Below are 51,720 nucleotides of genomic sequence, written 5' to 3'. Positions count from 1 at the left end.
CTTGGTGAATGTTTGTTTCAATCCCTAATAGGGATTAATGTTAGTTGCAACCAAATAAAGGAACAAAATAGCAACATGAAGAGGACTCGTTTCAATCCCTAATAGGGATTAATGTTAGTTGCAACCATTAAATCTTTGCGGCCTCCTGAAATTATCGAGGTCGGTTTCAATCCCTAATAGGGATTAATGTTAGTTGCAACTCAGCATACCTGGATTGCAGATCTGCAAGGAGAGTTTCAATCCCTAATAGGGATTAATGTTAGTTGCAACCCAACATTAGAAAAAGTTTTTAGGTAACGGTAAACTACCGTTTCAATCCCTAATAGGGATTAATGTTAGTTGCAACGCACGAGTTGATGCGGTTATCCCTGGGAGTGATGGGTTTCAATCCCTAATAGGGATTAATGTTAGTTGCAACACGATCCCGATGCAGCGATCGCAGAAGTCGAGTTGTTTCAATCCCTAATAGGGATTAATGTTAGTTGCAACTCGCCTGTCTCTTTGTCTCGAGTTCGTCGGCACGAGAGTTTCAATCCCTAATAGGGATTAATGTTAGTTGCAACGAAATTCTCCCAGTTGCTGTTTTGTCCGAGTATGCTGCTAGTTTCAATCCCTAATAGGGATTAATGTTAGTTGCAACTCCCGACAAATACGAGCAGGATCCAACAATAACTCTTGTTTCAATCCCTAATAGGGATTAATGTTAGTTGCAACAGTACGGGCATAAGATTTTTGTTCTTTGGGCTTCCGTTTCAATCCCTAATAGGGATTAATGTTAGTTGCAACGACCTGTTCCGTCGTTGGCTCTTCGAATACTGCCGACGTTGTTTCAATCCCTAATAGGGATTAATGTTAGTTGCAACGAAAAGAGCGATTTGAAGAAGTTGCCCAACAACAAAAGTTTCAATCCCTAATAGGGATTAATGTTAGTTGCAACGGCGAGTAAGGATATAGAAACATGTTGGACAGTAGGAGTTTCAATCCCTAATAGGGATTAATGTTAGTTGCAACGCAACTTGGCAGGCTTAATATCAGCGATCACACGCTGTTTCAATCCCTAATAGGGATTAATGTTAGTTGCAACGGACTTCCTAGTCTCGGATAGGAGATAAATTTGATAGTTTCAATCCCTAATAGGGATTAATGTTAGTTGCAACGCGGCAACCTGGTACTCAAGAGCGGCACTTGGTGCGTTTCAATCCCTAATAGGGATTAATGTTAGTTGCAACCGGAATCAAGATTCCGAATATCCTAAGGAACGCTTGTTTCAATCCCTAATAGGGATTAATGTTAGTTGCAACCAACCACCATTGTCGATCAACTTGTTATGACCCAAGTTTCAATCCCTAATAGGGATTAATGTTAGTTGCAACCAAGCAAGTAGGCACTTTTTTATTCTTATCACTCTTCGTTTCAATCCCTAATAGGGATTAATGTTAGTTGCAACTTTCTTTTTCGTAACTCACGTCCCATAAACCGTGGGTTTCAATCCCTAATAGGGATTAATGTTAGTTGCAACCGAAGAAGAGTCGTGGCTTCGGCTTTCCTCATCGTTGTTTCAATCCCTAATAGGGATTAATGTTAGTTGCAACTGACCCCATCAGCTTGGGCGTGTCATTGCAGTTGGTTTCAATCCCTAATAGGGATTAATGTTAGTTGCAACGCAAATGCCTAGTGGTTCTAATAGATCGGGCGCTGTCGTTTCAATCCCTAATAGGGATTAATGTTAGTTGCAACAACTGAGGTGGTACGCCTTGATCCCGCGATTAATTGGTTTCAATCCCTAATAGGGATTAATGTTAGTTGCAACGATAAAGTATCCGCCGTTAACGGATCTGTAAGCATCGTTTCAATCCCTAATAGGGATTAATGTTAGTTGCAACCAGCTAATCCAATGATTGCATCTTCTTCGCTTGGCGTGTTTCAATCCCTAATAGGGATTAATGTTAGTTGCAACTCTGACATCATCAATCAATGCCACATGATAAGTAGTTGTTTCAATCCCTAATAGGGATTAATGTTAGTTGCAACGCGGTAACAGTATAGAATCTACCGCTAGCCGTAACAGGATTGTTTCAATCCCTAATAGGGATTAATGTTAGTTGCAACAGATCGAGCGCTCGCGGCTAATTGGATAGATATTTTACTAGTTTCAATCCCTAATAGGGATTAATGTTAGTTGCAACTTCAATCGTCCAAGGGGTCGGCCTCTCACATATTAATGGTTTCAATCCCTAATAGGGATTAATGTTAGTTGCAACCCTAGAAATTAACGGCTGGACGCCTGAGGGAGTCTCGTTTCAATCCCTAATAGGGATTAATGTTAGTTGCAACAATTTATACCTCAGGGAATTTCTTCCATAGTAAAGGAGTTTCAATCCCTAATAGGGATTAATGTTAGTTGCAACTCGGCGCGCGATCGCTAAGCGCGGTACGAAGCAATGGTTTCAATCCCTAATAGGGATTAATGTTAGTTGCAACGCCCTGATCTGAAAGCCTTGCTGTATTTGGTTTTCAAGGTTCAATTGCGTGAATCTAGAATTATAGTACCATTCCAGGCATCGGGTCGTCAATCGCCTTTTTTTCACCATACCGCCAAACCCATATCCAGTAATACTTTCAGCCTTGCGTGAATCGATTTTTTAGAGAAGTGGCGTCAAACCCTTGCCGCAGTAGGATTTGAGCCACCAAATTTGACAGAGGGATTTTTACACCTACCGATTCACGCGGTACTAGGCAAAAAACACAGTCCGATCTGCCGGTGCGACGCCGCCGATGCGCTCGATCTTACCTTGACAGCAAGCGCAGAGGGGAAAAAACAGGATGCTGTCTTCCTCCGGTTTAATCGCCTTGTTCAAGCGCGATCGCAATTTAGCATACTGAGTCGGAGTTAGATCGGCGCACTCAAACACACTGTACTGTATCCACTGCCCATAGGACTTGAGAATTTTATGAATCTTTGTCCGCCGCCGATCTTCAGGAACATCATAAGAAATCAGAACGTGCATGACTACCTCAAAACCAAAGGTGGATACTTGTCAATTTCGCCCATCAAGTATTTCGCCAACAGTCGCGCTTGAATTTCAAAAGCTTCTTGATAGGTACACTTGCGCCCCAAAACCGGGTGCTTAAACTCAGACTGTTTTTTCTTTTCAAACAAAGTCAGAAACTGTTTCCTTCCCGTTTCTGAGAGTCGCACCACATTGCTCAGGGGTTCTACAGTAAAATCATTCGGAGTCAGTATCCGCCGATTAATCGCATTCAAAATTATGTTATCTACAACCAATGGGCGGAATTCTTCCATCAAATCAAACGCCAATCCAATCCGTCCGTAACGCTGAACGTGGAGGTATCCTAAATAAGGGTCAAACCCGACGATATTAATCGCACTTTCCACATTATCCCGCAGCAGCGTGTAACCAAAATTCATCAAAGAATTGACTGGATCGGTTGCGGGGCGGTGTCTGGGTTTAAAAATAAAACCTTCAGCGCGAATCAGTTGGTTAAATACGCCAAAATACGCTCCACTACCAGCACCTTCTAACCCGCGCAGCGAGTCGATACTTTGAGTTTGATCTAGTTTAGCGATCGCGCGATTAATTTGAGCGATCGCCCCCGTCAAATTTACTTCTGGATGTTCGCGCTGAGTTTGGGATAAACTGCTGCGATAGTTCTTCAATTTTCCCCGGATAAAACCTTGGACAACGTGAATTGCTTGGGGTGTTTCTCCTGCTGCTTTCCATTGGGCATTGCGAACGAAGATATTTTTACTCAGTGCCGGTTCCAGCTTGCCTAAATACTTACCTTGCTCGGTAAGAAAAGTCAAGGGAATTTTGCGTTGTAAAAGTTCGGCAAGCGCAGCTGGAGAAATAGTCGCCCTCCCCAAAACCACAACCCCATCTAAATGAATCAAAGGCACATCTTGCAACTTTTTATCTTTAGCTTTGACGTGCAGGCGTTCGTCAGTTTTACCGATAAACACATCGTCTTGATTAATGTAAAGACTTCCCACGATCTCCTCCTAAAGTGATTCAATTTTAATTGGCTTCAAGATAGCGATTCATCTTCTGAGAAACTTCTGGTAAGCATTGGCTTTTGAGGCTGCATCCCTGACAGCGTTTGGTGTAATTAGCTGGGGGCATAGTGCCAGTTTCGAGCAAAATTTGGATAGCTTGAATCGTTGCGATCGCTTCTTCCCGCAACTCCTCATTAATCTCCACCAATTGTCGCTGATGGGAAGAAGCATAATAAACATAACCCTGAGTAATTCTTCGCCCCGTCATCTCTTCCAAACAAAGCGCCTGCGCCACAACCTGCATTTCATCGTTATCCCATTCGCCCTTACGTCCCCGCTTATATTCCACCGGATATAACTGACCCGAATCCGACTCAATTAAATCCGACTTGCCAATCAATTTATACCGTTCCGACTTGAGCCAAATTGCCCGCACCTGCCAGGTATCTTCCCGCATCCCTTCACTTAAATTGTGGACGCGATCGTGCAAACTTGTCCCCTCAATCGTGTACTGATTATCGACAAATTCTCCCGCACAAAACATCCGCCAACAGCGATGGGGACAATAGGAATAATGATTGAGAGAAGCGATAGGAATGTAGTCTTCGTTCATAAAATTGCTAATTGCTAATTGCTAATTGCTAATTGGTTACTGCAACCGGCGCACCATACCCATACCCATTGGGGTTTTCCGTCCTACCCCGCTATAAAGGGCAAAATCAGCTAACGCATTGATCTGTTTAATTGCCATTGGATCTAAATCCCCCATCAAACGATAGCTAACTTCTCCCACACAACCAATAAACTTACTGCGCGAATCGGGAACAATTTCCGTATTAATATTGAAATAGCTGAGAAAAATAGACTCAATCGCCAGATTGGAAATCTCAATCCCGCTATACTTATTCCACCGATGCAGCAGACTATTAAATACACTATCCCGCGTCGGGAGTGCCGTATCAAATTGTCCCTGTCGAAACGCAGTCGGCGTGGCAAAAGAAAGAGAGATGATGCGATCGCTTTCCGAAGCCTGCTCGTATAATTGAGCATAGGTAGTAGCATTTGCCCAAAGCTGAGTTGATTGAGGCGTACCCAAAATACTGGTAATATGTAAATCCGCAGGTCCCAAATGCCAAGGATGTTCGGGATTTAAATTCAACCAAAGATGGGTTAATTTCCCGAATAAAGTATCATCGAGTAAAGTAATGCGCCACCAACAAGCAGTCCCCGCCGGAATTGGTATTTTATGTTCCCATTGCAGGGTATATTCTCGCTGTTCCTTGGGTCGTTTGTTTGTTTGCAAAAAACTGAGAGTAAACGCTTTATCTGCTTGGGAATCGTGGAGATAAGTACCCAGTTCGTAATCAACAGAACTGACAAGATTTAGAAATAAACCATGTAAATGTCTTCCTGTCAAATATTGGTGTGGAATGGGGGAAAGGGGAAGTAAGTTGAGGACGAGACTATGAGGCATGGTTAAAAATTTGATAGAAGATAGGGTGCGCGATCTTGCTCAATTGGTCACGCACCAAAGTTGTTGGTGGAATATTATCCCCTAAAGCGATACTGCATTGCCGGAATTTTGAGGGATTTTAATTCATAAAAATGTCCGCGAATTCTGACATTTTGAATCAAACTCACTGGCGGCATATTCACCACATCGTAGCTAATGACTTGATGGGTAAACATGACATCCAAAGGATTGAGGGGATAGGGAAAAGTGAATTCTTGTTCGGTAAGCGATCGCTTACTTTCATGAGTTTCCACAATTGTCACTTCTGCCTTACTCATCCACTTGCCCAAACGAATCCATTTTGGCAGATTTAGAGCTTTTTCAGAGATGAGAAAAAACTCAAATTTACTTTCGGGTGCAATTTCTTTTGCTCTGCCAAAACTCGGGATATTTTTCTGGGTTTTCTCCATCTCAACGTGATAGTTGTTGTTGGCGTATTTCCAGGTGTTGAGGGTGGAAGAATGAGAGATCGATCGCGCCGGAGTTACGTAAATCTTTTGCTCGTTAAGTGGCGTCAAATGCTCCTCATATTTTGGCACTTGTTCCGGACAAAAATAGCGATAGGAATGTTCTTCAGAAACGGTAGTCGAGTAGGTTTCGCTATCAACTAAACCGAGTGCATAACAAAGCGCGTAATTGTGAATCACTGGCTCAGTTTCGTACAATCTTCCTATCTCGCGAGTTGCGTAATAAAGGCTGTCTTGTAATTCCAATTGACAGCGGTAAATTATCGCCATTGCTATTACCTCGATTTAGCGGTTGTTTTCTTGGCTTTCTCTACATACTTAGTGAAATAAGTTTTAGCTTCTGTATCCGCTTGCTGCAACATTGCCTTAATTCCAGCTTCGTTCGCGGTCAGGTTCTTCACTTCATTTAGCAAGGGATAAAAAGCATCGCCAATCAAGTCAGTATGGACGATAAATTCTTCAGACATTAATCCCTCAATGGCAGTTTTAGCCGCAGCAATTACATCCTCTTCATCAAGCGGATCGGGAGAACGGAGAGTATTATTAGCCTTCATGACATCATAAATTGCTTGAGTCCAGCGCAGATTACTGGTAATCTCGCCATCGGCGAAGATAACCCCAATTAGCTCATTTCTCAGACGACCAGTGCGAGTAGTTTGCGCTCCATAGTGACGGGTTCTCAGAATGTTATTGAAAACATAAAGAAAACTTGCTTCAGTGGGGTCTTTAAGCGTCACAATGCTAGGAAAAAACACTTGGGGTCGGATGTGGTCTTGCTGGTTAATGCGGCTTGTAACTTCTCCCTGACGGCTCATGGTGCCATTTTCATAGGGTGCATTCAAGGTAAATGTTTCGTGAGATCCATCAAAAGCGGTGATAGAAAATGCCGTGTCCACGACAACTTTAGATTTTTCAGATCCAGAGTCACCAATAGCAAATCCGTAGATAATACAATCGGGATTATTCATCGCAAAATCTACGTTGTATTCGCATTCTTCCGCCGTCATTAAGCCATAGTTACGCAAAAGTTCTCGACCAACTAAACGTTCTGGCGTAGATTGTTTGCGCTTAAACATAGAAAGGCGACTAATCGTCGTTTTATCTGTAATTCCCGCTCTGACTCGCGCTTTATTTAATTCGCCATCGGTTTGAAAGAGGGGGTAAGATTCCGTGACGCGAATCGTCAAAAAATGAACGTATTTTCCCATCGGTTTGTAGGGAATATCAGCGTGAAAAAAATTAGCACCAACTGTTTTGAGAAAGGCCATGGTAAGTCTCCATTATTGTTTGCTTGTCTCGTTCCCAGGTTCGTTTGTCTCGGTCTCGTTCCCAGGCTCTGCCAGGGAATGCTATGTTTGAGGCTCTGCCTCTCTGTTTTAGGAGGATCTGCCTCCTGTTTGCGCCCCCAGGCGGAGCCTGGGGACGAGTCATTTAATCATCATCCTCGTCATTTTTGTCATCTTTTGCCTGATTTTCTTTGTCATCTTCCAGGCGATACAAAAACTCACAAGTGTCTCGGAGTAAGTTTAATTGACGACCAGCAAGACGAGCGCGATCGCTGGCAAAAGATTTCTCGAATACCTCCACAACAAAATACTTGGCAAAATCTAAAACCGCTTGTCTTTCTTCTTCCCGCTTGCCGATCGCCCAGCGTCCTTCAGCGGTAGAAGCGCGTACCCGATCCATCAGTTTAAAAACTTCAGCTGCTACCGCTGCTACTAAAGTTTCTCCTTGAAATACGCTCGACTCAGCTTTGAGGATAGTATCAGCCGCAATATCAATCGGTTTTAAGACGGCGTTGGATTTAGGATTATATCGTTTATTGGCTCGATAAAATCGCCGATATAATTGAGTCAATTTTTGAGGATGATTTAAACACGATTCTTCTCCCACAGTTAATTCCTCCAAATTAGGATCGTATTTTGCATAAGCGTCAAAACAGGGATAAAAGTGATAAGCATAAAGCTTAATTTTCTCGATGCGTGCTGTTTCAACTCCTTGGTTTCTTACCCAACGGTTGAGATAAGAAAATACGTACAGCGGACTGGTTTCAAAATCCTTGGCAAGTTCGGTAAGTTTTCCCCAATTCGCGTCATAACCGGATTTACCTTGTTTGGCGTTGACATCTAAATGAATCGCGTAGGCGGCGGTTAATACATTGAGGGGTGCAGGGTAGGATTTTTCGTTTTCTGTCCAGCCTTCTAAAATGTAGTCGAGGCGGAAGCGATCGCGTCTCACCAATCCTCGAAATGCTTGCGGCGCACTATCAAGAAAAACACTCTCTTCAAATTCTGCACCATCATTAAATGGTGGAATAGGCGACTCAGAAACAACTGTTTTAACATCCAGAATCATCGGAAAAGCAAACGCTAACCAACTCGGCATTACCCAAGATTCTGTATCGGTTCCATCTCTTCCAGGGGGAAGTGCCATAAAGTAAAATGTCAGGGGTTGGTCTTCAGGATAGGAAAGTTTAAAAGTGCGGTCTTTGCCAGATTCGATATTTTCATTAATTAAGAAAGCATCGACACTTTGGTAGCGTTCCCGTGCAAAATTAGCCTGTAAATCCTTGCTAATAAAATGATTTCGGATGCTGGTATCGAAGCGAGTTTGAGCAATCCCGCTATAAGCTTTCTGCAAAAACTTGTTAGTCTCAGGCGTAAAGTAATAAGTGGGATAAAAGTAGAGATAGCGATACTTGCCATCTTCAAATCGTTTACCGACTGCTTGAGTTTGGTTCATTAAAATTTGCCGCAACATCATTTCAATTCCCGCAATACTAGAAATATTGCGTTTGGCATTAGAACCCCCCAACATCTGTTTGTTAGTATAAACCTGGGGAGTAAATAATACCGCTGACTCCATCTGTTCGGTAACGGTGTAAGCTGAATGGGAAATTGAGCAGATTAATTGCCGTCCGCGTCCGGGTTTTTTAGCAGCATTATAGTTGGATAATTCATGCAAAAAGTTATCACTTTGAGTCGTCCGATTATGGGGTAACATGACAACTCGTTGCACCCAAAGTCTTAAATCATCCCAACCATCCGGTAATTGATACGGCGAAATAATCGGTTCTAGCAGATTTTTAAGATAAGTAATCAATGCTTGACAAATAGGACGCCAATCTTCAATTCCTGGATGATGTTCTAGGTACTTCGCTGCTAAATAATACCATTCGTAAGGTACTCCCCCTGTATTACCTTTTAAATTATTTTCTTTCAGGCTTTCGTTAATGCGCTGAATCGCTCGAATTTGAGGAATGCGATCCGCTAATCCCCAAAATTCGGCGATTTTATACACCAATTCTTCCGGGGTTAACTCGATGGCTGGAAACTCCGCACTATTTCGCTTCTTTTTCCGCTCGCTTTCTAGACTGGTGACTCGTTCTCCCCAAATTTTGCGGCTAACTAAGTCGCCAAATTCTGCTAGTTGGTCAATCCGGATATCATCTGCAAATTTTAAATCGAAATCAGCAGGTAGAACACCCTTTCGTTGAAACTCAATCAGATTCTCGCTGCGGCTTTTGGCGACAGAGTTTTTGTTGGCATTGAGAATGCGTAAAGTAGCATCTAAGGCTACCTCCATTAGCTCAAAGTCATCAAAAAATAAGTTATAATATTCGGCATACTTCATGCCTTTACCATCTCTGCCAAATCCTGTTTGTCTGAGGCGTAATTGTCCGGCGCAGAGAAATTTAATATTAGCAACCACTCGCTCTGGTAACTCTTCATAATTGATGGGTGGAGCGTTTTTGTCAGCTAAATAAATTACGCCAGTTGGTAGATAGAGCAACGGTTCGTAGTAAATGCAATCCTCTGTATTGAGACTGGTGTGAGCATCTACCAAGGCGTTATTAACAACATTGGTTAATACTCCTCGGTTTTCAGCAATTCGATGATAAGTGAAGGTTAATTTTCCGTCGCTGAGGTTATGAATTATCTCTTTGAGTCGGGGGTTTTCTGCATCCTGGGGATGTTTAACAATCGAGGCGAGGGAGTCAGCAAGACAGGTTAAATCGGAGAGACTGCGGAGCGTGCGATCGCGCAACGTTGGACTTAACCCAAATTCCGAAAAATTCCAGTTAGTATCCCACCGCCGTTGTGCATTATAAGCCATGCACAGCAAGTCATCCACATACTCGCGATAGCTAGTTGTATCGTCGGAATTAATAAAGCGATCGAGTCCCAATTGTTGAATTTTTTCATCAATTATTTGGCGATGTTGTTCTAGCGGTAATTTACGACAATTATCGGCAACATCGGGAAATTTTTCAAAATCGTGGAGAATAAACGCAGCGATAACTAACCGTCTTTCTCTTTCTCGCACAACTCGCTGAATAGTTGTATCCAGTTTTTCCAGACGCTTTTCAATTAAATTAGCTGGAAACAGTCCGTTAAGTAAGTGAGTATTTAAAGATTGATCCGCTGCGTTATCTCGCCGGACTTTAGCTTTACCTTCCGCTTCATTCTTTTGGTCAAGTTCATCAAAAAACTTCCCCCCTTTCGCCGTGACACCAATTGCTACGCAAAGTAAATTAGGCAAGACGTATTCGGCAAAATCACTCATTACCTGGTCGTCAGGATTTTGAGCTTGAATTGCTTCGCGTAAGAGTTTGAGTGTGAGTAATTCGCCTTCGGTTTCGATAGTGCGATCGCTAGCTTCAACACCAAAACCTAAATCCTCACCAGATAACCAGTCATCATCTGAATCGTCAAGTTCTTCAGAGTTCAAATTATCTATATCCTCAAAGACTGATAATTGTTTAGATTCTTGTTCAGATGCTTTCTTCTTTTTGACCATTTTTTACTCTCCTCTAGAATTGAGATATTCAGTGACTTGTTGGATATACAGGGGATATTTGTTTAATGCAATTTGAAGGCAACTAAACAGTTCTACATAGTTTACCTCTAAATATCTATGAACTAGAATGTTACGTAAACCTGCCGACTTTTCTAGATCGCGTGCAAGTTCAGGTGTAACGATACCGTATTGTCCAGCCTTGATAAAGGAGTCTTTATTAGAGACTGACTCAATATTTTTATCGCGATTCAGGATATGCTCATTGATATCAATCGCGGCTTGAGCAATTAATTCCATAATCCGCTCAGAAATTATTTTTTGATCGAAACTACTCAAATAATCTTCTAAGCTCATCGATCTAAAACGCCTTAATTCCCGCAGGTAATCTCCAATAAACTTCAGTCTGCTTAAAACAACTGTAGGCTCAATGCTCATGCTAAACCCCATTCTTTCAAAAATTCATCAATTTTATTGCGAAGGTCCCGTTCTATTTGCTTCAGTTCTGATTCACTCATTAAAGCGTTTTGTTTAAACTTGTCAAATTCTCCTGGTTCGCTCTCATAGATAAGTTTGCCATCACGAGCCACAAAATGAGCAATGAGTGACGAGCATCTATTTAACTCCACAACATCTATTTCGTCGCTGTTAATTTTAAAAACTTCCCCCAGTCCCTGAGGAACTTCAAACCAAGCCCAACCATTATCACCAATACAATCTTTACGCTTTTCTTCATCGTAGATTGCCGCAAAGTCCCAGTCACTTTTTGCATGGGTGTCACCTCTAGCGCGGGAACCAAATAGAACTAGCATTTTGAGATAAGGGATTTTCTCAGGTAGTTTTGGAGACAAGGCTTTTAAATCTGCCAAGGATAGTACTTTCATAGCGCTTTATATTTTTACGATCTGAATTATGTCAAGAAGGGGGCTTTTAAAATAACTGATTTTCAGCCCCCATAAAGTTTTATGCAGCTAGTTTCAAGACCTCAATAGGAATTGTGTATGAGGTCTGTGGAAACAAATCGAGTTCTAGCTGTTTGTACTCGACGCATGGTGAAACTGCCTCGATCTGTTCCTCCTCACCATCAGTGGCAGAAGCCTGCTCAGATGTATAAGCGCGCAGATCGAAGAGTTCCAACTGCACATAGTTGTCCATGTACTGGAACCTCCATTGATATTCTGTGTGAATGGAGGCTTGTTGCCTAACAAGAGTATGGGTTACGTCAGAAAGGGACACAAATGCCGTCCAACGGATCTCCGTCTCTTTACTCAAGCCCTGAAGCCGTCCTTGCTGTCGATAGTAACACATGTCTATACAGATAAGTATCGGAAGACGGAAAGATAGTTGATCTCTGGAGAACTTACCGCTAGGCCATCTATAATGAGTAGGCGCAGTGACAAAGCGTGCTTTAAAACCTATGGGCAGGCTCAAATCCCTATTAGGGATTGAAACTTCCGACACTTTTCTCAGGCGTTGACGCCTTCCTGCCCAAGCTTGCAAGCTGTAGAATACCCTTGAAAAAGGCTTGCAAGATTTCCAAATCCCTATTAGGGATTGAAACATCAAGCAATCCATAGTTCATCTCCTTGGCTTCTCAGCCAGTAGGCAAGCGTGTCTATTAACAATGCAGACTGACCGAAGGCTATAGAATAAGGTGCAGTTGCATCGTGAACGCTGTACTGGTCGCAAATTGGATAAACCTGAAAGTGCATCGGTAACCTTAGCCGCATTCGCACTTCTGCAACTTGACGCCGCAATACGTAACAAACCAAACCTTGCTTTTTCAGGCGTTTGTCAATTTCCCCTACCCAAGAATTATCCGGTTGCCAGATGCCAATTCCACTCAGCACTTGCACTTTCCAACTATCAGCAATTGGTTGCAAGTCGCCAGAATAAGTAAACTTCCAATTCAGGCGTTCTTCTCGGTAGGAACGCAATTTCATAAAGGCGAGACAGTATTCAAATCGACCTTTGGGGATAGGTTCTCCAATGCGGGAGGCGGTTTCTTTGAGCGATCGCATAAACGCCGCCTCTGTCATCACCTCAATTTCCAAATTGCTCAAAATCCCCGGTAAATCGTATGTTTTGAACCGTTCTGTCTCCTGAATTTCGCTTAGATCGTATAAACCACATTGCAAAGAACTAGAACCTCTAAAACTTGCTGCATCTTCCGCAATAGGATTTCCTGGCTTACCCGCAAGTTGCCGCCACTCTTTCGCCCATCCTTGAATATGACCCGCAACTGACTTTAAACTGGTATTAAACACCTGTTCGCAAGCTTGGCGAAACTTCTCTCTGCTTTCGGCATACTGTTGTTGAATCGTGCGATCGCCTAACTGATAAAACAGCCAAAATGATTGGACTGCACCCCAGCGACGATAATATCCCTCAAAATTGTTGATCCGGCGATAATTCTCAGTAATTGTATTGTGAAAAGTGGGGCGATCGCATATGCCATTGATTTGTAAAGCTGGCGAATCTCCCTGAAACAAGCGCTCAACTAAAAAGTTAGGTACAAGCGCATAAGCGGTAAAGGTTTCAAACCGAATTTCTTCGCCATCTCGTTCGTAACTGCCATGTCTGCCTAATCTTCCCAACCGCTGAATAAAGTTACCCGCATCGGAAGATTCAAACATGAGGAAATTGATTTTAAAGTCAACTCCAACATCAATCGTACTCGTACCTAAAACTAAATCAGCCGCCAAGGATAGCTCTTTTGCTGTTTTTCCCGATAACCCTGTATTTTCCCCAACTGTTAAATTATAAGGCTGCAAAAGTTCCTGAAAAAACGGCACGAGTCGCTTAACTGCTGCAATCGAGTTGAGGATAATTGCTCCTTTACTTCCCGGAAACTTCTGAAACTGTTCTAAAATTAAATTGCTGTTGTCTCGCAGCCAGGTTTCGGAAGCTTTAAATGAGGGTGACAAAGGAATAAAATTCAGGGAAATTGTGCGGGAGACTTGCCGCCATCCTGCGTTTTCTAACTGTTTTCCCTCCTCTGGCGTATCGGGAAATTTATATTTGTTTTCGGCGAGGGGATCGATCTGCTTGCAGCGAAATCCCGCTGTTTCCAATCGCTGAATTAACTCAAGATTGGGTGTGGCTGAAAGAAACAGAAATTTCTTGCGGCGATTTGTGCTTTTAATTAACAACATTGTGTTAATAACGCTGGCAATTTGGGGAGCCGCGAAAACGTGAAATTCATCAAAAATAAATAAGTCAAAATCTTTATCAATTCTCCCCCACAACTTATCTGGACTATCGCTGCGAGTTAGATACGCACCCCGATGCAGGTAGTGAAAAATATCGGGGTTTGTCAGGAAAGCTTCTGCTTGATTGGTACGAGTTGCGATCGCAGCTTGTTTCTTCAATCCCTCGTTTTCCGCATATATTTCTAACTCTGCTCCGGAAATTCGCACAATACGAGGATTATTCGCAGGTTTGAATTTTTCAATGTATCCTTTTATCTGCGTTTCTTGGTCGCGAGCCAGTTCGTTAGTCGGATAAAGAAAAATAGCATAACCCTCGCCTTGCAACACTTCCAGGCAAGCCGCCAAGCTTTTTCCGTCACCTGTCATGGCTGTATTAAATACAACATCAATTGTCGGGTCGCGCAAGGCTTCCAGTGTCGCCACTTGATGCCAGTAAAGCAACCAATTTTCTGGTAATTTCACGCCACTAGGAGTGGGGACGGTTTGGGAGTAAACGGGTTTAAGCGTAATTCTGTAATCGGACATATCCACAAAAACTGTCCGTAATTTGTTGTTGTTTCCTATGTTGACACGCAAAATAGAGATTGCCAAGAGATACCTGGATAAAATTGTCCGTATAAATATGAGTCGCAAAGGTCAGTCAATTACCCTGTCGGTGTCGGAAAGAGACAAAGCGCAACTAGAAGCGATCGCCCAAGAATTCGGCATGATGTGGGGCGATCGCCCGAACATCTCGAAGTTGGTAGAAGCGATCGCGCGCCGCCAACTCCTGATCGCCCCCAAGAACGATTGGTCGCCAGACCGCATCAGAGCGTTAAAACGGGCGATGGATGGCTTAATTGACTTGGGAGAAACCGAACAAGCCGAAATTTTGGCAAATTTGCTTCTAGAACGCGGCGAACTATCCTTGCCGTTACGCACAGAGATCGAAAGCTGTCTGGAAACGATACGATCGCATTGGCGCACAGAAATAGACCGCTACATCCTTCGCCAGCAACCCTTTCAGCTTACCTATCAAGATGCAGCAGGTCGCCTGTGGAATTTTACCGTCCGTCATGCCACAGTCCAATTACACGAAAAACGACAATATTTAGATTGTTGGTGCGAGGAGACAGAAGGAAACCAAGACATCGAAGAACTCAAGCACAACTGGAGTTTGCGCCTAGACCGCATTCCAGAAGAGGCTGCTATCAGTCCCGTCGCCGCGAAGTGGCGCTCAAATTTGGATGAGATAGAAGTTGAAATGCACCTATCTGGCGGCTTAGCTTTTGCTTATCGAGCCAAACCTGAAGATATTGTTAACAATTGGTTACCAGATCGGCAACGAATTCGGCAAGTAGTCAGGCGAGTATCTATCAGTTTCTGGTTTATTCGAGAAGTCATGCAGAATGCACCAGATATCCTGGTCGTGTCCCCCGATAGCTTGCGCGATCGCATCAAACAAAAACTCCTGACTCTCTGCCGTCACTACGACTGAGAGATTAGGGATTAATACTCACCGCAATCCAAAAAGGGGCTTTATATTTTAAAGCCCCGATAACTTTATGAAGGTTTATAATTCACCCTCATAAACTTTAGTTAAGAGAAACAAACCCAAACATATATTTGTTAAACCAATATGTGGAATTATCCCAGCTTATCCAAAGTTGATTAAAACTGGAAATAGTGCGGCGATCGCAGGATTCCTATCGCTGAATTATTGCTTATGATGACCAAACTAGAGAAATATTATAGAGTTCTTGAGCTTGAACCGGGCGCTTCCATAGAAGAAGTTAACCAAAGCTACAGAGACATGGTTTTTGTATGGCATCCGGATCGGTTTGTCAACCATCCTCGATTGCACCAAAAAGCCCACGCCAAAATACAAGAAATCAACGAAGCGCGCGATCGCTTGCAATTTGCGGTACAGAAAGCCCCAACCACAAAGGCTGCAACCAAATCCTCCTCTAGGGTATCCCCAGCTTCTCACTCTGGGTCAACCGTACAGCACTGCTATAAACAGAAAGTAAATCCAGTTTGGGAAAGCAACTATAAAACAGTAATGGATGAGCGCGTACACGTTAGCTATCCCAACAAAATTGATGCTTGTGGCTGGTTAGATTAGGGGAAAATTGCGTTAAGTTTAGTTTAGGGAATCGAGATCGCTCGCTATTCCTGCGGACGGTTGACGCGAATCAATTTACCAGTTAAACTTTCAAGAGCAGCGCTCGCGTCATTAATGCGGGTAGCCAGCCTTTGCAGATTGCGATCGATGGTCAGCTTGTTGCAGGTGCAGTCGCATAAAATCGCGACGATTTTGCGTCAAAACTGCTGTTTCATTACTAACAGCAAAAGCCAGCACTTCTGGATCGGAACCTCCAACATTTCCAGCTTGCTGAACAGTCATAACATCATGGCCTAAAGTCCGTAATAATTCCACAACTGGTAATGGAAATTGTTCATCGGCATAAAGCTTAGCCATAGATTATAGTTCAGATTCCATTGCTTCATCTTGCTCGCGGATTGCTGTTTCAATTTCCTCTGGATGCGCCTCAGCATAAGCCCAGACATTCACCAAATCGGCGGCACTAAGTTGCGGATAGGATTCAAAAAGTTCGGCATCGCTTGCACCTTGACGGCGCAAACTTACAAAAAGCCAAACAGGAAGGCGAGATCCGGCAATACAAGCATCACCACCCATCACACCGGGAGTTTTTGTAATTCCAGGCGAACCATTGCTTAAAGTTTTAGTCAGAATTTGTATTGCTTCAGCTTTTTCTACCGGATTTAAAGCGAGGAGTTGTTTTTCTAAATCTGTAGTGAGCATAGGTGTGCGTCCCTTGCGCGTGCCGGATGGCATATCGCATTTCAATTCAAATCATTTTATCTTGCTATTTACGCAAGTTGCTAGTTATAAACTTCGGCTGTGGTAATTGGTAATGGGTAATTGGTAATTGGATTCATTGGCAGCCTACTCTTGACAATTACCTATTACCCATTCAGAAACAAAGGTGATGCGTCGATTTCTCGCTGTCAACCCGATGATTTTTTAGAGAAACCGGGTTTCTTTGTCAAAGGATGTAACTAGCAACTTGAGATATTTTAGTCCCTTAGCGTAGGCGAAGCTTTGTCGTATATTAGCTTGCCGCAGACATCGCTATTCCTACGGACGGTTGACGCGAATCAACTTACCCGCTAAAGTTTCTTCACCAGCAGCTTATTAATGCGGGTAGCCAGCCTTTCAAAGTCGGGATCTTCCGTGCAGACAATGATGCCAGCATGGTCAGGTTGTAAAATGTGCAACCGCATGAAATCACGGCGATTGCGGGTCAAAACTGCTCTTTCATTACTCACAGCAAAAGCTAACACCTCCTCATCGGGAATTCGCAAATTTGCGTTACCTGCTTGTCTAGCTGTTAAAACATCATGACCAAAACTGCGTAGAAGTTCTACAACTGGCAGAGGAAAATTTTCGTCTGTATAAAGATTTGCCACTTTTCAGACTTCCTCATTTTCTCGAATTGCTTGTTCGATTTCATCTGGATGTGCGGCAGCATAAGCCCAGGCATTCACCAAATCAGCAGCAGTAAGATGGGGGAATGCCTCTAAAATACGAGCATCGCTCATACCCAGGCTACGATCTATTACCAGCGACCAAACAGGAATGCGAGTCCCGGCAATACAAGCATCACCACCACATACGCCCGGAGTCTTTTCAATCGCTTGCCAAGTATTGCTTAAACTTTGGACTAATAACTGTATTGCCTGGGCTTTTTCTGCCGGACTTAAAGCGAGAAGTTGTTTTTCTAAATCTGTACTTAGCATAGGTAGGCTGTTTACGCGATCGCATATTCTAAATAAAATTTTATCCTGGCTAAGCTTGCCTTGATGCACCAGGCGAGAGTATATGCGATCGCCACCTAAATGCCATAATAAAACAATAGAAAAACCAGACAATCGCTAGAGGTGAGATCGTGCGGCAAGTGCTTCTGTACACCGATGAAGATGGCTACTGGATAGCCGAATGCCCCAGCTTACCAGGTTGCAACAGCCAGGGAAAAACCAAACAAGAAGCTATTACCAACATCAAAGAAGCAATCGAATTATACATCGAAGTGCTGCAAGAAAAAGGCCAACCCATACCAGAAGACCGCTTTGACATGATATTGCTAGCTGTATGAGTAAATTACCCCGTATTTCTGGTAGAGAATGCGTCAAAGCCTTGGCAAAGGTTGGCTTTTATTTCCTGCGTCAGAAAGGAAGCCATATTTCTCTGTGTCGAGATGAACCCTTTGCCCAAGTCGTCGTACCAGATCATCAAGAACTTGCTAAAGGAACACTGCGAGCGATTATTCGAGATGCTGGACTTAGTGTTGACGAGTTTATCGAATTATTGTGAATTAACCAAAACAAAATAGCTTGCCCAGCAAAACAACCAGGCAAGCCATCTCTTTATTTCTTTCTCTCTTCTCTGCGCTCTCTGTGCCTCTGTGGTTCGTTAAAGCTGCTTCACCTCAGAAACCAACTTCGCCACCACATCCTTCGCACTACCAAACAGCATCATGGTTTTATCTTTGTAGAACAACTCATTATCTACACCAGCAAAACCCGTACTCATACCGCGCTTAATCACAATCGTATGCTTCGCCCGATCCACATCTAAAATCGGCATCCCATAAATCGGACTACTCGCATCGTGACGCGCCGCCGGATTGACCACATCATTCGCCCCAATCACCAGCGCCACATCCGTCTGTTCAAACAGCGGATTCACATCATCCATATCGTACAGTTGCGGATAAGGCACATTAGCTTCAGCCAGCAACACATTCATATGTCCCGGCATCCGTCCAGCAACCGGGTGAATCGCATACTTAACCTCAACACCCAACCGATCTAACTGATCCGCCAATTCTCGCACCGCGTGCTGTGCTTGCGCTACCGCCATCCCATAACCGGGAACGATCACCACCGATCTGGCATACCCTAACATCATCGCGCTTTCTTCAGGATCGATGCTGCGAACGACTTTTTCAATCTTAGATCCGCTACCAGCACTGGTTCCTCCACCCGTACCGAAGGCAGCAAACAGGACGTTTAATAGCGAACGGTTCATCGCCTTGCACATAATTTGAGTCAAGATGATACCCGATGCACCGACTAACGCCCCGGCGATGATCAGCATGTTATTCATCACGATAAAACCCGCGACTGCTGCTGCTATTCCCGAATAGGAGTTCAGCAGCGAAATTACCACAGGCATATCGCCCCCACCGATGGGGATGACAAACATCACGCCCAAAATTAACGAAAGTGCCACGAGGACGAGAAATACTTTCGGATCTTCTGGATAAACCAGCAAATAGCCACTTCCTGCCAAAAAGCCCAGGAATAAGAAAGCATTTACAGGTTGCTGTAACGGGAAAGTAATCGGCGCACCCGTCATCAATTCTTGCAACTTGGCAAACGCCACCAAACTACCCGTTAAGGTAATGCCGCCGATTAAAACACCCAGCAGCACGACAATATTAGAATCAACCGCCAAGCTTTCCGGAATATAAAGATAGCGCCAGAATTCTCCCATCGCCACCAGCATCGAGGCAGCGCCCCCGAAACCGTTGAGCAAACCTACCATTTGCGGCATGGCGGTCATTTCGACTTTCTGCGCCATCACCGTGCCGATGATGGAACCTAAAATAATTCCGACTGCGATCGTTTCGTAATTAACAACTTGTTGGTCCAGGAGGGTGGCAACAATAGCGATTAACATCCCGATGGCACCTAGCAAATTGCCTCGACGTGCCGTAGCAGGGGAACTCATCTGCTTCAAACCCAGGATGAATAGGGATGCAGCCACTAGATAACTGATTTGAATCGTTGACGGCAGAAAGTCGCTCATTAAACCTTAGCCTCCTTTTTCTTAAACATTTGCAGCATCCGATCTGTGACTAAGAAACCACCAACAACGTTAATCATTGCGAAGATAACTGCAATTAAACCGAAGATTTCGGTTAAATTCCATTCTTTGGGGCCAGCGATTAACAAAGCACCCACGATCGCAATCCCAGAAATTGCATTCGATCCAGACATCAAGGGCGTGTGTAGGGTGGGGGGGACTTTATTAATCACCTCAAATCCCACAAAAGACGCCAAAACAAACACAACTATTGCTGCTATTAATCCTTCTGCCATGTTTTTGATTTGGTAATTGCTAATTGCTAATTGCTAATTGCTAATTGCTAATTGTAAGAGGATTTAGCCTCGTTCCCCAGGCGGTCGCCTGGGAACGCCATTAGCCATTAGCCATTAGCCAATGAAAAATGACATTTACCCAGCATTTACCGTTAACTGAGCTAGGGCATCTTTAACCCGTTGGTTGCGAATTTCTCCCCCGTGGGTGATGCAGGTGTCGCCAATTATGTCATCCTCGAAGTTGAGCTGTAACCCACCATCTTTAATTAGGTATTGCAGTAACGTCAGGATGTTCTTGGCATACAACTGAGAAGCGTGGACGGGTACAGTTGCGGGTAAATTAATTGGACCGAGAATTGTTACCCCGTGGCGGACCACATCTTTACCCGGTTCGGTGCAGGCGCAGTTCCCGCCTTGATCTGCTGCGATATCGACGATTACAGATCCCGGCTTCATTTGGCTGACCATTTCCTCGGTTACCATGACGGGGGCTTTCTTACCGGGAACTTGGGCGGTAGTAATTACTACATCCGATGCCTTGATATGTTCGGCGAGGACTTGTTGGGCTTTTTGTTTGGCGGCGTCGGAAATTTCTTTAGCGTAGCCGCCTGCTGCTTGCGTTTCTTCGTCTAGTTTGACTTCGATAAACTTAGCGCCCAAACTTTGCACTTCTTCTTTAGCTACGGGGCGGATATCGTAGGCTTCTACAATAGCGCCCAAACGACGAGCAGTTGCGATCGCTTGCAATCCTGCAACTCCCGCCCCGATAATCAATACCTTCGCCGGGGCGATCGTTCCCGCCGCTGTCGTCAACATGGGGAAATATTTCGGTAACGCCGCCGCCGCCAGCAATACTGCTTTATATCCCGCTACCGACCTTTGGGAGGAAAGCGCATCCATGCTTTGCGCCCGCGTCGTGCGCGGGATCAGTTCCATGCCGAACGCGGTAACGCGACGGTGCGCCAAACGTTCTACTAACGCCGGATCTGCCAGGGGGTTGAGAAAGCTAATTAATCCGCCTTCTTCCCGCAACCAGTCGATTTCATGTTCTTTCGGCGGACTCACCTTTAACAGTACATCGGCTCCACTCCATAGCGTAGCCGCATCGGAAATAATTTTAGCTCCAGCACTTTCGTAAGCAGCATCGCTGAAAAATGCCCCAACGCCAGCACCCGCCTCGACCCACACTTCTAGACCCAGTTTTACCAATTTGGCAACCGTGTCCGGGATCAAGGCGACGCGGCGTTCGCCCATTTCAATTTCACGAGCAACCGCTAATTTCATCCAATCCTCCTTAAAACAAGACTCATCCCATACAGGCGGCAGTAAGACTAGCCGCTTTATCTGGGTTGCTTTTTCTTGCGGGCGCATTTTCCCCCTACAAGCTTTTAGGCAACCCGGCAATTGACTGCTTAAAAAGCTTTGCCTTTGCCGTTTTTCAGTAGCTAGATGCTACCTCTGGCAAGTCTCTACAACATTGGTGCAGGCAGCCTGGAGCTATTCTCATGATTCGGTTTGTTGATGTCGATGCAATAGTTCAAGGGTTTTCTCAAGTATAGAGTTACTTTTTTGATATCCTATGTCGATCCCCACCTTTGTATCTGTATCTTTAACTTCTCTTATTAATTCAGCGTTTTTCTTTTAACCTAGATGAAATTACCTATTGACTCTTTTTTAGCCCTTCACTTGTTCAAGTTTTTTTAAGCTTTTCTCGATTTTTCTATACATTTCTACATATTTTTTAACATCCCCGCTAAAATTAGGTAATAACTCACAAAAACTATAAAAACCAGGCTTCTAGCAGAAACCCGGTTTGAACTAATCGCAGCAATCCCCACCCTCTTACAGAGTGGGGAAGGACAGCGGTCAAAAAAGAGGTTTCTCTGGCCTATTTTTTGACAATTTCTTATCTTTTTAGTTAAGCGATATCGTTTACCACTTAGAGCGATCGCTCGGACTTAATGCAATTAATTCAATGCCGATTTTTGTGACAGCTATCTACTATCTTCTTTGCTTCAACCACCACAAGAAAGCAGCCAAGATCGTCGCCGCGATCAGAATCAGAGCAACAAGCCGAAAACTCATCTGCACGCCAAAAACCAACGCTTCAATCGGTACATTGGTGACATTGATCTTAGGTTGAGCTTGTGTGCGAGTCATAATCAGGAGCGAAAACAGAACGCCTGTGAGCGACAAACCCATTGTCTGACCCAAAGTCCGCGACAAAGACAACAACCCCGAAGCGATGCCTAACCGCTCAGACGGCACTAACCCCATCACGGCGCTTTGATTGGGTGATTGGAACATTCCCACTCCCAGTACAAAGGGTGCCATCCGCAGAATATAACCAGGGACGGTCAATTGGGCGTCAAAGGTGCTTAAGCTTAGGCATCCAAATACCGCCAATACCAACCCAATTAAGCTGATGATGCGTTCTCCAAATCGGTCAGACAAAGTGCCAGCAACAGGTGCCATCAACCCAGCTAAAATCGGTCCTTCCGCTAGCAACAACCCCGTCTCAAACGCAGGATACTGTTTAACCAACTCCAGGAAGAACGGTAGGATAAAAACCACACTCGCTGTAACGACATAGGTCATCAAACTCAGCAATAAGCCCAGGCTCAACTCTAGGGAGCGAAAAATTCCCAGGTCGAGCATCGGCTGTGGGTGGCGCGATTCTACTAATAAAAAACACCCTAAGCCGATAGCAGCGATCGCGAAGGCGTAAGGCTCTATCAATGAGCCAAAGCCTTCCGTCTGTACTAAAGTCATTCCCAATGCAAAGCAGGTCAAAGTGACGATCATTATCAGCGCCCCAAGCGCATCAAAGTCTTGTTTGACCTGACTGCTCCCACAAGCGGGATGCGGCATAAATCCCGGCGCGTTCTCTTTCTGACTTCCCATTCCAGAATTGTTGGGTTAGTTCCGGTTTCGCCGGTACGCGCTCGATCCAGCTAGTCACGAACACATTGTTAGAAGGTCGGTTAGTATTACACAGCAACGATACCGACCAGCGATATTTGCGTCCGCTTACCAATTCAGGTGCATCTTGGGGTAGTTGCACCTCCATGATGCCGCCTTTTTGCACCGGCATCCGCTGCACGAACAGCGGTTTTGTTACCCCCGGTTCTACCAGCGCAAATTCCACCGGCACCGATGTTTTATCCGACACATGCCAGAAAAAGGTGGGACGACCGGATATAGTCTGTCCGTTGTGGTCGTTGGGCACTAACAAAGTCACTGTCACGGGTTCAGATAAAGTACAGCCTCGCGAACCAGTTCCTTGGGTCGTTTTCGGCATTCCCCGGTTGGGCGGTTCGTAATCAAAATCCTCTGTTTGAGCAGTTTCTGCCCTTGCAGGAGATATAAAACCAACCTCGATTAAAGGATGCCTGAAATTTGGACTTAATCGGCTATCGATCGCCCCCATCAATGGCATCAACAGAATCGATATCGCTCCTGCTACCCCCCTAGCTTGGTGAGAAGTAATTCTCATCTCTCACATCTCCTTAAATTGTACAAATCGCCTATGTCACAGAAGATGTTGCACCCTTTAATACCTGGTTCCCGGCTGAATTTTAGCCTGTATTTATTTTTTAATATTTTCGCCTATCTACCACCTAATATATACGTAAATTTTTGCTGCTTAAATTTATTTAAGATTTTAAAAAAAATTATAACAACGGCCAAATCAATAGCGTAGATTATAGAAGAATTTGACCCGATTTTTCCGATTTTTCCGACTTTTCCGACCTTGCCGACCTTGCCGAATTTTCCGACCTTTACTACCTCATTTTATATCAACAGAACTGACGCTCACCCATCCGGGTTTCTAGGAAAAATCGTCGAGCAAGGAATCAGAGATATAGGTTCCGAAGTGCTTCAACAGTTGACAGTTGACAGTTGACAGTTGACAGTTGACAGTTACCCGCAAACACCAAAGTTTCACCTGAAAAATCGTAGATAAAACTCTAGATCGCAGAAGAAACAAAGGTGATAAGATCGGATTGCGAACTCAGGAAATTAATTTTTCCTTTCCCCCTAAAAGGGGGAGGCTAACAACCTATTTTTTTTTGGTAAGTCCCGCTCCAACTAAGTTTGTTGTGCGAGCAAAACTTGATAGATGGTTGTTAGCCGTTGGCGTCCTCTAATCTGGACGCTACCGATTTTATTGGTGGCAAAAAGTCCGTCAATATATTTATACGTTCGTTTATTGATCAATATCCGGCAAATAGCGCCATCAATTGATTTGTCGAAACTTTCTAACCGCGCCGCCAGGTTAACGCAATCTCCTATTGTCGTGTATTCCAGCCTGTGGACGCCGCCCAGACTGCCAGCTACCACAGTTCCGGTGGCGATACCGACGCGCATGGCAACGGTGGGGCGTCCCTGAGAAAGCCATCGTTGATTGAGGGATTCCAAAGCAGATGCCATTTCCAGGGCGCAACGAACTGCGGCTTTGGCATCGGTGGCGATCGCTTCCTCCGTCGTGCGGGGAATTGGTACGCCGAAAACCGCCATAATCGCATCGCCGATAAATTTATCTACCACGCCGCCATTGGCTAAAACAATTTCCGACATCGCCTCCATATATTCGTTTAGCCAGTCCATCAGTTCTTCAGGCTCCAGCTTGTTGGCAATGAGACTAAAATTTTTTAAGTCTGTAAACAGCACCGTTGCTGTCAGCTTTTGTCCTTTGAGGCGTCCTTGTTTGAGCAGAGTATCGCGATCGCGCCAGATGGCGTTGGCTATTTGGGGACTCACGTAACGCCCAAACAAAGTCATCGCCGTTTGTCGTTCTTGGCGCTCTTTTTGGGCTATGTAAGCTGCGATCGCCACAGCAGATGCCGCTAGACTGGCTATCGGTGCAACTACTGGTATCCACCAGCCGCCCAAAAACGCTGCATACGCACCGCCTACTAAAGTTCCACCAGCGGACGCCAAACTGCCAACAGTCCACCTCCAGTTGGGTAACTTCCAAGCTAAAGTTGCACCGATATAAGACCAAAGAAAAATCCACCCATACTCGAGGGGAGCGGGCCAAGTTTTAATTTTGGGACGCCCTTCGATAGCTGCACTGAGAATTTGGCTGAGAATATTCGCCTGAATTTCTATTCCCGCCATCTTTGTCCCCTCGTGGCTAAAACCGCCGCTGTAGGGGGTGTAAAAGAAGTCATTCAAGCTCGCAGCAGTCGAGCCGATCAAAACAATGCGTCCGCGAAAATCATCTTTTTTTATCCGGTTATGTAGCAGGTCAGTTAGCGAAATTTTGCTGAAACTGCCTTCCGGTTTCCGATAATTCAACAGCAATTGGTAGCCACCCGCATCTGCTGCGATATAATCGCCATCATTCGGTTCAAACGGTTCAAAAACAGCCTTTCCCAACTTCAGATCGCCGTTCTTTTCTGGCTTTGGGGTAATGCCTTCAGCTTTTAAATAAATCATCGCCAGTCTCAGCGCCAAACCGGATATACTTTTCCTACCCGGCGGGTTCAGAAATAGCACGCCGCGACGAATTTTGCCATCTCCATCTAAAATCACATCATTCGCCCCTACCTGCCCTCTTTGACTCAATACTGGCGGTGGAGCAATCCTATAGCCACGCATATCCCGCACAACTTTTTCAATGCCAATCAAATTCGGTGTAGATTCAAATACTTTTACTAGCTGTTCATAACCCGGTTCTACAGGTAAATTTCGGTACAAATCTCAGCCAATTGCTCTCGGCTGTTGGGATTTTATTTTTAGCAGCAATTCTGCTAGAGTTTGATCCGGAATAGGCCACTTACCAACTTGTTTGAGATCGGTTTCATCAATTGTGACTATTACAATCCGGGGGTCAGGCGCTTCTGCTGGACGCCAGATAAAAAATTGATCGAGAGCATCCCAAGATAAATACTGGAAAAAACCCGTCAAGCGCAGGACAGTCACCAATCCTGCTACAGTGGGAGCCGCGACCAACACAGGACGCCAATTCCTAATTTCCTGTCTCAGCTTGGGCAATATCATCTTTATTCGCGATCGCCTTGCCTGGAATATAAATGAAGGCTCAATACGGATCTTAAACACTTATACACCTCTTCGCCTTCAGTATCCGTGGATTTACGTATATCACTTGTGGACAAACGATGGGTAGAAACTCTGGTTAAACACTTAGTCATCAGTGAAAACTCGCGGGGGCGGGTTGAGATAAACTGTGCGCCGCGCCTACCGATCAATATCGATCGCGAGCGCTGTATTTCTATGGTACAAAGCACAACTGGCATCTAGCTAGGGACAGATTGCGATCGCTCTTTAGGTAGAAACCCGGTTTCTTGGCGTCACTGCTGCTAACGGCAGATAAAGTCTTCCGCTTGCATGAGACTTCGCATCTGCCTCCCACTCACCGAAAAACGAGCGGGAAGCCCCTGTTTTCAAACATGGGGATGAACGCGATTGGCGATTTTAATCGCAGTCAAGATCTGCAAATTTTCAATGCGTGATTTTTGATATAATAGTGTCACGGCTTTTGCCAGATAGTCAATGCCAAAACAAGTCTCAAGTAAAAAAACAAAAACCCTCTCGTTTGTAACCGAAATACCACTGGTAGTATCGGCTATAGACGAGGGGGTTTTGGTGTCTAAGTTTGAGGCAGGTAGGCAGCTTTACAACGCCTGCCTTGGTGAGGCGATGAGGCGATTAAGATTGGTCAAGCAATCAAAACTCTATCAATCAGCGAGAAAAATTAAATCCAACAAAAAGGAAAGGCTCCAAAGTTTTGCTGCTGCCAACGCCGCTTACGGGTACGACCAATACAGCTTGCACGCTTTCGCTACCATCATCAGACGCTCATGGATAGGCTTTCACATAGACTCAAACACAGCACAGAAACTGGCAACCCGTGCATTTAATGCATCCCAAAAAGTCGCTTTTGGTATCGCCAAAAAAGTTAGGTTCAAAGGCAAAAATCAGCTAGACTCCTTAGAAGGAAAGGTTAATACAACCGGGATTAGATGGCATACTGAACAGTTGGTGTGGGGTAAGCTTAAACTTCAACCCTATCTCAAAAACAACGATCCGGTAATCCTTCATGGGTTAGCCAGTCGAATTAAATATGTCAGACTGGTGCGCCGACGCTTTAACAACAAGACTCGTTATTATGCTCAATTAGTTTGTGAAGGTAAGCCATTTACCAAGCCCAAAAACCAGATAGGATTCGGTGTGGTTGGCTTAGACATAGGGCCATCAACAATAGCGATTGTGGGAGAAAGTGCTGCAAAACTTGACTCGTTTGCTCCTGAGCTAAATTCTGTCTCCAAACAGATACGGCAATTGCAGCGAAAGATGGAAAGGTCGAAAAGAGCAAATAATCCAAATAACTACAATCCTGATTTTGTTGATGCCAAAGGTAAAAGGAAAAAAGGAACCGTTAAAAAAGGTTGCCAGAAATGGAACGAGTCTAAAACTTATCATTCAACCAGGAGAGCCAAGGCGAATCTGGAAAGAAAGTTGGCAGCGCACCGTAAATCGTTACATGGGAGATTGGCTCATGAAATCCTAAGAGTAGGAAACACAATCAAACTAGAAAAGCTTTCTTATAAAGCTTTCCAAAAACTATTTGGAAAGTCTGTCGGGAAACGTGCGCCAGGAGAATTTGTATCTCGCTTAAAACGCTTGGCTGAAAGTGCTGGCGTGACAGCGATCGAATTTTCCACATTTAAAACCAAACTGTCTCAAACTTGCCATCAGTGTAGACGAGTAAAAAAGAAAAGTCTTTCAACTAGAATCCACAAATGTGAGTGTGGTGTACTCTGTCAGAGAGACTTGTATTCTGCTTTTTTGGCAAGATTTGTAGAGAATGACCTGATCCAAGTAGACTTGGCAAATGTTGCAAAGTCGGGTGCCCAAGCGTTCCTGATGGCGGCTTGGAGACAGGCGACAGAAGAAAATAACTTGCGATTAGGGGGACAAGTTCCTTCTTCCTTTGGGAAACCTCCAGAGTCAGAGCGAGTCGCCACAAAAGTTCTAATTCCTGATACTGAGATCTTGGATGCTGTACCTAGCAATAGGGAGAGCCAAGACGAGGTTGAAAGCGAATTGGAACCCCCGTCCCTTTAGGGCTGGGGTGGCTTCAGCAGCATTGTCTCTCCATCTGCCGTAATTGCAATACCCTGCGCCTCTTCAATAGCGACTGGTGACTGGGGAGAGGGCGCTTTAACTGCTGGACTCGCCCCAAAACCCCTCCTCTGCTCAAGAGTTCCAATGCCCTGCACTTGTGCTACAGCATACCTAGTAGGGAGGGGATCGTCAGGCGTGCTGGGTAAGTCGCCGTTGCCAGTAACGGTAAAGCTATTTCCGGCACGGTTACGGGCGATACAACTGGTAGCTAAGACAGCATCGGTGTTGGCAAAATTATTATCTTGTGGTGCGATCGCATTCTCGACTTGGTTAGTTGTGGTTCTGATTTCCACCTTGCCGCTTAAGGCGGGAGTCCCCCCGGTGGCGGTAATGTCGCTCAAGGGAGTTTGGCGAGAGCGAAATTCAATCTTGAAAATGCCTCTGGCGCTGATAGTCACTCGCCCCCCTTCACCTTGTAGCGCATTGGCGGTGATATCGCTATTTTCTAGCGCCGCTAAAGTCCCTGTATCAATTTCAATCTTGCCCCCATCGGTGTTACCCGCGTCGGTGGTGATGCTGCTACCTCTGCGTAATTGTAAGGTTTGCGATCGCACGCGAATATTCCCCCCGGCACCGGAGACAGTCGCCCCATTCAAACTGCCGTTGTCAAGAAGGATCGAGTCGGCAACAACTGCCAAGGTTCCCGCATCCCCGGAACCAAAACTCCGCACATCCAAGGTTGCCCCATCCCGCACCACCAACGATCTCCCATTGACGGTTAAATTTCCCCCTACTCCGGCATCGATCTGCGGCAGGACGTCAGCGCGTCCCGATGAGGTGATTAAAGTGGTGGGATTGTTCCTTGGCGATCGCCCGCTCAATTCTACCGAGTCCGCATTTACAGTTAAGTCGCCTCCCCTACCAGAAGACAAAGTAGCACTGGAAATAATCGCCCCGTCTGTTACTACTAGGCGAGGGGTGGAAAGGGTTAAGTTTCCCGCATTAAATCTCGTGAATGTGGTCGTACCAGGACCGCTGGCGATTAAATTATCCGGTGAAACACCAGAGATCTCCATCGACTCGCTAGCTTCGATCGAGATATCCCCCCCAGCGCCGCCTGTAGGGATGAAAAATGTCTCTCTCAAAAGTCCGCCGCTATTGGTAACGACTAAAGCGCCATCCCGATTAATAAACCGTCTGGTGCGAATCTCGATTTTGCCTCCCTCTCCCGTACCGAAAAGCGTGTTATTCAAGATACCAGTAGGTAGGATAGCTCCTGGTAGGGTGCGGCTGACTTCTACAGACTCGGAAGCATTGATGGTCACATTTCCCCCGCGTCCGTTTCCGTAGGTGGCACTGGATAAAACGCTGCCATCCAAAATAGAAACTTGACTCGCGTCGATGTTGAGATTACCTGCTGCACCGCTTGTTCCCAAGGCAGAATAGCTGATGACAGCAGAACCAAAAGCTTCTACAGCACCAGCGGCGCGGATATTAATATTTCCCCCCATCGCCCCACCAAAGGTAGGGTTAAAGATAAATGCCCCATTCTGGAGCGTCAGCGAGCCAGTTTGGAGATCAATATTACCCCCTGTTGCTGTTTTTGCTAGCCCTGCCGTTCCTGCAAACAAACCAGTTACGCGATCGCTTGCACTTAATTGTCCGATAAAAGAGCGGACAAAAACGATCTCTTCGAGTTGGTCAAATCCAGTACCGATTAACGTCACTGAATTAGGCGAAACCACCCGTAAATTGCCCCCCGCCCCCGTGCCAAACGCCGTTGTAGATAAAAAAGCCGTCCCCTGTAACAGAAATTGCCCTGCTTCCACGGTTAAATTCCCACCCGCCCCGCTACCAATCGTATCGCTTGATAAACGGGTAAAATTGGCAGGATTATTACCGCTAACTTCTACCAATTCGGCACCGCGAACCGTTAAATTTCCTCCGGGTTGCGACCCTTGAGTAATAGTTAATACTTGAGAACCATCGCGTATTGATACGCGCCGTCCTTGGATTTGGATATCGCCGCCGCCAACGCCACTGGCATCTACAATTGTCTGTTGGGAAAGTTGGATATCTTGAAAACCATCAATGCCTTCATATGCCAAACTGAAATTATTGCGCTCAGGAATCAGGCGAACCAAGCTATTAGAACCCACACCGCCTAGCTCAATTCTGCCAGTAGGTGCAGTTAAGTTACCCCCTTCCAGCAGCACATTCCCGCCAATTAACCCCAAGGTTTGACCTTCCCGAACTTGAAGGCCAACAATTTGACCGTTCCCATTGGTATATCTGGATCTATTAATAATATTTCCCGGTGTTTGTCCGTATTGCAAGCCAACGGGAACGTTAACCGTCAAAAGCGGGGGAGTATTGGGATTATTAGCGCTGAACAAACTACCATCGGCAAATCGAATGCTACTAGCAGTACTGCCGATAAACGAACCGCCGATATTGACTTGAGCATTCGGGCCAAAAATAATTCCATTGGGATTGATTAGGAATAAATTCGCCGTGCCGTTGGCTTTGATAATGCCATCAATATTATAAATTGAACTGCCAGTAACGCGAGTAAAAATATTTGGCACATCCAGCCCATTATTAAACAAAGCCGTCCCACCAGTAGGAAGAGAAAATTCGCGAAAGCTGTGAAATAAATTCCCACCATTATTATTACCGCCGTTGATAATACTAGTATTTCCATCAGGCGTAACAATTGAATTAACGGGTAAAGTCGCATCTGGAATAATTTGCGCTTTGACTCTAATTACGCTCAAACCAAGCAAAACAAAACTGCCTGCAATCGAGAATAGGTAGCCAACTTGTTTAATACGTAATTCGGTTCGATTACCTTCTTTAATTTTACAGACCGCGCAGGCGGTCTTTGTTTGTGTAGCCCCACCCTTCAGGGTGAGGGATGGAGGTGATGCAAGCGGATTTGGTATCATAAATAAATCCAGCCGAATTAAACGTTATCCCGGTAGATATTTTGTTGCCACCCCGCGCTTTAATTCAGAATCCCGGTTTCTCTAAGAAACCGGGATTCTAATTATAACCAATTGCCGCTCAAGATAAAAGGCGACCAAACAGCCGGGTGATTATAATCCTCCGACGCGATTAACTTCAGTTGTGCCTTCTGAAGCCCTGCGGCTTTCGTCATATTAGGTTGCCGCAATTGAGTATAAAATTCTTCCATGAATTTCAGCGTCGCTTCATCATTTATAAACCACAGACTAGCCAGGGCACTTTTAACCCCCGCCCCCACAGCGACCCCAGCAATTCCCAACGCGGATCGATTATCTCCCGCCGCCGTTTGACAAGCACTTAAAGTCAGCAATTCTACAGATTTATTTTCGCGTCGCGCATAATTATGCGAAACGCTTCGCAATAAATTATCAAGTTGTTCCAGACTGATTTTAGTATCATAAGCTAACAAGAAAGTACTCGCAGCATCCACACCAAACTTGCCGTGGGTAGCTAGGTGAATAATCGGAAAATTATTAGATCCTAGTTCCTTTTCCAAGCGAGTTATGGTAAAATCTCTATCCAAAAGTTTCATGCCTCCCAGAAGGCTGTTTACTTCGGCAACTTCCGCAGCTACATTTGTCAGCGGTGGAAACGGCGGACGTTCAACTGTTAAACCAACAGCAAGGGCTTTTAAGTTGCGGATATCTGCCGATTTGCTAGCGGTTAAACTCAAACTGGGTGTGGTAGCGATCGCATACTTCTGCACCAAAAATTCCTGACCATCGTGCAATGCAGACATCGGCACTTTTCCCAATACCCCATCCTGAATAAATACAAGGGTTTTTATCCCCAATTTAGCCAGGTCTGTTTCCATTGGGCGCATCAATAAATTGTAGATTTTTTGTGCTTGTGGCAGATATTCTTCCGTACCCCTATTTTCTAGCAATAACCGCAATTGGTCGATTTCCTGCTGGAGTTTATCTTGTGCTATTTCTCCTGGGTAACCTTTCAAATTCCCATCGGGAGATTGCAGAATCATTACGCCGCGATCGCTCACTATCGCCGAATAAATCACCCCCGTCTCATTTCCGGCTAAATTGCCATTATTTTTAGCATCTTCTTTCGCAATTTCCACGCAATCATCGCCGAAAAAATTTGGCAATTCAGCTAATTTAAGCAACTCTAGGATATTGATAGTTTTACTCAGATTTGTTTGGGAATTGGTAATTGGTAATATGTAATTGGAAGTTTCTTTCTCATTACCAGTTTCCAGTAACAATCCCATCAATTCCCGATAAACAGGTTCTACCGCATCTCGGAAGTTAAATTGCAAATCTTTATTGGCAACTAAAATGTCTCCCCGTATACTTTGGAGAGTTGCGTACGCACTCTCATAAGACGCGATCGCGCGCCTGCGATCGCCTGTAACTTTAAATATACGCCCCGCCTGCCACTGCCAGCGATATAAACTATCCGCCGCATTCGCTTGCTGTGCCGTAAACTGCGCTTGCTGCGTCAATTCCATCGCCTCGGTGTATTGCCGAGAGCCTTCATACAAGTGTCCTAAGCTACCAATCGCAAACGATAAGCTGCGGGAATCACTGATATTTCTGGCAGAAGCGATCGCACCCCCCAATAACCTCGCCGCCTCCTGTTCCTTCTGTCTCGCCGAGGCTAAATTAATCAATGCATAAACTTTATCCCGCGAATCCGGCAATTGTGCTAAAATAGATAGAATGCGAGCGCGATTATTAGCAATTAAATCCCAATTTGGCGTCGCCATTCCACCCAGCAAACGATTAAGATTCAACAAAGCTTTGACTTGGGCGATACGAATATTTTGAAGAGGAGGCGGTGACGCTCTGACACGGTGACGCGGGGACACCCCATGGTAGGCGTCAGGGGATTCCAGCAATCTAGAATTTTCTTCTTCTCCACGAATAAATGAGGGGGCTTGTGACCAGCTCCAGAGATCTTGGGAATGGTTGCGCTCCGCGTCTCCCCTTCTGGGCGTCTTCTTGTCTTCTTGGTCAGTTTTCTCAGCTAGTGTTGCCACCTGCACGCTTTGTTCAAAAGAAGCGATCGCTGTTGCTATATCCTTTTGAGCTAAATCGTTTAACCTAGACGCTTCTTTTTCATCCCCTTCTATTGTTGCTACATTCGCCTGATAGCGATATCGATCTGCCCTACTTCCATAAACATTTCCCAAATTATTCAAAGCCGTTACAATCAAAGCCTCACCACCACTCAATTCACGAGCAATATTCAAGCTAGCTGCCACAGAAGCGAGTGCCTGTTCGTAATTTCCCGTAGCCCAATAAGCATTACCCAATGCACCTAAAGCCACCGCCTCGGTCATCTGTAAATTAGTTTTACGGGCAATTTCTAAAGCAGATTGCAACAATTGAATCCCCCGTTGTTGCTGTCCCAAATCGCTATAAGTTTGCCCTTGTTCCACCAGCAATTGAGCCAAAGTTTGCTGCTTTGCCTCATTCTTTTGCCCCCGATAAATTTGAATCGCTTGCTCCCACTGCTGCACAGCTTCATTCAAATTGCCAATTTGCCGATAAGCTAAAGCCAAATTAGTGCGAACAATAGCCCTATCCAAAGTATTGGAAATTTGACCAAGCGCTTGTTCCCACACATTAATTGCTGCGGTAATCTTCCCCGCCTCATAAAGCCGTAACCCCTGCTGCACCATAACAGATGCCTCAGTCTCGTTCCCCTCGTTCCCCTCGTTCCCCTCGTCGTTCCCCTCGTTCCCAGGTTCAACCTGGGAACGTATTTCCCAAGGCTCTGCCTTAGTTTTAATATTGGTTAAAGACTTAGCAATAACTACACTATTATCTGGTGTTACAACCTGAACTAACAGCCTTGTCTCTAACAACAACCAAAAAGTTAAACCCAGCAAAAATAAAAGACTAAAGCGGCGCCAACCCCCAGACAATGGAAACATCATCCTTACCCCTCGCCTGCGCCAGACTCTTTGACCCCGTTCAAGTTGGTTTTCATAGTTTCATGTAGGATAGTCAAACATAGACAAAGCGTTTAACTGCCTTGCTTTTCAACTTTTTTCATCATCACCTTCGGAAAGTTCTTTGATGATTTTTTCAGTTTTTCGTTTGGCTTGACCTTGTCCGTAAAGCCTTGCAGCAAACGAGGTGATTATGGCAATTAAGTCTTGCATCAACTCATCTGGGACCTTGTCAGCTAGATTAACAACTTCTAGCTTGACTCCACACCGAGACAACAAAACATCTAAATAATGAGTTCCAAAGGTTGCTAATCGGTCTTTGTGTTCAACGATTAAGATGTTGTAATCTTTTGACATCAGAAGGCTTTCTAGTTTCTTTCGATTGTCATTAAGTCCGCTTCCCACCTCCTTGACAACTTTGGTGATTTGATAACCTTTGGCTATGGCATATTGACTTAATAGCTCTGCCTGCTGATCTAAATTATCTTTGTTTTCAGAGGACGAAACTCTGGCGTAAATTGCAGCGCGATTAGTGCCTGCTGGGGTTGTTTCAGTAGATCGATTGTAATCAACAATCACCATTCCTGTTTCTGACTGGTAAGCGCGATGCGGCAGCTTTCCTGCCTTCCACCACCGCCACGCCGTCTGGTAGCTAATGCCTAAGTGCTTTGCATAATCAGCTAGTTTCATAATAAAAACTATATACTATCCTTGACTATCTCTGACTATAAAATTATCCAAGTTTTATCATAATAAAATATCCTGATAAACTCTGTATAGTTAATTTCTGTAACAACAGTTTCTCTAAAAAACTATTTCAGTAGCTAACCTATGTCTTCTCTACGACGCCTGTTTTCTGCCCTGGCAATTAGTGCTTGCGTACTAAGCGGGGTGCCTTCTATCAGCTTAGCCAATGGCTTGCCTGGATTTACCCTCTGGGGTCCAGTTAGCCGCGAAAACCAGTTACCCTTTCGGCTAGACTTTGGCGGCAGAACGAATGGATGGGATCGTTACCGACTGCGAATTCCCTCCAAACAAATGAAATTGGCAGTTGCCCAGTTCTCAATTTCTTATCCAAACTACTTCGAGGGCGTGTTTGATCCGAAAGAAATAGAGGTGCGAGTCCGAGGTAAGTCGGTACCCTTAGAGGAAGTCAACTGGGACAGAGAAAATCGGGTGATTCAAATTTTCCCGCGAGAACCCGTACCGGCAGGAAACACAGTCGAGTTGGTGCTATCCAACGTCAAAAACCCCACATTTGGGGGGATGTTTCTCTTCAACTGCCAAATTCAAACCCCTGGGGATGTACCGCTGCTGCGTTATATCGGCACTTGGATTCTCAGCATTGATTAGCTGCGGTTGGGGAGTGGTAACATAAAAGATTGTGACTTTTTGTGCAGACGGTACTTTGGAGCAGAGGAGCAGAGGATCAGGTGAGCAGAGGAGCACAGGAGCAGCAAAGCAGCAAAGCAGAGGAGAATGTACTTTCAAATTCCCCACCTGCCGAAGAAGCCCACCTGCTTTGCTGCCCACCTGCCGAAGAAGCCCACCTGCGCCATATGCAAGTAAACTAGCCAATTTGGAGAACTGACAATGACCCAGCGCACCTTGGGCGGAACAAACCGCAAGAGAAAAAGAACATCTGGTTTTCGCGCCCGGATGAGAACCAAAAACGGACAGAAAGTGCTTTCAGCACGCCGTCGCAAAGGCCGTTATCGTCTGGCGGTTTAGCTAAATCAAAAATTCATCCCACATCCGCGCCCGTTGCGGCGGTGTGGGATGAATTTTTGGGCTTCGGACGAATTGACCCACAACCAATTCAATCCGCTTTCCTTGACAGGGCAGAGGGTCGATGAGGAATCGCCAACCTTTGGGATTGGTTAATATATAAATGGTCGAGTACCCACCCACACGGCTTTCAACAACACGAAGTAGCGGTAAGACGCTTATGCGTTGGTAACCAGCGCTCGTTTAGGGGGAAGACGCTTGCCCGGCTGGTTGACCATTGTCGTAAATCCACGGGTTACGTGTCGTAAAGTAATTTAACTGCCTGCGGGAGGCGGGCGGCTGCCTGGGTTCTAGCATTGACTAGATAAAGGTCTTTTGACCAGAGATGCTGTGTAAGTCAAGGGAGCGTTTTCGGTAACGCACATTGTTGAACAATGTCCCCAACAGAGCAACGGCAGATGAGACAGGAAGCCTACACTGTATGCGAAGCAAAGCGTGTAGGTACTTCACAATTGCTGACAAGGATGAGTCAAGGGCAGGGAGGGTTGCGATTGCCTGTGGCTTTGCCAAAAGTAAATCGACTTAAACATCGGCTAGATTTTAGTGCCGTATTTCGCCAGGGGATTCGTCGCCAGTCTCCGCACTTGACTTTAAGAGCATTGCAGCAAAAGCCAAAAACTGCCGAATCAGCCAAAATTCCCCCTAGAATTGGCATTTCGGTGAGCCAAAAAGTCAGCAAACTCGCCACCCAAAGGAATCGAATCAAGCGACAGTTGCGGGCGGCTTTTCGCCAGCTACTGCCCCGGCTGAAGTCGGATTGGTTGCTAGTGGTGGTGGTAAAACCAAAAGCCACAGAGTGCGATTATCAGCATTTTCTGCAAGAATTAGAGCAGTTGTTGGCTGACGCCGAGGTAATAAATGGGCATTAAAGAGGAAGTTTTTTATGAAGGTGGCCCCCATATCGGGGATCTAATTCTTAATATCCTGATCGGGTTGACGGTGGTTGGGTTGCCGTTAACGGTGGGAGCAATTACCAGAGCATTGTGGCTGCGCTACCGGATTACCAATCGCCGCATCACGGTGATTGGCGGATGGATGGGACGCGATCGCACTGACATTATCCACTCAGAAATCGTCGATATCAAGAAAGTAGCTCGCGGTATCGGCTTATGGGGAGATATGGTAGTCACCCTCAGAGGCGGTAGTCGCTTGGAACTAAGAGCCATTCCCAAGTACCGCGAAATATGCGACTACGTTTCCCAAAAAGCAGGTCTCAATATTCCCAAAGCCGGTAGCTTGACAGGTAACTAAAATCGCCAACCTAACAATTCCTCAAGCTACTTCCTTTGAGGTTCACAGCAATCCTAGTACCTCCGTTAGAGCTTAACCCAAATCAGAAAAACAAAGCCTATTTTTCCATGTTTTTTGAGATGGGGCGGCAATCCACACCGGGCGCTTACCAGAACAACCCACCGTTTGGGTGCAGCATAGTATAGATATTAAACAGAGTACGTGAGGCAAGCACGGAATTTACGCCTGTGGACAAGCCGGAGGCGACTCCCTTGGTCGAAACAGGAAGCAAACGTCAATTAAGAGTCAGGCTAGTTAATGCCTGGTCGATTTGAGTAAGTTTTGTGTTGCATAATACAGCGCTTGACAGGTAGAGTTCATACGCATGGATTTTGGTGTCAGTTTTCTCTCCAACAACGTAATGCTGCCGATCCTGGATTTTTTCTACAGGATCGTACCCAGCTATGGGCTAGCAATCGTGGCGCTGACCCTGGTGGTTCGCTTTGCGGTTTATCCTCTAAGCGCGAACTCAATTCGCAGTATGCGCCGCACGCGAATCACCCAACCGATCATGCAAAAGCGGGTGAAAGAAATTCAAGAGCGCTACAAAGAAGACCCTGCTAAACAGCAGGAGGAAATGAGTAAGCTCTATAAAGAATTTGGTAACCCCCTCGCCGGATGTTTGCCCGTATTGCTGCAAATGCCGGTACTATTTGCATTATTTGCCACCTTGCGCGGCTCGCCTTTTTCAGATATAAATTACACCGTCAATCTGCAAATTTTTCCCAAGGAACAAATTGAGCAGATTCAACCCCAACCTTTTGCCACTTCTCCCCAAAATATTTATGTCGCCGATGGGGTACACGCTCCCATTATTGGGCTGGTACCAAGTGGCAACGGCTTAGTCGTGGGCGAGAAAACCAAGTTGGAATTTCAAACCCCCGAAGGCAAACCGCTGAACGCCCTTGTAACCGAACAACCAGACACTAAACTCGTTCCCCGCTGGCAGGTAACCAAAGGGCAAGAACGGGTGCGAATAGATGAAAATGGCAACATCGAAGCCCTAGTACCCGGAGATGCTACCATCCAAGCCACAATTCCCGGACTAGCAGCTGAGAAAGGCTTTCTCTTCATCGAAGCCCTGGGGCGCGTCGGTGCGGTTGACAAAGACGGAACCATCCACTGGGATACCGTGGTCATGGTGCTGTTGTTTGGCGTTAGTTTGTACGTTAACCAACTGCTTTCCGGTCAAGGAAGTACCAGCAATAACCCGCAGCAAGATACGGTCAACAAACTTACTCCGATTATCTTTTCGGGGATGTTTTTGTTCTTCCCGCTTCCCGCTGGGGTGTTGATGTACATGTTAATCGCCAACATCTTCCAGACGGTTCAAACATTTGTTTTGTCGCGGGAACCCCTGCCCGAAAACTTACAAAAACTGGTAGAGGTGCAGGAAAAAGAAACAAAGGGAAGGGAATCGCTTCCCTTTGAACCGGGTCGTTCTAAGAAAAAAGCCTCAGGGTAGGGTTTCATGACCGATAGTCGAATGCAGCGCGGTCAGAAGTGGCTAGAAGAACTGCTACGTCTGACCAAAACCCCCGCACAGGTGCAAGTCGAAAAGCACGCCACTCTATCTCTAGTCGAACAAGAAGATGAATCAGAACCTGATAGCTACTGGTTGACCATTGATGAAACCAATCTAACGCCCGCACAAATTCAGGCGTTAATTGGAGTTGACGGCTCGGTTTTAGATGCGATTCAGTATCTAGCCAATACCACCGTCAACTTGGGTCAAACCCCAGAAGAGCAAGCGGCATATACCGTCGAGCTAGCTGGCTACCGCGTCCGGCGGCAAGCCGAACTTCTAGAAATGGCGCAATATGCCGCCGAACAGGTGCGCTTGACGGGTAGAGAGTTTGAACTAAAATCCCTTTCGGCAGCAGAACGGCGTCAAGTCCATACCTTTTTAAAGGACTTCACCGACCTGGAAACCTACAGTCGGGGAAAAGAACCAGACCGCCGTTTAGTCGTGCGACTCATCTGAGTCAACCGAAGAATTTTAGATTTTGGATTTTAGATTAATCCAAAATCTAAAATCAAAGAAGGATGGCTCGCAATTACTTATGGAAGCAATTTATATTCCGCATCTGCTTAAAGCACCCAAGCAGACCCAGGTGGTTCAAGTTGAAGAGTTTCTGCCAAATTTAGAAACCTTGACGCCCGTTCGAGGGCAGGTGCGAGTTACCCATCAAGGGACTTATCTGGAAGTTTCTGCCAAAGCGGAAGCGATCGCTACCTTAACCTGCCACCGATGTTTGCAACAATACAATCACCGCCTGGTAGCTAATACCTCCGAACTGATCTGGCTAGACGCAGCCGCTAACCAACCCTATACTGGGCCGAGCGAGCAAGAAATTGACGTGGATGACCTAGTAGAAACCCTAGCGCCAGACGGTGTTTTCCACCCAGGAGAGTGGCTGTACGAGCAAATGTGTCTCGCATTACCACCCAGGCAGCTATGCGACGCCAAGTGTAAAGGCATACAACTGGAACGCCCAAGCAACTCGGAACCAACCGCAGACCAACGCTGGGCAGCGCTGGAAGTTCTCAAGGGAAAATTCCCAAAAGAATCCCAGATTTGAGATTTTAGATTTGAGATTGGAGATAATTAGTTAGCCTTTTTAGTGTTAGCTGTTAATCTAAAAATCCTCGCATCCGAAATCCTCCCATCCAAAATCGCTATGAGTTTCAGTGACGAGTTTCAACTGCTGCTGCGGGCGCGCTACCCTTTAATCTACATTCCCACCTACGAAGAAGAGCGAGTAGAAGCAGCGATCGCCGCCTGCGCTAAACAACAGGGCAACCGTGGGGTTTATACTTGGGATTTTGTCGATGGCTACCAAGGCAACCCTACCGATGCCGGGTTTGGACGTCGAAATCCCCTGCAAGCTTTAGAATTACTGGAAAAACTCCCGGCAACTGCGCCAGGGATTTTTATTTTGCGCGACTACCACCGCTTCCTAGAAGATGTCTCGGTGGCGCGCAAACTCCGAAATCTGGCTCGCTTGCTCAAGTCCCAGCCGAAAAATATCGTTATATTGTCCCCCAGAATCGCGATTCCAGAAGATCTGGGTGAAGTTCTCACCGTACTGGAATTCGCCCTGCCTTCGGCGTCGGAGATTAAAAGCGAAGTAGAACGCTTGTCAGCGGCGACGGGAAAATCTCTGGAAACGCGGGTTTTAGACGAACTGGTTCGTTCCTGTCAGGGACTGTCGATGGAACGGATACGGCGCGTTTTGGCAAGGGCGATCGCCACAAGAGGCGAATTGCGTCCGGAAGATGTCGAACTCGTTTTAGAAGAAAAACGCCAGACAATCCGCCAAACGCAAATATTAGATTTTTACCCGGCAACGGAAAAAATTTCCGATATTGGCGGGTTGGATAATTTAAAAGAATGGTTGTTGCGGCGGGGCGGTGCTTTTTCCGAACGGGCGAGGCAATACGGGTTGCCCCATCCGCGCGGGTTATTGTTAGTGGGGATTCAGGGAACCGGGAAATCTCTGACGGCGAAAGCGATCGCCCACCACTGGCATCTACCCCTGCTGCGATTGGACGTTGGACGCCTGTTTGGCGGCTTGGTAGGCGAATCTGAATCCCGCACCCGTCAAATGATCCAACTGGCGGAAGCATTGGCTCCCTGCGTCCTCTGGATCGATGAAATTGATAAGGGGTTTTCTGGGTTTGATGGCAAAGGCGATGCCGGTACTACCAGTCGCGTCTTTGGCACTTTTATTACCTGGTTAGCCGAAAAAACTTCACCCGTGTTTGTTGTCGCCACGGCTAATAATATCCAGGCATTACCCCCGGAAATGCTCCGCAAAGGTCGGTTTGATGAAATCTTCTTTGTCGGTTTGCCCACTCAGGAAGAGCGACAAGAGATTTTTAGCGTGCATTTATCGCGCTTGCGCGCCCACAATCTCAAAAGTTACGACATCGAAAGACTTGCTTACGAAACCCCCGATTTTTCTGGGGCAGAAATAGAGCAAAGTTTAATTGAAGCAATGCATATTGGCTTTAGTCAAAATCGAGACTTTGCTACCGATGATATTTTAGAAGCCGCCAGTCAGATTATCCCTTTGGCGCGAACCGCCCAAGAACAAATTCAGTTTCTGCAAAACTGGGCGGCTGCTGGTAAAGCTCGTTTAGCCTCTAAGCACAGCATTTTGGGCAGTCGAATTCCAGGCCAATTTCGCTAGCTGACGCCATAAATTGAGCCAGCAGTCCGCTAAATCTTAAATCTTCCCCCTTGTCCTCCTTCCCCCTCTCTTAGAAAATAAGGGGGTTAGAAGCGAAGCATGGGGTTTTGAACTGTGGCGGGTAAAATTTTAGAAAGTTATATATATATCGTAAAATCTAAGTACTCCTTCCAAGACGGGAGGGGTAAAACAGTAACCCGCTTTCATCGCAATGAGTACATCAGCAGTCATGGCAGCTTGTCAATGCGACAGGTGCGGCAGGGCAATCAAAGTGTTAGTAGATAAGAGATAAGCAACATGAAGACGGCAAAAATATATGGGAAGAGGTCGGCTGATAGACGTAAGGAAAGACATCTGAAAGTCGTCGGGGGCTGCGAGTCATGAAATTGGTTGAAAGACATGTCATAAACCGAAATCATGCATATTGGCGGGAGGCAGACGAATTGGCTTTTAAGTCGAAGAATCTGTACAACGCAGCTAATTATTTTTGCCGTCAACACTTCTTTGAAACGGGGAACCGTTATACGCTACCAACTCTCTACCACTTAGTCAAAGACACAGAATATTATCGAGCTTTACCCACTAAAGTCTCGAAGCAGATCATCAAAAAGCTGGTGGAAAGTTGGAAATCTTATTTTGAGGCTCACAAAAACTGGGAGAAAAACCCAGACAAATATAAAAGTGAGCCTCGCATTCCTAGATACAAGGACAAGGTTAAAGGGCGAAACATAGTCATTTATCATCACGAGTCCATCTACAAAGCTGACCTAAAACAGGGACGTTGCCACTTATCAATGAGTAACATCAGCGTCCGGACTTGGGCAGTTAATATTGCAGAAGCTCGGATTGTTCCAAACTCTAACTGCTATGTCCTAGAAATTGTTTACGAGTCACCGGAAATTGAGTTAATTGAATCTGAGTGGGTAGCAGGCATCGATTTGGGCGTCGATAATCTTGTGGCTTTAACGTCAAACCAACTAGGCTTCAAACCTTTGTTGGTTAATGGAAGACCATTGAAGAGTCGAAACCAATATTACAACAAGCTCAAAGCAAAACTGCAAAGTCACCTTAAAAGCGAAACTCTCAGCAGCAAGCGGATTCAGGCTCTCACATATCACCGTAACCGCTACGTTGAAAACTACCTGCACAACACAAGCAGACTAATTGTAAACCTGCTCAAGAGACAAGGTATTGGCACCTTAGTTATTGGCAAGAATGATGGTTGGAAGCAAGAGGTAAACATGGGCAAACGAAATAATCAAAAGTTTGTCAGCATTCCTCATGCCAAGTTAATCGACCAGATAACTTACAAGTGCGAACTGGTGGGCATACTGGTGGTGATTCAAGAAGAGAGCTATACCTCAAAAACATCAGCCCTAGATCTAGAACCTCCATCTAAGCAATCAGCATATGCAGGATCGCGAGTTAAAAGAGGTCTGTTTAAGTCTAGAGCTTTCCGTGTAATTAATGCGGAGATCAACGGCAGCATCCAAATTATCCGCAAGTATCTCCCAGAGGCGTTCACCGTCGAGGGAGTAGTGAGCTGCGCCGTGCAGCCGATACTGGTTAACCCAGTTTAAAAGACTGAGCCACAAGTTTCTCTAAGTTCAGTCTACACGGTAAAAAGCTTGTCTGACACAGGAGTAGGTATGAGTTGGTCTGGGATTTTTAAGTTTTTACTTGGTTTCTTTATTGCGATCGCGCTGTTAGTTGGCAGCGGCGTGGGAGTCGCCTTTTACTTCGTCACCAAGCTCACCGCACCCCCTCCCAAACCTATCTTTGCCAATGATAAGCCCATTGCTAAACCCAAGCCTTCCCCAGTAGCCAACAAGGCCGCAACCGTCGCGGGTGCTTCTCCCGCCACCAACGCGGCTGAGACTGTCTCGGCGGCACAGCCAGACGCCACCCCCACCACGGAAACACCCACCCCAAAACCGCTCGAACCAGGAGCTTACAGAGCCAGAGTTACCTGGCGTAATGGTTTGATTCTTCGAGATAGTCCCGGCACCGAGTCTCGGCGCATCGGCGGTATTGGCTATAACCAACAGATTGTTGTCGTGACAGAAAGCGAGGACAAACGATGGATTAAGATTCGCGTAGAGGAAAATAACGAAGAAGGTTGGGTCAAAGCCGGGAATGTAGAACGAGTTGAATCAGAACAAACTCAGCCTGCTACTGATTGATCTGTTAAGAAAATTAGCTTTGTTTAAAGCTTGATTGCAAAATCCGGACTCAAGTGTAAGGCAGCCCGATCCGAGTGGTAGGTTTGAAAACTAATATTTATGACCCGCATAACCTAACCACGAGTTGACAAACCATGTACGACAAAAACTCTAATCAAGACCTTTTGGGTGGTGTCGTTGCTGCTGCCTTGGGCGCAGGCGTTGTGTGTGCATTTGCCGTCGCGCAGGGTCAGAATCCCTTGATGGCGCTGGAAATTACCGGATTGGCGGTGATAGTGGCGTTGGTATGCCATCGCTTGGGTCTAGTCTAACGGCCTCCATAGCTTCCGGATCGAATCTGGGAACTAACGCTGTAATAACTTGTCCATCACAACTAGCCAACCTGGAATAATCCCCAAATAGTGACAAAAACTGCTAAAAGCAGTATAATAACTATTCCGGACTGGCTAGTTAATTTTAGTAACGCAAATATGGAAACTCTAGCCTATATATATCTTGCTTGTGCTTGCGAATCATCTGACACCATAGATCCTGCCGATGATTTCAGTGAGATAAAAGTTGTCCGGGGGCTGAAGGGGAAAAAGCCTAAAAGCCGGACTTGGATTCGTTTGGTATCGTTGCTAGCCGCCTCAACCGTCATAGGAATGGCAGCGCCAGCAACAGCGCAGATCGAAGCAGGCAGCAGAGGTCAGGAGGTAGCAGAACTTCAGCAGCAATTGCGAGAACTAGGATACTTTGATCGTCCTTCTACGGGTAATTTTGGCCCTTTAACCAAGCAAGCCGTGATCCGGTTTCAGCAAGATGAAGGACTGACACCAGATGGGGTTGTAGAAACAAAAACCAAAGCAGCTTTGCTGCGTAGGCTGGGTCGAAGCGACGCTGAAACTCCACCTGCAGACACACAGGCCGCCACAGCCACTCCCGAAACCGTTCGCCGCATCACTCTCAGACGCGGCGCTAGGGGCAAGGAAGTCGAAGCTCTCCAGAAACTTTTGGCAGCAGCTGGTGTATACGAAGGCAGCCCCAATGGGCAATTTGACGGAAAAACCTTCACCGCTGTCAGGCAGTTTCAGCGCAAAAATCGCCTGGGGGCTGATGGCATCGTGGGGGGGCGAACCTGGTCTGCTTTGCTCGACAGCAACGGAAACGCTAAGGCTGCGACGCCGTTTAACAGAGATCCTTTTCTGGGTGAAAATGGTACAACTGTCCAAACACCGCCAAGCGAGGGCGAGCAGGTAGGCGGGAAGGTAGGCGAGCAGGTAGGCGAGCAGGTAACCGCCGCCATCATCGAGCAAGGTAGTAAAGGTTCCCAAGTGCGAGAACTTCAGCAGCGTCTGCAAGAGCTGGGCTACTTCAACGGGCGTACCACGGGTAACTTTGGCCCCTTAACCAAGGCTGCTGTGATTAAATTCCAGCAGGATTCTGGACTGACTGCTAGTGGCGTTGTAGACGAAGCAACCAAGGCGGCGTTGCAGACTAAAGCTGGTTCGGCTAGCAACTTGAGTGTGAGAGACTTACAACAGCGCCTAAAAGAAAGAGGCTTCTATAGCGGCGCGATCGATGGTAACTTGAACGAGCAGACCAAGGCAGCGATTAAAGCAGCTCAGCGAGCCTACGGTGTCAGCGAGGCTGACATTCTCCAAGCACGCTTTTAGGTACCCTATAACCGGCTTAAGCTCAGAAGGCTCTCGGATATTTCATCTGAGAGCTATTTTCTTGAGCTTCATAGAGGTAATAAAGCCCGCTGGCAAGCCGGACAAATGGCATGGATGACCAGCTGGCAGTCGAGCAGGTGATATCCCTCTTTTTCGGCAATTTTAGCCCCGATTTTGAGAATCGAGTCGTTGTTAAATTCGATCGTCTTGTTACACCGAACGCAAATTAGATGGTCGTGGTGATCTGGATAGGGGTGATTGAGTTCGTAATGTTTGTGTCCTTCTCCCAGTTCCAGTTCCCGCAAAATGCCCATGCGAGCCATTAATTTCAGGCTCCGGTAAATCGTGGACAGGCTGATTGCTTCCCCTTGACTTTGCAATAGGTGATGAAGCTCTTCGGCACTGAGATGCTGGCCTTTAGGAAGCTGTTGAAAAACCTGTAATATCGTTTCTCGTTGGGGAGTTAAACGCCAGCCCCTCTCATTTAGTTCGGCTTTGAGTGAGGATGCTGAATAGACAGCCATATTAACCTTCTCAACAAAGGTGGTCTATTGACAATAATAGCCAACTAGCTATGTATTTTCAACAAACTCGGCTTACTGAAAATATTCTTAATAAAATCTCCAGCCCTGGTCGGTAACTGCTGTCAGTCCCGTTCCAGGGCTGGAGGATAATCAGCCCTCAATTGCTATCCCGGAAGCGTTACAACTTGTGTAGTCTTTCACAATTCGGGTAGGGAAGCCGAGCGAATGCACGACCAGTTACTGGGAAGTAAGGAAGGCCATCCCTGACGCAACGCTTCCGGACAGACTGTATGAATGGTCAGCTGACAGTCAAGCAAGTGCAATCCTGCTTTTTCAGCTTGCTTTAAGCCCAATTTTAAAATCGAGTCGTTGGTAAATTCAATCGTCTTATTGCACTGAATGCACACCAAATGATGATGGTGATGGGGATAGGGCTGATTAATTTCGTAATGTTTATGTCCTTCTGCCAGTTCCAGTTCTCGCAGAATGCCCATCCGTGCCATTAACTTGAGGCTGCGGTAAATGGTAGATAAGCTGATTTGTTCTCCTCGGCTCTGCAATAAGGCGTGCAAGTCTTCGGCACTGAGATGGTTGCCTTTGGGAAGATTTTGAAAGACCTGTAAAATTGTCTCTCGCTGGGGGGTCAAACGCCAACCTTTCTCGTTCAGTTCAGCTTTAAACGAGGCTGCTGTATAGTTAGCCATATAAACATTCTCAAGAAAGCCCTCTATATGACGAAGGATACACAATATATTGACTCATTTTCAAGAAACTTGCTTATTGAGAATAAATAGCTAAAAGCATTTTAAAGATAGAGAGCTTGTTGATAATAATTCCGAGTGAATCAATATAAAAAACTTAACTAAAGAACCAGCAAAAGCAATGCTTTTGCTGGCATAGGTGGTTGACGATCTCACCCGGAAAGCAGTCAGGAGGAAGCTTAACTGAAGGCTTCTAAATAGTCGCGCACGCGGTTGCGACGCTTGGGTTGGCGCAATTTTTGCAGTGCTTTGGCTTCAATTTGTCGCACTCTTTCGCGAGATAGATCCAAAGCGCGTCCAATTTCTGCTAAGGAGTAGGGGTGACCATCTCCCAAACCGAACCGCATTAAGATCACATCGCGCTCGCGGCTGGTTAAATCTGCCAACAGATGCTGTAAGTCTCTGTAAAGAGCTTCTTGCATCAGGACATCTTCGGGAGACTCGTCTTCAGTTGGCAGCAAATCGCCCAATTCTGTGTCTTTTTCTTTACCCACTTTGGTTTCAAAAGAAACCGATCGAGGAACGCGGAATAAAACTTCCCGCACTTGCAGCGGAGTCATGTCTAATTCCTTGGCTAGGTCTTCCAGGGTGGGCGTGCGACCTTTTTCTTGGGCAATTTTACGCTGAGCTTTTTTAATTTTGTTGAGCTTTTCGGTGATATGAACGGGTAGGCGAATCGTGCGGCTTTGAGTTGCGATCGCTCGCGTAATACCCTGACGAATCCACCAGTAAGCGTAGGTGCTAAAGCGATAGCCTTTAGTCGGGTCAAACTTCTCAACGGCGCGCTCTAAGCCTAACGTTCCTTCTTGAATTAAATCCAACAGTTCTAAACCGCGATTTTGATACTTTTTGGCAACCGACACGACCAAGCGCAGGTTGGCCTTAATCATGTGTTCCTTTGCCCGAATCCCTTCGGTTTGCAGCTGTTCTAGTTCCTCAATCTTTAATCCGGCGAGTTCTGCCCAGCGCCGTTTCCCCGCTGCCAGTGTTGATTTGAGATCGGACACGGTTAGGTTAGCGGTAGTCGCCCACCGTTCCCAAGAAGGACGGTGACCTAAGTTAGAAGCTAAGCGATCGTGGATCTCAATCAACTCCACGTACTGTGCGATCGTTCCCATATCCTGCTTAGCGGCTTGATCGCGCAGTTCCAGCAGCCGCATATAGCGCTGGACTTGTTGTGCTTCTGAAACTTCTTCATCCCGTCCCAGCAAGCGCACCCGGCCTATGTCTTGGAGGTATAAACGAACCAGATCGGTAGTACGACGATTGGTAGATTGCCCGACGCTGGCAACATCTGCCTCTTCTACATCCAATTCGACCAAGTCGCTGCCTGTTAGTTCAGCATCGTTGTCTAGTTGAAAGCTCAAAGCATCTAATTGACTGTCGTCGGTGGCATCGGTAGAAAAAAAGGTGGCTGGCATAGTTATTGCCTCAACTGCTCCATGTGACAAAGGGCTGGTGAAAGCGGCTGCTTGTTACGGTTGTTGGCGTCCTCTATAACGCGCGAAGCGCTTAAACGAGTTCCGGCGATTCGGGACGCCGCCAGTGATGCACTTCCCTGTTTAACCCTGCGATCGCTGACTTTTGCACGGGTCTTAAACTCGGTATCGAGAGTTACTCCCATTCATAGAATTGCTGAATCGAGCAGCTAAATCGATTACAACGGGTTTCTAGATTCTCAACCTGTCAGCTAGTATAGGGAAAATCCCTCATACTCAAGGGTGACTTCTGTCAGTGGGTAAGTTAATCTACATCACTAGATAGAATATTTCCCGATCACTTGCCAAAAAACCGCAAAGCCCTCTGTTAATTTTTGTTACTTAGCCTTGCGCCACATCGATCGTCAGTCATAGGAGGGAAAAAATTCTTCGCCTATGACCCATTACCCTTCCACGGCAGAGCCTGGGAAGGCCATGACCCAATCTCCGGCTTAACATCGCGCAGCATCAGCGCGTCTACAGCCGCTTGGGGTGTTACTTCTCCCTGGAGCAATCGATAAACTTGATAAGATATGGGTACGGAAATTCCCTGCTGATTGGCTAGTTGAATCAGCACCTGAGTGGTGTTTACCCCTTCGGCAGTCCCCTGTAGCGCCGCTAAAACTTCCGGAAGCTGCTTGCCTTGGGCGAGTTGATAACCGACTTGGTAATTGCGGCTGAGGGGACTGTTACAAGTGGCTAACAAGTCTCCCAGTCCCGACAAACCATAAAACGTGTCAGTTTTGGCTCCCCAATGAGTACCGATGCGAATAATTTCAGCTAATCCCCTGGTTACTAGCGCCGCTTTGGCATTGGTTCCCAGTTGCAAACCATCGCACGTACCCGCGGAGATCGCTATCACATTCTTCAGCGTCCCCCCCAACTCTACACCCAAAGGATCGGAATTGGTGTAAACCCGAAACCGCGTCGAGTTCAATCTTGCTTGCACGACTTTAGCTGCTTCTGCATCGGTACTCGCAACTACCGTCGCCGCTGGTAGTCCCTGTTCAATTTCTTTAGATAAGTTTGGTCCCGCCAAAACTACCACCGGATGGGAGGGAAACGCCGCTTGCCAAATTTGTGCAGGCGTGCAAGTCGTAGAGGGCTCTAATCCTTTAGTCGCCGTGACGATAATTGTGTCGGAAGATAACGGTAACGGCTTTATCAGTTCTACAACGGGTCTGACGCCTTTCATCGAAACCGCTGACAGGATAATATCTGCACCCGCTATAACATCTGCCAGACTTTCAGAAGATTCACGAGACCACAAGCCTACTTGGTTACCGTTTGCTGCTGCCAAGTTTGCCAAGGCTGTCCCCCAAGCACCTGCACCCAGGATGGCGATCGTTGCTTCTATTTTAGGTTTTGGGTTTTGGATTGTCATTAGTCATTAGTCATTATTCCTTAGTTATTTTTGACCAAGTGGTGACCGATGACTGGGGTGGAGGGATGAGTCAGGGAAATTTGGAACCAATTGGTTCCAAATTGCGGGCAGAGAAAAAATTTGAGCGCAATTGCGCTCAAATTGTGGCAGTTTCTAATTAACTTGCCTCACCCCTCGTGAGCGGGGATATCGTTCCATCAAGGATCTCACTTGCTCAGCATGATATGAGCTTCTTGTCAAGGGTGAAGCAACAACTTGTAAAAATCCCAAAGATTCGCCGTATTGCCTCCAGGCGTCGAATTGTTCTGGGGGGATAAAGTTTTGCACCTGCAAGTGCTTTTGACTGGGTTGGAGGTATTGCCCAATCGTCAGGATATCGCAATCGACCGCTCGCAGATCTCGCATCGCTTCGCGAACTTCGGCGTCGGTTTCGCCCAGTCCTACCATGATGCCAGATTTGGTGTAGAGCCAGGGGGCGATTGTGCGCGAGCGCTGCAATAATTCGATTGTCCTGTCATACTCACCTTGGGGGCGTACCCGACGATACAGACGCCGAATGGTTTCCGTATTATGGTTTAGTACCTCTGGTGCTGCGGCAATAATGGTTTCTAGAGCTTCCCAATTACCGCACAAATCGGGAATCAGCACTTCAATTGTCGTTGCTGGTGATGTTTGGCGAATCGCTTCAATACAGCACACAAACTGGGAAGCGCCGCCATCTGGCAAATCATCCCGATTTACCGAGGTAATTACTACATGATTGAGCTTTAGCCGCCGGACAGCCTCGGCTAAGCGTTGTGGTTCTGTCGAATCGAGGGGTTTCGGCTTTTTCTCGAAATCAATATCGCAGTAGGGACAAGCGCGCGTGCAGGCTGGTCCCATAATCAAAAAAGTTGCCGTACCGTTATTAAAGCACTCGCCGATGTTGGGACAAGATGCCTCTTCGCAAACGGTATTGAGGGCTAAATCCCGCAAAATTTCCTTGACGTTACCGACGCGCTCCCACTGAGGCGCTTTCACCCGCAACCATTCTGGCTTAACTACCACGCCTGCCCTCTATCTGCTGAAGTTTTACCGATTCACCATCAAGGCTTCTATCATAGCAAGCGCGATGATATTTATGAATTTTTGGTTTAACGTGATATGATAATAAGGCTGTCGGTTAAATCCGGGATGTAGCGCAGCTTGGTAGCGCACCTCGTTCGGGACGAGGGGGTCGCAGGTTCAAATCCTGTCATCCCGATTTTTTCTCGTTGTTTGCCAGGAGTGTATTTCCTGGAAGCACCACCCAACCAAAACCAACTTGATTAAACGCGCGTAAAACCCCATCCCCTTGTGGGTGGGGATGTAAGCGCGGCTTGCATAAGGGGGTACCGCTGCGCGGAAGCAAGCTACGATGCCCCCTTATGCAAGCATTCTCTTTTCGGGTCAGTGTATCACCCCGTTGTTTTTGAGTTTCAATGTATCGCCTGATCGCTGCTTCTGAAACTCCACCAACGGATGAGTAAAACGTGCCATCACTCCACATCCCGGAACCCCAAAAGCAGCGTTTTTTCAAATCTTTAAATGTATTGAAAATGTGTACCGCAGAAATAGATTTCATGGTTTTGGCGATTTCTACTGGCGCAGTTGTGCGATCTGCCTGCACAAACAAGTGAACGTGGTCGGGCATCACTTCGATGGCGTGAAGTGTCCACCCGTAAGTTTTGCATACTTCACCTAGTATTCGTTTTAGCTCTACCTCTACTGCGCCTTCAAGTACCTGGTGACGGTACGGGGCAAAAGATGATGTGATATCCCAAGCAGTGTTGAGCGTGGGAGTCTGACAGTATTTTCATTGATTGGCGTGTATTGAAAAAAAATATAAAACCAAGAGAGCATAAGCATATCAATCATCCAAAATCAAACGCAGTCAAGCACTGATGAAAAGAACTGTTAGCATCCCAGTCAACCTACCATCAGACAGGTTCCTTCCTCTGATGAGTCAATGTGCAAAAATATTTAACAAGCACATTGACTGGGCTGTTGCTAACAAAAGCTACACCAAAAATAAGGCACACAAGGAACTGTATCACTCACTAAGAGTGGAGCATCCTTGTGTGCCTTCTGCTTTGGTACAAACTATCAGGGATAACGCACGCTTAAGCAATTAAGGCTACCAAGTTCAAGTACGTTCCCAGGAAAAAACCGACATCAGGATTAAGATATGACAAGCGCACCATGACACTAAGAGGTGGGCAATTAACTC

Annotated in this window: 48 protein-coding genes, 1 tRNA gene, 3 pseudogenes and 1 CRISPR repeat array; of the genes and pseudogenes, 20 read left to right on the top strand and 32 right to left on the bottom strand. The window is 46.0% G+C overall.

Features of this window, described 5'->3' with window-relative positions; all coding sequences use genetic code 11:
- Nucleotides 1-14: 14 nt before the first annotated feature.
- A CRISPR array of direct repeats spans nt 15-2,481; the repeat unit is 37 nt; unit sequence GTTTCAATCCCTAATAGGGATTAATGTTAGTTGCAAC.
- Between the two features lie 251 nt (nt 2,482-2,732).
- The 11 genes from cas2 to cas3 all read right to left on the bottom strand — a co-directional run bounded on the left by cas2 (nt 2,733) and on the right by cas3 (nt 14,529).
- Nucleotides 2,733-3,008 carry a CRISPR-associated endonuclease Cas2 gene (gene cas2 / locus ACE1CM_RS38570; protein ID WP_374884223.1) on the bottom strand — a complete coding sequence of 92 codons (276 nt, stop codon included), beginning with the start codon at nt 3,006-3,008 and terminating at the stop codon, nt 2,733-2,735.
- Between the two features lie 2 nt (nt 3,009-3,010).
- Nucleotides 3,011-4,012, bottom strand: a complete 1,002-nt coding sequence (gene cas1d / locus ACE1CM_RS38565) for a type I-D CRISPR-associated endonuclease Cas1d (protein ID WP_374884222.1) — start codon at nt 4,010-4,012, stop codon at nt 3,011-3,013.
- Between the two features lie 25 nt (nt 4,013-4,037).
- Entirely contained in the window at nt 4,038-4,628 is a 591-nt protein-coding gene (cas4, locus tag ACE1CM_RS38560) for a CRISPR-associated protein Cas4 (RefSeq protein WP_374884221.1), read from the bottom strand.
- Between the two features lie 36 nt (nt 4,629-4,664).
- A complete protein-coding gene (gene cas6 / locus ACE1CM_RS38555) occupies nt 4,665-5,489 on the bottom strand; it encodes a CRISPR-associated endoribonuclease Cas6 (RefSeq protein WP_374884220.1) in 825 nt (274 codons plus the stop codon).
- Nucleotides 5,490-5,563: 74 nt separating this feature from the next.
- Nucleotides 5,564-6,265, bottom strand: coding sequence for a type I-D CRISPR-associated protein Cas5/Csc1 (gene cas5d / locus ACE1CM_RS38550; RefSeq protein ID WP_374884219.1), 702 nt, complete (start codon nt 6,263-6,265; stop codon nt 5,564-5,566).
- 5 nt (nt 6,266-6,270) lie between these two features.
- Entirely contained in the window at nt 6,271-7,263 is a 993-nt protein-coding gene (gene cas7d, locus ACE1CM_RS38545) for a type I-D CRISPR-associated protein Cas7/Csc2 (protein ID WP_374884218.1), read from the bottom strand.
- A 163-nt stretch (nt 7,264-7,426) separates the two neighbouring features.
- Nucleotides 7,427-10,795 (bottom strand): type I-D CRISPR-associated protein Cas10d/Csc3, encoded by a 3,369-nt coding sequence (gene cas10d, locus ACE1CM_RS38540; RefSeq protein WP_374884217.1) that lies wholly within the window; start codon nt 10,793-10,795, stop codon nt 7,427-7,429.
- Nucleotides 10,796-10,798: 3 nt separating this feature from the next.
- Nucleotides 10,799-11,230, bottom strand: coding sequence for a DUF86 domain-containing protein (locus ACE1CM_RS38535; RefSeq protein ID WP_374884216.1), 432 nt, complete (start codon nt 11,228-11,230; stop codon nt 10,799-10,801).
- Nucleotides 11,227-11,676, bottom strand: coding sequence for a nucleotidyltransferase domain-containing protein (locus ACE1CM_RS38530; protein ID WP_374884215.1), 450 nt, complete (start codon nt 11,674-11,676; stop codon nt 11,227-11,229). Before ACE1CM_RS38530 ends, ACE1CM_RS38535 begins: the two co-directional genes overlap by 4 nt.
- A 79-nt stretch (nt 11,677-11,755) precedes the next feature.
- Entirely contained in the window at nt 11,756-11,947 is a 192-nt protein-coding gene (locus tag ACE1CM_RS38525; RefSeq protein WP_374884214.1) for a hypothetical protein, read from the bottom strand.
- A gap of 407 nt (nt 11,948-12,354) precedes the next feature.
- Nucleotides 12,355-14,529: a type I-D CRISPR-associated helicase Cas3' gene (cas3, locus tag ACE1CM_RS38520; protein WP_374884228.1), complete on the bottom strand. Its 2,175-nt coding sequence runs from the start codon at nt 14,527-14,529 to the stop codon at nt 12,355-12,357.
- Between the two features lie 37 nt (nt 14,530-14,566).
- On the opposite strand from cas3, the gene ACE1CM_RS38515 reads away from it, so the two are divergent.
- Complete coding sequence (locus tag ACE1CM_RS38515) at nt 14,567-15,481, top strand: WYL domain-containing protein (protein ID WP_374884213.1); 915 nt, start codon at nt 14,567-14,569, stop codon at nt 15,479-15,481.
- A gap of 228 nt (nt 15,482-15,709) precedes the next feature.
- Nucleotides 15,710-16,108 (top strand): J domain-containing protein, encoded by a 399-nt coding sequence (locus ACE1CM_RS38510; RefSeq protein WP_374884212.1) that lies wholly within the window; start codon nt 15,710-15,712, stop codon nt 16,106-16,108.
- Between the two features lie 44 nt (nt 16,109-16,152).
- On the opposite strand, the pseudogene ACE1CM_RS38505 reads toward ACE1CM_RS38510, so the two are convergent.
- The 4 genes and pseudogenes from ACE1CM_RS38505 to ACE1CM_RS38490 all read right to left on the bottom strand — a co-directional run bounded on the left by ACE1CM_RS38505 (nt 16,153) and on the right by ACE1CM_RS38490 (nt 17,808).
- Nucleotides 16,153-16,465: pseudogene (locus ACE1CM_RS38505) on the bottom strand (DUF5615 family PIN-like protein).
- A gap of 3 nt (nt 16,466-16,468) precedes the next feature.
- The gene (locus ACE1CM_RS38500) at nt 16,469-16,810 is read right to left on the bottom strand and encodes a DUF433 domain-containing protein (RefSeq protein WP_374884211.1); all 342 of its coding nucleotides are present in this window, start codon (nt 16,808-16,810) and stop codon (nt 16,469-16,471) included.
- A gap of 336 nt (nt 16,811-17,146) precedes the next feature.
- Nucleotides 17,147-17,478 (bottom strand): annotated as a pseudogene (locus ACE1CM_RS38495) (DUF5615 family PIN-like protein).
- 3 nt (nt 17,479-17,481) lie between these two features.
- Nucleotides 17,482-17,808: a DUF433 domain-containing protein gene (locus tag ACE1CM_RS38490; protein WP_374884227.1), complete on the bottom strand. Its 327-nt coding sequence runs from the start codon at nt 17,806-17,808 to the stop codon at nt 17,482-17,484.
- A gap of 149 nt (nt 17,809-17,957) precedes the next feature.
- Between ACE1CM_RS38490 and ACE1CM_RS38485 the strand changes: the two genes are divergently transcribed.
- Together ACE1CM_RS38485 and ACE1CM_RS38480 are read left to right on the top strand one after the other, a co-directional pair.
- Nucleotides 17,958-18,164: a type II toxin-antitoxin system HicB family antitoxin gene (locus ACE1CM_RS38485; RefSeq protein WP_374884210.1), complete on the top strand. Its 207-nt coding sequence runs from the start codon at nt 17,958-17,960 to the stop codon at nt 18,162-18,164.
- Nucleotides 18,161-18,382: a type II toxin-antitoxin system HicA family toxin gene (locus tag ACE1CM_RS38480; protein WP_374884209.1), complete on the top strand. Its 222-nt coding sequence runs from the start codon at nt 18,161-18,163 to the stop codon at nt 18,380-18,382. The genes ACE1CM_RS38485 and ACE1CM_RS38480 overlap by 4 nt, the downstream gene beginning before the upstream one ends.
- A gap of 99 nt (nt 18,383-18,481) precedes the next feature.
- Here ACE1CM_RS38480 and ACE1CM_RS38475 read toward each other — a convergent pair whose 3' ends face one another.
- From ACE1CM_RS38475 to ACE1CM_RS38445, 7 genes and pseudogenes are all read right to left on the bottom strand, one after another.
- Nucleotides 18,482-19,882: an NAD(P)(+) transhydrogenase (Re/Si-specific) subunit beta gene (locus ACE1CM_RS38475; protein ID WP_374884208.1), complete on the bottom strand. Its 1,401-nt coding sequence runs from the start codon at nt 19,880-19,882 to the stop codon at nt 18,482-18,484.
- Nucleotides 19,882-20,175 carry an NAD(P) transhydrogenase subunit alpha gene (locus ACE1CM_RS38470; RefSeq protein ID WP_374884207.1) on the bottom strand — a complete coding sequence of 98 codons (294 nt, stop codon included), beginning with the start codon at nt 20,173-20,175 and terminating at the stop codon, nt 19,882-19,884. The genes ACE1CM_RS38475 and ACE1CM_RS38470 overlap by 1 nt, the downstream gene beginning before the upstream one ends.
- 135 nt (nt 20,176-20,310) lie before the next feature.
- Nucleotides 20,311-21,459, bottom strand: coding sequence for a Re/Si-specific NAD(P)(+) transhydrogenase subunit alpha (locus tag ACE1CM_RS38465; protein WP_374884206.1), 1,149 nt, complete (start codon nt 21,457-21,459; stop codon nt 20,311-20,313).
- A 717-nt stretch (nt 21,460-22,176) separates the two neighbouring features.
- On the bottom strand, nt 22,177-23,079 hold the full coding sequence (locus ACE1CM_RS38460; protein WP_374884205.1) for an MFS transporter: 903 nt from the start codon (nt 23,077-23,079) through the stop codon (nt 22,177-22,179).
- Nucleotides 23,000-23,671: a DUF928 domain-containing protein gene (locus ACE1CM_RS38455; RefSeq protein WP_374884204.1), complete on the bottom strand. Its 672-nt coding sequence runs from the start codon at nt 23,669-23,671 to the stop codon at nt 23,000-23,002. The genes ACE1CM_RS38460 and ACE1CM_RS38455 overlap by 80 nt, the downstream gene beginning before the upstream one ends.
- A gap of 596 nt (nt 23,672-24,267) precedes the next feature.
- Entirely contained in the window at nt 24,268-24,960 is a 693-nt protein-coding gene (locus ACE1CM_RS38450) for an adenylate/guanylate cyclase domain-containing protein (protein WP_374884226.1), read from the bottom strand.
- 216 nt (nt 24,961-25,176) lie between these two features.
- Nucleotides 25,177-26,184, bottom strand: a pseudogene (locus ACE1CM_RS38445) (CHASE2 domain-containing protein); the annotation flags it as partial.
- A gap of 513 nt (nt 26,185-26,697) precedes the next feature.
- Here ACE1CM_RS38445 and ACE1CM_RS38440 point away from each other — a divergent pair.
- A complete protein-coding gene (locus ACE1CM_RS38440; RefSeq protein ID WP_374884203.1) occupies nt 26,698-28,272 on the top strand; it encodes a zinc ribbon domain-containing protein in 1,575 nt (524 codons plus the stop codon).
- Here ACE1CM_RS38440 and ACE1CM_RS38435 read toward each other — a convergent pair.
- The 3 genes from ACE1CM_RS38435 to ACE1CM_RS38425 all read right to left on the bottom strand — a co-directional run bounded on the left by ACE1CM_RS38435 (nt 28,269) and on the right by ACE1CM_RS38425 (nt 34,903).
- Complete coding sequence (locus ACE1CM_RS38435) at nt 28,269-31,220, bottom strand: filamentous hemagglutinin N-terminal domain-containing protein (RefSeq protein ID WP_374884202.1); 2,952 nt, start codon at nt 31,218-31,220, stop codon at nt 28,269-28,271. The genes ACE1CM_RS38440 and ACE1CM_RS38435 overlap by 4 nt on opposite strands.
- A 101-nt stretch (nt 31,221-31,321) precedes the next feature.
- Nucleotides 31,322-34,198, bottom strand: a complete 2,877-nt coding sequence (locus ACE1CM_RS38430) for a CHAT domain-containing protein (RefSeq protein ID WP_374884201.1) — start codon at nt 34,196-34,198, stop codon at nt 31,322-31,324.
- Between the two features lie 105 nt (nt 34,199-34,303).
- Nucleotides 34,304-34,903, bottom strand: coding sequence for an IS607 family transposase (locus ACE1CM_RS38425; protein ID WP_374884200.1), 600 nt, complete (start codon nt 34,901-34,903; stop codon nt 34,304-34,306).
- 141 nt (nt 34,904-35,044) lie between these two features.
- On the opposite strand from ACE1CM_RS38425, the gene ACE1CM_RS38420 reads away from it, so the two are divergent.
- The 13 genes from ACE1CM_RS38420 (at nt 35,045) to ACE1CM_RS38360 (ending at nt 45,325) form a co-directional block, all read left to right on the top strand.
- Nucleotides 35,045-35,566 (top strand): DUF2808 domain-containing protein, encoded by a 522-nt coding sequence (locus ACE1CM_RS38420; protein WP_374884199.1) that lies wholly within the window; start codon nt 35,045-35,047, stop codon nt 35,564-35,566.
- Nucleotides 35,567-35,646: 80 nt separating this feature from the next.
- The gene (locus ACE1CM_RS38415; RefSeq protein ID WP_374884198.1) at nt 35,647-35,787 is read left to right on the top strand and encodes a hypothetical protein; all 141 of its coding nucleotides are present in this window, start codon (nt 35,647-35,649) and stop codon (nt 35,785-35,787) included.
- 19 nt (nt 35,788-35,806) lie between these two features.
- A complete protein-coding gene (gene rpmH / locus ACE1CM_RS38410) occupies nt 35,807-35,944 on the top strand; it encodes a 50S ribosomal protein L34 (RefSeq protein ID WP_226576590.1) in 138 nt (45 codons plus the stop codon).
- 521 nt (nt 35,945-36,465) lie between these two features.
- Nucleotides 36,466-36,870, top strand: a complete 405-nt coding sequence (gene rnpA / locus ACE1CM_RS38405; protein WP_374884225.1) for a ribonuclease P protein component — start codon at nt 36,466-36,468, stop codon at nt 36,868-36,870.
- Entirely contained in the window at nt 36,860-37,252 is a 393-nt protein-coding gene (locus ACE1CM_RS38400; protein ID WP_226576596.1) for a PH domain-containing protein, read from the top strand. The genes rnpA and ACE1CM_RS38400 overlap by 11 nt, the downstream gene beginning before the upstream one ends.
- Nucleotides 37,253-37,616: 364 nt before the next feature.
- Nucleotides 37,617-38,756, top strand: a complete 1,140-nt coding sequence (gene yidC / locus ACE1CM_RS38395; RefSeq protein ID WP_374884197.1) for a membrane protein insertase YidC — start codon at nt 37,617-37,619, stop codon at nt 38,754-38,756.
- A 6-nt stretch (nt 38,757-38,762) separates the two neighbouring features.
- On the top strand, nt 38,763-39,275 hold the full coding sequence (locus ACE1CM_RS38390; protein ID WP_374884196.1) for a protein jag: 513 nt from the start codon (nt 38,763-38,765) through the stop codon (nt 39,273-39,275).
- Between the two features lie 79 nt (nt 39,276-39,354).
- The gene (locus ACE1CM_RS38385; RefSeq protein ID WP_374884195.1) at nt 39,355-39,873 is read left to right on the top strand and encodes a DUF177 domain-containing protein; all 519 of its coding nucleotides are present in this window, start codon (nt 39,355-39,357) and stop codon (nt 39,871-39,873) included.
- Nucleotides 39,874-39,972: 99 nt separating this feature from the next.
- Nucleotides 39,973-41,487 carry an AAA family ATPase gene (locus tag ACE1CM_RS38380; RefSeq protein WP_374884194.1) on the top strand — a complete coding sequence of 505 codons (1,515 nt, stop codon included), beginning with the start codon at nt 39,973-39,975 and terminating at the stop codon, nt 41,485-41,487.
- A 380-nt stretch (nt 41,488-41,867) separates the two neighbouring features.
- Entirely contained in the window at nt 41,868-43,067 is a 1,200-nt protein-coding gene (locus tag ACE1CM_RS38375; protein WP_374884193.1) for an RNA-guided endonuclease InsQ/TnpB family protein, read from the top strand.
- Between the two features lie 69 nt (nt 43,068-43,136).
- Complete coding sequence (locus ACE1CM_RS38370) at nt 43,137-43,670, top strand: SH3 domain-containing protein (RefSeq protein ID WP_374884192.1); 534 nt, start codon at nt 43,137-43,139, stop codon at nt 43,668-43,670.
- A 134-nt stretch (nt 43,671-43,804) separates the two neighbouring features.
- Nucleotides 43,805-43,981 carry a hypothetical protein gene (locus tag ACE1CM_RS38365; RefSeq protein ID WP_226576621.1) on the top strand — a complete coding sequence of 59 codons (177 nt, stop codon included), beginning with the start codon at nt 43,805-43,807 and terminating at the stop codon, nt 43,979-43,981.
- Between the two features lie 159 nt (nt 43,982-44,140).
- A complete protein-coding gene (locus ACE1CM_RS38360; protein ID WP_374884191.1) occupies nt 44,141-45,325 on the top strand; it encodes a peptidoglycan-binding protein in 1,185 nt (394 codons plus the stop codon).
- Nucleotides 45,326-45,393: 68 nt separating this feature from the next.
- Here ACE1CM_RS38360 and ACE1CM_RS38355 read toward each other — a convergent pair whose 3' ends face one another.
- From ACE1CM_RS38355 to ACE1CM_RS38335, 5 genes are all read right to left on the bottom strand, one after another.
- Nucleotides 45,394-45,849, bottom strand: a complete 456-nt coding sequence (locus ACE1CM_RS38355) for a Fur family transcriptional regulator (protein ID WP_226576626.1) — start codon at nt 45,847-45,849, stop codon at nt 45,394-45,396.
- Between the two features lie 197 nt (nt 45,850-46,046).
- The gene (locus tag ACE1CM_RS38350) at nt 46,047-46,553 is read right to left on the bottom strand and encodes a transcriptional repressor (protein ID WP_226576631.1); all 507 of its coding nucleotides are present in this window, start codon (nt 46,551-46,553) and stop codon (nt 46,047-46,049) included.
- 236 nt (nt 46,554-46,789) lie between these two features.
- Nucleotides 46,790-48,031: an RNA polymerase sigma factor SigC gene (sigC, locus tag ACE1CM_RS38345; RefSeq protein ID WP_374884190.1), complete on the bottom strand. Its 1,242-nt coding sequence runs from the start codon at nt 48,029-48,031 to the stop codon at nt 46,790-46,792.
- A gap of 2 nt (nt 48,032-48,033) precedes the next feature.
- Nucleotides 48,034-48,234, bottom strand: coding sequence for a hypothetical protein (locus ACE1CM_RS38340; RefSeq protein ID WP_374884189.1), 201 nt, complete (start codon nt 48,232-48,234; stop codon nt 48,034-48,036).
- Between the two features lie 248 nt (nt 48,235-48,482).
- Complete coding sequence (locus ACE1CM_RS38335; protein ID WP_374884188.1) at nt 48,483-49,472, bottom strand: NAD(P)H-dependent glycerol-3-phosphate dehydrogenase; 990 nt, start codon at nt 49,470-49,472, stop codon at nt 48,483-48,485.
- Here ACE1CM_RS38335 and ACE1CM_RS38330 point away from each other — a divergent pair.
- A complete protein-coding gene (locus tag ACE1CM_RS38330) occupies nt 49,466-49,633 on the top strand; it encodes a hypothetical protein (RefSeq protein ID WP_374884187.1) in 168 nt (55 codons plus the stop codon). The two genes, ACE1CM_RS38335 and ACE1CM_RS38330, sit on opposite strands and share 7 nt — an antisense overlap.
- On the opposite strand, the gene lipA is transcribed toward ACE1CM_RS38330, so the two are convergent.
- A complete protein-coding gene (gene lipA, locus ACE1CM_RS38325) occupies nt 49,626-50,519 on the bottom strand; it encodes a lipoyl synthase (protein WP_374884186.1) in 894 nt (297 codons plus the stop codon). The two genes, ACE1CM_RS38330 and lipA, sit on opposite strands and share 8 nt — an antisense overlap.
- 122 nt (nt 50,520-50,641) lie before the next feature.
- Between lipA and ACE1CM_RS38320 the strand changes: the two genes are divergently transcribed.
- Nucleotides 50,642-50,715, top strand: a tRNA-Pro gene (locus ACE1CM_RS38320).
- Here the strand turns inward: ACE1CM_RS38320 and tnpA are convergent.
- A complete protein-coding gene (gene tnpA, locus ACE1CM_RS38315; protein WP_374884224.1) occupies nt 50,707-51,267 on the bottom strand; it encodes an IS200/IS605 family transposase in 561 nt (186 codons plus the stop codon). The two genes, ACE1CM_RS38320 and tnpA, sit on opposite strands and share 9 nt — an antisense overlap.
- Nucleotides 51,268-51,720 lie beyond the last annotated feature (453 nt).

Source organism: Microseira sp. BLCC-F43 (genome assembly GCF_041929235.1).
Taxonomy (GTDB): Bacteria; Cyanobacteriota; Cyanobacteriia; order Cyanobacteriales; family Aerosakkonemataceae; genus Microseira.
Note: the sequence above shows the minus strand (reverse complement) of the source record. Positions and strands in the feature narration are given on the sequence as shown.

Coding starts and splice junctions, on each gene's coding strand:
- cas2 (WP_374884223.1), bottom strand. CDS start 3,008: ATGCACGTTCTGATTTCTTATGATGTTCCTGAAGATCGGCGGCGGACA.
- cas4 (WP_374884221.1), bottom strand. CDS start 4,628: ATGAACGAAGACTACATTCCTATCGCTTCTCTCAATCATTATTCCTAT.
- cas6 (WP_374884220.1), bottom strand. CDS start 5,489: ATGCCTCATAGTCTCGTCCTCAACTTACTTCCCCTTTCCCCCATTCCA.
- cas5d (WP_374884219.1), bottom strand. CDS start 6,265: ATGGCGATAATTTACCGCTGTCAATTGGAATTACAAGACAGCCTTTAT.
- cas7d (WP_374884218.1), bottom strand. CDS start 7,263: ATGGCCTTTCTCAAAACAGTTGGTGCTAATTTTTTTCACGCTGATATT.
- cas10d (WP_374884217.1), bottom strand. CDS start 10,795: ATGGTCAAAAAGAAGAAAGCATCTGAACAAGAATCTAAACAATTATCA.
- ACE1CM_RS38535 (WP_374884216.1), bottom strand. CDS start 11,230: ATGAGCATTGAGCCTACAGTTGTTTTAAGCAGACTGAAGTTTATTGGA.
- ACE1CM_RS38530 (WP_374884215.1), bottom strand. CDS start 11,676: ATGAAAGTACTATCCTTGGCAGATTTAAAAGCCTTGTCTCCAAAACTA.
- ACE1CM_RS38525 (WP_374884214.1), bottom strand. CDS start 11,947: ATGGACAACTATGTGCAGTTGGAACTCTTCGATCTGCGCGCTTATACA.
- cas3 (WP_374884228.1), bottom strand. CDS start 14,529: ATGTCCGATTACAGAATTACGCTTAAACCCGTTTACTCCCAAACCGTC.
- ACE1CM_RS38515 (WP_374884213.1), top strand. CDS start 14,567: ATGTTGACACGCAAAATAGAGATTGCCAAGAGATACCTGGATAAAATT.
- ACE1CM_RS38510 (WP_374884212.1), top strand. CDS start 15,710: ATGATGACCAAACTAGAGAAATATTATAGAGTTCTTGAGCTTGAACCG.
- ACE1CM_RS38500 (WP_374884211.1), bottom strand. CDS start 16,810: ATGCTCACTACAGATTTAGAAAAACAACTCCTCGCTTTAAATCCGGTA.
- ACE1CM_RS38490 (WP_374884227.1), bottom strand. CDS start 17,808: ATGCTAAGTACAGATTTAGAAAAACAACTTCTCGCTTTAAGTCCGGCA.
- ACE1CM_RS38480 (WP_374884209.1), top strand. CDS start 18,161: ATGAGTAAATTACCCCGTATTTCTGGTAGAGAATGCGTCAAAGCCTTG.
- ACE1CM_RS38475 (WP_374884208.1), bottom strand. CDS start 19,882: ATGAGCGACTTTCTGCCGTCAACGATTCAAATCAGTTATCTAGTGGCT.
- ACE1CM_RS38470 (WP_374884207.1), bottom strand. CDS start 20,175: ATGGCAGAAGGATTAATAGCAGCAATAGTTGTGTTTGTTTTGGCGTCT.
- ACE1CM_RS38465 (WP_374884206.1), bottom strand. CDS start 21,459: ATGAAATTAGCGGTTGCTCGTGAAATTGAAATGGGCGAACGCCGCGTC.
- ACE1CM_RS38460 (WP_374884205.1), bottom strand. CDS start 23,079: ATGGGAAGTCAGAAAGAGAACGCGCCGGGATTTATGCCGCATCCCGCT.
- ACE1CM_RS38455 (WP_374884204.1), bottom strand. CDS start 23,671: ATGAGAATTACTTCTCACCAAGCTAGGGGGGTAGCAGGAGCGATATCG.
- ACE1CM_RS38450 (WP_374884226.1), bottom strand. CDS start 24,960: ATGACTTTGTTTGGGCGTTACGTGAGTCCCCAAATAGCCAACGCCATC.
- ACE1CM_RS38440 (WP_374884203.1), top strand. CDS start 26,698: ATGCCAAAACAAGTCTCAAGTAAAAAAACAAAAACCCTCTCGTTTGTA.
- ACE1CM_RS38435 (WP_374884202.1), bottom strand. CDS start 31,220: ATGATACCAAATCCGCTTGCATCACCTCCATCCCTCACCCTGAAGGGT.
- ACE1CM_RS38430 (WP_374884201.1), bottom strand. CDS start 34,198: ATGATGTTTCCATTGTCTGGGGGTTGGCGCCGCTTTAGTCTTTTATTT.
- ACE1CM_RS38425 (WP_374884200.1), bottom strand. CDS start 34,903: ATGAAACTAGCTGATTATGCAAAGCACTTAGGCATTAGCTACCAGACG.
- ACE1CM_RS38420 (WP_374884199.1), top strand. CDS start 35,045: ATGTCTTCTCTACGACGCCTGTTTTCTGCCCTGGCAATTAGTGCTTGC.
- rpmH (WP_226576590.1), top strand. CDS start 35,807: ATGACCCAGCGCACCTTGGGCGGAACAAACCGCAAGAGAAAAAGAACA.
- rnpA (WP_374884225.1), top strand. CDS start 36,466: ATGAGTCAAGGGCAGGGAGGGTTGCGATTGCCTGTGGCTTTGCCAAAA.
- ACE1CM_RS38400 (WP_226576596.1), top strand. CDS start 36,860: ATGGGCATTAAAGAGGAAGTTTTTTATGAAGGTGGCCCCCATATCGGG.
- yidC (WP_374884197.1), top strand. CDS start 37,617: ATGGATTTTGGTGTCAGTTTTCTCTCCAACAACGTAATGCTGCCGATC.
- ACE1CM_RS38390 (WP_374884196.1), top strand. CDS start 38,763: ATGACCGATAGTCGAATGCAGCGCGGTCAGAAGTGGCTAGAAGAACTG.
- ACE1CM_RS38385 (WP_374884195.1), top strand. CDS start 39,355: ATGGAAGCAATTTATATTCCGCATCTGCTTAAAGCACCCAAGCAGACC.
- ACE1CM_RS38380 (WP_374884194.1), top strand. CDS start 39,973: ATGAGTTTCAGTGACGAGTTTCAACTGCTGCTGCGGGCGCGCTACCCT.
- ACE1CM_RS38375 (WP_374884193.1), top strand. CDS start 41,868: ATGAAATTGGTTGAAAGACATGTCATAAACCGAAATCATGCATATTGG.
- ACE1CM_RS38370 (WP_374884192.1), top strand. CDS start 43,137: ATGAGTTGGTCTGGGATTTTTAAGTTTTTACTTGGTTTCTTTATTGCG.
- ACE1CM_RS38365 (WP_226576621.1), top strand. CDS start 43,805: ATGTACGACAAAAACTCTAATCAAGACCTTTTGGGTGGTGTCGTTGCT.
- ACE1CM_RS38360 (WP_374884191.1), top strand. CDS start 44,141: ATGGAAACTCTAGCCTATATATATCTTGCTTGTGCTTGCGAATCATCT.
- ACE1CM_RS38355 (WP_226576626.1), bottom strand. CDS start 45,849: ATGGCTGTCTATTCAGCATCCTCACTCAAAGCCGAACTAAATGAGAGG.
- ACE1CM_RS38350 (WP_226576631.1), bottom strand. CDS start 46,553: ATGGCTAACTATACAGCAGCCTCGTTTAAAGCTGAACTGAACGAGAAA.
- sigC (WP_374884190.1), bottom strand. CDS start 48,031: ATGCCAGCCACCTTTTTTTCTACCGATGCCACCGACGACAGTCAATTA.
- ACE1CM_RS38340 (WP_374884189.1), bottom strand. CDS start 48,234: ATGGGAGTAACTCTCGATACCGAGTTTAAGACCCGTGCAAAAGTCAGC.
- ACE1CM_RS38335 (WP_374884188.1), bottom strand. CDS start 49,472: ATGACAATCCAAAACCCAAAACCTAAAATAGAAGCAACGATCGCCATC.